The organism is Metabacillus sp. RB-C-LZQ-3-1 (assembly GCF_058315175.1).
Window position 1 is genome coordinate 1 of record NZ_JBZFLI010000026.1, and the last position, 53,295, is coordinate 53,295.

The window sequence follows — 53,295 nt, forward strand, 5'->3', positions numbered from 1 at the left end:
GTGACGAAAAAAATAAAAATTAATGTTATAATAGAAAGAAAGAGCTTACAAAACAGAAAGTAGGATGTTGTTATGACGAATTTTATGGGTGGATTAAACCGTTTATTTGAGTGGATAATGCGGTTATCTGTTATTAATATATTGTGGCTTATTTTTAATCTGCCAATTTGTTATTTAGCTTTGTCGTTATTATTTGCAGAAGACGAAGCTTCGATCTTTTTGTTACTAGGAACTACTGCCGTTCTCGCCCCTTTTATGTTTTTCCCTGCTACAACAGCGATGTTTGGAGTAGTGAGGAAATGGGTCATGGGTGAAGAGGATGTCCCGCTAGTCAGGTCTTATTGGCGCTTCTACAAAGAAAACTATGTTAGAAGTTTAACTGGAGGTCTATTGATCACCTTAATTTGGGTGATTTGGGCTGCTGACTTTTTCTTTTTCTCAAAAGTCAATGTCTTTATTAGTGCATTCTTTTTAATAGGATTTTTATTTCTTTTCTTAATGACCATCTTTTTTTTCTCAAACACGGTACATGCCGAATTAAAGCTTATGACAAGTATAAAGAACGCATTCTTTCTCACGATGGTTTATCCCTTTATTAATATTGTTGTTTTAGTATTCAGCGGTGTGATTTTGTATGTAAGTTTAGGTGTGTTTACCTTCCTAGTTCCATTTTTCATGGGAACACTTATCACATATGTAGGATTTGCTGCCTATTATCAAAAAATGGAGAAAATAAACGGGAAGATAGCAGAAGAGCCGAAGTAATTTTATGAATATAGTGTGGCCGTTCTAGACATGTTTATGTTGGAACGGCTTTTTTATTTTTACAAAAAATAAAAAAGACCTTTCTATACCGAAGAAAAGGTCTTTAATCATCAGGAAGCGTTTTCATAAATAACGCCTTTAAATTGAATCTTAAATGATGGAGGATTGTTTTTCTGTATTTGAGTTTTCACTTCTTTGATTTTGGCAACTGCTTCAGTCATTCCAGATGCAGGGATTTTGTATTCTTTTTTTTCAATTCCAGTGTCAATTAAAAAGACGAATTGTTTCATTGATCTGTACTCTCCTTTGAAGTTTTTTAGTTAATTTATGGTCACTTTTAGAAAACGGTTTCAATAAAATTTTAAATAAACTTGAATACGCTTTCATTTTATTGCATCAAAAGACCTATGTCAAGGAGTTGGGCCGTTTATTTTTTAATATAAAAAAATTCTTCTTAATTTGTTCACAATTGAACGAAGATGAATTTCTAAATTGACATTTATCCTACTCTTAATGGGCAGTAAGATCCCCACCTCAAGCTTCAGAGTTTACACCATCAGATGGGGATGAAGGAAACCCAACTGATGGAAGTTTCACTTTATCGTAAATATATAGCAAAACCAATAATAATGACTATCCCTAAAACGATATAAATCCATGATAAGCGAGAGAGGTTTGCTTTTGTTTTTGTATCATAATTTTTGTCTCCCTTGCCTCCAATGAGAATCGTACCGACTAAAGATATAACTCCAATAAGAATAACAAGTAAGATAGCAATTTTCATGAGAATATCCTCCTTGAAAGACAGGTTATATTAAAATCATACTATAACTTTTGGGATTGGATGGAGGAATTAGTGAATAAAAAGTGAAACATCACCTCCATAGGAGAGGAGGTGATGGAAAATAAGACCCCACCTCAAGCTTTTGAGTGTACAAAGAAGGTAGGTAGGGTTAACTGCCTGTAACGGACCGATTGGTTCAACTAACAATCAGTTCATTCTGTGTTTCGGAGCTTAAATCTTAAAAATATTGAATCCTGAATGTAAATCTTTAATAGGAAGCATGTTAAAGACACTGTTAAAGCATTCAGGTCTGGTGAAAATGGCATGTATAAGTCAGTTAGTTAATGTTATTGCACCAATTATGACTGACAACAAGGGTAGTGCTTGAAGGCAAAAGAGAGTAGTTTCACCACTAGCGAAACATTCTTGGAATGTAATTCGTTTTAGTTTAAACAAATAGGAAAGTAATAAATGAGACTTTTCTCTTTATGGGGAAGGTCTTATTTTTATTCCCTTAGAAAATGTTTCAGGCAGGAGAAAGTGTGGAATGGTACTAATATAAGAGAATTTCTCAGTTTGATAGGCGGTGAAAGTGATTCACTTATCATTTGTATTTATGACACAATGATTCCCTTAAATCTTTGTGTATCCGCTACATTGTCGCATCAGGCTACGCAATCGTACAATTAGGTTAAGAAAAACTCTTAATCAACCTTTAATGGGGGTGTGTATGACGTGTCAGTTATTTCAAGAGATTTATTTTTATATCTATCAAACAATAAAACCTTAAATCGAGCAGCCCAAAATTGGGGAGGAAATATTGCCTCTGGAAGGATTGTCGGCGGGATAGACTTTCCAAGCTCCATTAAATTTATTAAAGAGTTAAATGACCAAGGGTTTTCAGTGACTGTTGATCATTTAGGTGAATTTGTTACAAGTGAAGAGGTCGCAAGAGAGAGGACAGAAGAATGCATTCAAACGATTGAAACAATCGTCGCTCAACGATTAGATTCTCATGTTTCCTTAAAATTAACTTCATTAGGATTAGATATTTCAAAGGAACTAGTTTTTGAAAATATGAGAAAAATCATGGAAACGGCTGAAAAGTATAAAATCATGGTCACAATCGACATGGAAGATGAAAAACGATGTGAGGATACACTTTCAATTTTTAAAGGATTAAAAGCTGATTATACCTATCTTAGTACTGTTATCCAAGCATATTTATATCGATCTGAGCAGGATGTACAAAATTTAAATGCTTACGAGCCGTTCTTACGACTTGTTAAAGGTGCTTATAAGGAATCACCAACAGTTGCTTTTCCGAAAAAAGCAGATGTGGATGAAAACTACAAAAAATTAATCAAAACTCGTTTGTTAAATGGTCATTATACAGGAGTTGCGACTCATGATGATGACATTATTGAATATACTAAGAGATTAGTAGAGGAATATCAAATTCCAAGAAATTCTTTTGAGTTTCAGATGCTGTACGGTATGAGAACTCAAACTCAAAAGGAACTAGTGAAGCAAGGCTATAACATGCGTGTGTATGTTCCATACGGGGTTGATTGGTATGGATACTTTATGAGACGTCTTGCTGAACGTCCAGCAAATCTTGCTTTTGTTTTAAAGGGTATGACAAAAAAATAAAAAGGAGTCGATGGATAATGACAACTGTTTACAAACACGAACCATTTACTGATTTTTCAAAAGAGGAAAACCGCAAAGCATTTGAAAAAGCGCTCGAAAATGTGAACAAGATATTGGGAAAAGAATACCCACTCGTGATTAATGGTGAACGAATTTCAACTGAAGATCAAATTGTCTCCTATAACCCGGCAAACAAAGAAGAAGTTGTAGGTATCGTAGCCAAAGCTACTCAAGAACACGCTGAAATGGCGATTCAAGCAGCGGATAAAGCTTTCAAAACATGGAGATATTGGAATCCAGAAGAAAGAGCGAATATTTTATTCCGCGCAGCGGCCAGCATTCGCCGTAAAAAACATGATTTTTCTGCATTATTAGTAAAAGAAGCAGGGAAGCCTTGGAATGAAGCTGATGCAGATACAGCTGAAGCAATTGATTTCTTAGAATATTATGGACGCCAGATGATTGAACTTGCTAAAGGAAAACCGGTAAATAGCCGTGAAGGAGAAATCAACAAATATGTGTATACACCAACAGGTGTAACAGTTGTGATCCCGCCTTGGAATTTTTTATTTGCGATCATGGCTGGTACAACAGTTGCTCCGATCGTGACAGGTAATACGGTTGTACTAAAACCTGCAAGTGCAACACCAGTCATTGCAGCACAGTTTGTCGAGGTGCTGGAAGAAGCGGGCTTACCAAAAGGTGTTGTCAACTTTGTCCCTGGCAGCGGTGCTGAAGTTGGTGACTATTTAGTCGACCATCCCAAAACAAGTATTATTACCTTTACAGGATCTCGTGAAGTTGGAACACGTATTTTTGAACGTGCAGCAAAGGTTCAGCCTGGGCAGCAACACTTAAAGCGTGTTATTGCCGAAATGGGTGGAAAGGATACTGTATTAGTTGATAAAGATGCTGATCTTGAACTAGCTGCTCAATCCATTTTTGCCTCAGCATTCGGCTTTGCTGGTCAAAAATGCTCAGCAGGCTCAAGAGCAGTTGTTCATGAAGATGTCTATGATCAAGTTCTTCAACGTGTAGTCGAGATTACAGAGCAGAAAATCACAGGCAATCCTGAAAAATATGAAACATATATGGGACCGGTGATTGATCAGGCTTCATATGACAAAATCATGGATTACATTCAAATTGGAAAAGAAGAGGGAAGTTTAATGAGCGGAGGAAAAGGCGACGATTCTAAGGGTTATTTCATTGAACCAACTATCTTCGCTGACCTTGATCCTAATGCTCGGCTCATGCAAGAAGAGATCTTCGGACCAGTTGTGGCATTTGCTAAAGCAAAGGATTTTGACGAAATGCTTGAAATTGCGAATAACACGGAATACGGTTTAACAGGTGCCTTGATTACAAGAAATAGACAATACATTGAGCGTGCGAAGCATGAGTTCCATGTTGGAAATCTTTATTTCAACCGCAACTGTACTGGAGCTATCGTTGGTTACCACCCATTTGGAGGCTTTAAAATGTCCGGAACAGACTCTAAAGCTGGTGGTCCAGATTACTTAGCCCTTCATATGCAGGCGAAAACAATTAGTGAGATGCTTTAATATGTTACATGAGGAAAAGAAGTAGACATTGTTGTCTCTTCTTTTCTTCATTTAGAGCCAATTGGTCAGAATTCTTCAAATAAAGGAGATTCCTTTATTTTCTCCTTATCCGGCTTTTTGTAATTCGACTAATTTCAGTTGTTTTTTAAAGATAATTTTTGAGATTGATATACTTATTTCATACAATAGGAACAACGGAAACATGACAATCAGGGCCGATATAAAGTCAGGGGGAGTGACTAACGTAGAAATAATCGTTAATAGAAAATAGGCTAGCTTTCGCGTTTTAGCTAACTGTTTTGGGTTAATGATACCTAGTTTTGTCAACATCATCACTAATATTGGCATTTCAAATAAAAAACCTAGTGGCAATGTCAGGTTAAATAAAAACCTAAAGTATTTATCAACGGTATACATCGTGTTCATTTGTTCAGCAGCCAGAGAATTTAAAAACGTAAAGACATTTGGAAAAAGGATAAAATAACCAAAGGAAATTCCAAAAAGAAAACATCCTAATATAAGTGGGATAAAGAGCATAAATGTTTTGGTCTCATGCTTTTTTAGTCCTGGACTAACAAATCTCCATATTTGAAATAATATGATGGGAGTCGAGCACACAATAGAAAATGAGCCAGCAATCATAAAATAAATCCATAGAATATCACTTGGTCCAAGAACTGTCAGTTCTTGATCAGCAGAGAAAACAATTAAGTTATAAATATCTTCAACAAAAATAAATGCAATACATAAAAAGGCAATAAATGTAATAAGCATAATGATAAATCTTTTACGTACTTCCTCTAGATGCCCTACAAGATTCATCTTCTTTTTATCCATATTTTCACTTCCTTTGTACAGTAAGAAGATGCAAACAACATTGTTTACATCTTCTAATATAATGTCTTTAGCTTTTTGCTTTTTTCGATGTTTCTTCTTCATTATCTCCAGAAACTAAATCTCTCGTTGCGCTTTTAAACTCACTTAGAGTTCGCCCAAAAGCCCGTCCAATTTCAGGTAATTTTGATGGACCAAATATAACTAAAGCAATAATTAAGATCAGTATTAACCCTGGTACCCCAATGTTTTGGATCATGAATAATCTCTCCATTTCTTATTTTTTGTAGGCAACTTCTGCCTCGATTTCAATTAACCAATCTGAATTAACCAGGCTATCAACACCAACAGTAGAGCGTGCTGTTTTATTAGGATTTTCTTCCGTGTTAAAGAATTTTGCGTATGCATTGAACCACCCTTGATAGTCTTGTGTATTTCCTTTATTAGGGTCAGGTGTAAGGTAGACTCTGAGGTATGTAATATCAGACATCGATAATCCCTTTGCTTCAAGGTCATTTTTAAATGTATTTAAAATTCCAATAGCTTGGGTTTCTGTATCACCATACCTTTCATAAACAGTTTTTCCATCTTTGTTTAAGAGTGGAGGAACTGTTCCGCTATAAGATAATCGATTATAGTTGTGAGGAACAGCAACCGAGCTTGAAATAGAAGAGCTTGGGCTTCCAAAGAAGGTAACTTTATCAGACTTTAATGCTGCTGCTTCACTACCAGCTGAGGCAGAAAATGCTGCTATTAAACATGTCCCTATAATAGCAGCAGCTGCTGCAGACTTAATTTTTTTCTTCATGAAATATACTCCCTTTCAGATTTAAACTTGAAATCTACAGATTAGCCTGCTTTCACCTTAACGTTTCCTTCTTTCATTACTTCTTCATGGATACGGTTTACAACAATTCTTGCCGATTCAAATGCTCCTGCCATCCAGCCGGTTAAATAACTTAAATGTTCACCAGCTAAGTGGATTCGCCCTTGTGGTTGATTTAGGACAGGATAATAATTTTTACGATCTGAAGCTGAATAAGAAGCCCATCCACCTTCATTATATTTAATTTTATGCCATGCAACTGAGTATGAGGTTTCGAAATATTTTGAATATTGAGGGTGGATCTTTGCACCTTGGCTTAGTGCACGAGACTCACGAGTTGATAATGATAAATTTCCATAGTCAACGGCATTTTGACCAAAGTTATAATAACCAATAAGAATACCTTTTGAAGATAGGAAATTATTCGATGGATACCAGATTTGCGAAATATCCATATTTGTTGTGGTAATACCGCCTAAGATACGGTCTTCATTTTCCCAGAAACGTTCTTTAAATTGGAAACCAATTTTGCCTGTTGTTGCATAGTTAATGCTCTTAATTGCATTTTTCATCTCCGATGTAAAGTCTGCCTCAATATTTTTAAGAACTGGAAGAGGGATTGTACAAACACAGTAGTCACCAGTTATTTCTTTTTTTTGACCATTTTCTGTTTTATAGACGATTCTTACTCCAGCGGGAGATTGTCTAATCTCAGTCACTTCACAACCAAATGTTATTTTTCCAGGAAGTTTACTTTCTAGTGCTTTTGGAATTTGATCCATTCCACCGACTGGTTGGAACATTAATGGTTGTTGTTGAAAGTCATAATCGCTATTAATGCTATGCATCATTCCGGATGTCAGTAAATCCTTAAAATTATAAGGGTTATCAACTTTTCCCGGTTGAAGACCACCACCTGGCAGCTCTAAATATCCTCGTCTAGTTGAGCCTGTATACGTCGATTCAGCTGAAAGATCTCCTTCACTTGTTAGATATAATTTTAATCTTTCAATATCTTCACTTGTCAGAGTTTGGTCTAATGCTGCATGGTCAGCCTTTGAAAGAAGTTCTGAAATATACCCCCTTGTATCCGCCTTTATAGTACCTTTTCGAATTTTTTGACTAGATAGCTTTCCTGCACCTTCCTGGTAATAATACGAGAATTCATTATTATTACAAAATACCTCTAAATCAACTCCAAGCTCTTTACAATAGTCCATAGTGACATGATGCTGAGGAATACGGGCAGGTCCAGCATTCATATATTGGCCCTTATCAAATTTTGCCACTTGTTTTACACCATTGATTTCGGTTTCTTCGGTCCCCTTGCGAACGGTCCAGTTACGACCTCCAGTTCGCTTTCGAGCTTCAAGTATTTTACAATCGTAACCAGCTTTTCCTAATTCATAGGCCGTTGCCATACCGGCAATTCCTGCGCCTAGAATAATAACCTTCTTTCCCATTTTGTTTCCGTTTGCTAGATCACTCATCTTAGGAGACTGAAATTCCTTTGCACTTGCCATTACAGGACTTGCGAACATACCTAGTGATTCCATTGCACCCCATACAGCTACAGCACCACCAACTTTTCCAACTTGTTCAAGGAAATCTCTTCTTGTCATACCATTTTCATGATTACTAGACATATAATGTCTCCTTTCATTTTGAATAAGCTAATCATATACAAAAGGGAGGAACTACAAATAGAATCTTGGAAGAATATCTTCCGCAAAGTGGAAAAAATAAACATATTTAACTAGAATTTTCCTCGACAATCCATTTCATTCGCAAAACATAGACAAATAGTCTATGTTTTATATTTAAAAGATTAGTTCAAATGGAGGGTCATTTTATAGAAGCTCATATGCGTTTTACCTTTCTTAATGTCATTACTTAAAGAGTAATAATAAATGGAGTTTTTCCAATTTCCTGAAACTTTCGTCTATCTTAATCGTATTACTTATTGTAGATAACTAGTTATAAAGTCTTGCCACGTGGAAATAAAAGGCTAATACATTTATTAGGAGGCAGATGAATGTCAGGTGTTTTCGGAGTTATTGTAATCTTAATTCCCTTATTAATTATTGCTGCACTTGGTGGTGTAGGGTATTTCTTTTGGGTGAAAATTCGTTACCGGACGGCCAAATCTAACCAAGCGTTAATCATTACAGGTCCAAAACTGGGGGATCCTGAAAAGGAAACAAATATTTTTACAGACCAAGAAGGACGTTCAATGAAAATAATTCGAGGTGGGGGTTATAGACTAAGACGTTTTCAAACTGCAACACCTGTTAATTTAACGTCTTTTCAATTAAAGCTTTCAACCCCAAGAGTTTACACAAATGGAGGAGTACCGATTGTCGCAGATGCAGTTGCGATGGTAAAGGTAGCTGACACATTAAATGGAATTGCTAATTATGCAGAGCAATTTTTAGGAAAAGAACAAGAAGAGATTGAAGCAGAAATTATCGAGGTTCTTGGTAGTAATCTTCGTGCGATTTTATCAAAGATGACGGTTGAGGATATTAATAGTGACCGTGAAAAATTCAATCATGATGTATCAGAGGTTGCACAAAAACAATTGGATTTAATGGGATTTAAAATTACTTCATTAGGCTTAACAGATTTACGTGATGCAGATGAGGAAAATGGTTATTTGAAAAACCTTGGAAGACCGCGTATTGCAGAGGTTCGTAAACTAGCAGAAATTGCTGAAGCCAATAGTGAGCGTGAAACTCGTATCCATAGAGCACAAACAGATCAAGAAGCGAAAGAAGAGGAATACAAGCGCCAGATTGCGGTTGCAGAATCGAAGAAAGAAAAAGACATTAAGGATGCTGCCTTCAAAGAGGAAACAGAGCGTGCACGTGCAAAATCAGAACAATCATATGAATTAGAAAGAGCAAAACTTGCGAAAGAAATAAAAGAAGAGGAATTAACACTTCAATTTTTAGAACGAGAACGTGCCGTTAAGCTAGAAGAGGAAGAAAGTAAGGTTCGTAAAGCGAAAGCAGATGCTGAATACTATGAAACTACGCGTAAAGCTGAGGCAGAAGCTCGCAAAGCTGAGATTGATGGGGAAGCAAAGGCAAAAATTCGTCGTGAAGAAGGTTCTGCTGAAGCTGACGTAATTCGTGAACGCGGTAAAGCTGAAGCAGAAGCTCGTAAACTATTAGCTGAAGCAATGGAAAAACACGGTGATGTGATTATTACCGAGAAGCTTATCGAGATGCTCCCAGTCTTTGCAGAGAAGATTGCCCAGCCACTGACAAATATTGATTCTGTCAAAATTATCGATTCTGGAAATGGTCAGGGTGTATCCTCATTTGGAAAAAGCATCACAAAAACAATGGTTGATATCCAAGAGCCATTAAAAGAAATGACAGGGATAGATATGGGTGAGCTATTAAAATCATATGCAAATCGAACAAATCGTACAGACAATCATATTACGTTTCAAGAAGTGAAACAGGACGATGATTCGGATACAACTACGGTTGTTGAAGACCAACCTGAAAAATAAAAATAGAAAAACTTAGCCTTTATAGAAGTCCTAATTTAGAAAGTTTTAGTTTTTCTTATCCTATTATTCTTAGATTTTTTACGTAATAAAATGAAAAGGCGGACAAATTTTTGTCCGCTTTTTCGGTGCATAGTAAATAATAAATCTATGAACTTTGAAAAGAAGTGTTTTGATATCGAGCGCCCTAACCTCTCGGTCATAAGCCAATTTAGAATTGAAGTCCAAGAATAAATCGTCTTATTTGCTGGCTAAGGCGATTGCGATTTTGTTCTATTTCTATGGGAGATATTCTACAATGAAACTATACAAGTATAAACTTGCAAAGTATCATAAGATTAAAGAAATATGAGGTAGGAGTTTGCTTATGAATGAGCTACTAGAGCGTGCTTTATCACTTTCTGATTTGAATGAAGTTGTCGATGTTATCAGTAATGGGTTAAAAAAGCCAGTGATTATGGAGAGTGATCATTTCTTTTTACTTGCTTACAATTCTTATTATGTGAATCATTTTGACTATGCAAACCAGCAAACGATTTTTTCTAAAAAATGTCCATTAAATATATTTGAGCGATTTGTTGAAACAGGGATTATTGATCAATTGAAAACAAATGAAAAACCGTTTCGAGTAGAAAAAATGAGTGAAATTGGATTGAATCGTCGGGTAGTTGTCAACGCAAAGTATAAGGATACCATTATGGGATACATTTGGGTGCAGGAAATTGATGACCCATTAACTGAAGAAGAATTAGACTTTCTTTATGAAGTTTCCTTTCATGTTGGAAAACTAATTTATAAGAAAAATAAACTTAAGCAAAAAAAAGCAGAGGAAGTCGAAAACTTTTTTAGAAAAGTGATTAATCATGAATTTATGAGTGAAAAGGAATTAAAATGGGAAGCAACAGAGCTTGATATTGTGCTGCCCTCTATTTTTAGTGTGATGGTGGTAAATGCTATTCATGCAGATGAAGAACTTATCGAGGAATTAAAGGGAACAATTCGTTCTTATTTAAATTTAAAGGATAATACTAGTCATGTGTTGGTTTATCGAACAAATATTGTCATTATCGTAGGCTGTTATTCTCTTAAATATTCACCTGTAACAGCTGCCCTCCAAATTGTTGATAACTTATTAACAAACTTTGATGCAAAACGATATTCAAATATTTATATCGGCATCGGGAATGAGTATCAGCCTATTTTATCTATGCACAGAAGTTATAAGGAAGCCCTTGAGGTCATTTCGATTGCGGAAGATTTAGGAACACAAGAAAACCTTCCATATGAATATAACAAAATTGGTGCCCTTAGATATTTGGATGTTATTCAAGAGAAAAATGCTAAAACGAATTATACAAATAAAAATATACAGATCCTTCAAGCTAAGGATAGAGAAAGCCAAACAGAGCTTGTCAAAACATTGGAGTATTATTTAGTGAATAATTGTAAACTTAAGCCAACAGCTGAGCAAATGTTTATTCACCCTAATACATTAAATTACCGAATGAAACAAATCACAGAATTAACAACGATAGACTTTTCTGATTTTAATCAAAAGTGTCAGCTTTATCTTGACTTAATGGTTAGTAAAAGGGGCCGTCTTTAAACTCAAAGATTAAAAACCTTTTGGAACCGATTACATTATTGGTTGGAATTGAAGAAACGAGGCTGTTTCAAAGCCAGCCTCGCTATTTTATGATGGTCCATTTTCTGATATTACTTACTCGGATACTGTACAGATTTTACATGTTTAAAATTAACAAAGCTTACTTCTTCTCTAGCTGTAATTAATTCTACCATCGATCCTTTATATCCTTTTAATTGCCCTACTTTACGACTATTTTCACCTAAATCTAAGATAACAACTTTACCAATTAATTTTTTTAATTGCTCGTCTAATGAACGTGCTAGTGAAAGGGTTGATGGATAACTAGTAAACGTTGTTCGATCTAATGAATAGGGTACCTGATCTGGCTTATAAGGAATAAGCCACTTTAAGTGTTGGAAGGAAACATAGATCGTTTGATAAATAGGAGAATAAAATACGAAATAATCATTCAGCACATTAGTTACATATCCGTGAATGGCTTTATTTGTTATCATAATCTCTGAAAAAATCCCTTTTGAGTTTGTTAGTATTTTTCGTACTGATAAGGGGTCTTTTTCGTTTTCAAAAGGTTTATTTGAAGGATATTCAATTTCTTCATCATCTTCATCATCTATTGGATATAAAAGGTGAATGTGAGTGAGTGGAATGTAGTAAAAATCTTTTCCATTATATAAAACAATAATATCTGTTCCAAAGTCGATTAATAAACCGGTATGGTGAACTTTCCCTGGCAATTCTACACGTATATATCTACCAAGGTATAAATTAAAATTGTTCATTTAATTGTTCCTCCTTTTCTAAAAGAATAGCCATTCCGTCCAAAAGTAAAGAGCAAATAAAGATACGAATAGGCCAACGGGAATTACTAAAATTGTGACTTTAATATATTGTCCCCAAGTAACATTGATATTGTTTTTCCGCAGAATAAACATCCATATAAGTGTAGCTAATGTACCCATTGGTGATATAAGTGCTCCGATATCGCTTCCCAAAATATTTGCTAAATATGCTAGTTGCAACATCTCGATACTTAAGTTCATCTCTACAAATGCAATAGTTCCAATCATAACAGCTGGTAAATTATTCAAAACGTTTGAAAGGACTGTGAGCAGGAGTCCGGAAATCATGACTGTATTAAACCGATCAGAAATCATAGATTCTTTAAACATATCCACAATTAAATCGGATATACCGACATTATGCAGTCCATATACAAGTACATACATACTAAAGGCAAAGAGTAGAACATGCCAGGGGGTTTTCTTAAAAACATCCATGCTACCTTTTCCTTGCTTAAACCATCTTACAGCAATTAATAGAATGGCTCCGGCAATTGCAATAACCTCTAGTGGTATACCAAACGGAGTTAAGGTGAAGAAACTGGCCCTAATCAAAACCACTAGAACAATACATAGTCGAAATGTTGGCCAATCGATATTTAAAGAACCGTTCATACTATGATCAGATAAGGGGTGTTCAGGAAGGACCTTTTCTTGGTTCCAGTTTCGGTATTGCAGAGAATATGAAGGGATTTTCTTAGGAATATCTTTTCTGTAGTAGATAAAAAGTAAGAATGAAATGGTTAATATACCTAACATCGATGGGATAAACATCATAGCTACATAGGTATTTAAATCAAGTCCCACAATCTTTAATGCAATTAAATTGGCAATATTACTAACTGCAATTGGTGCACTAGCAGCTGTTGCAATTAGTGCACCAGACAGTAAATAGGGTAATTGTTGATTTGGTTTTAGTTTAAGAAGTTTGATGATTCTTATAATGATAGGAGTCGTAATTAGGATGCTCCCATCATTATTAAAAAATAATGTCGTTAAGTAGCATAAAAGTAATGTATAGAAATAAAGTTTAATACCAGAACCTTCTGCTTTTTTTACAAGGTTGTAAGCAACCCACTTAAAAAAACCAACACTCTCTAGTACGATCGACATAATAATTGTAGAAATGATTGTGATAGAGGCTCCGCTTACAGTATTAATGATTTCCATAATATCTGATAAAGGAACAATCCCAACTAATAGAACAAGTAAAGCAGCAAGAGTTGTTGGGACTGTTTCGTTTATACCACGGGGCTTCCAAACGATAAGGGATATGGTTAATAAAAAGACCGCGATCATAAAGGAGGTTTGGAAGCTAACCATTTTGTTCCACTCCTTTTACGAAAGTAGATTCTTTTATATATAGAATATGAGGTTCTGTTTTTTCTGTATTTTTAGGTGGACGTAGTATCGTGTAGAATATGGAACCAGCAAGTACGAAAAATATAGATATAATCATATTAAACACCTTCTTTCTATTTTGTCTGATAGTTGAGTGTTTTGTTAGAGAAGAAGTCTTAGTCAATAAAGCCTTCAGCCCCAAGCTAATAACATAAAAAATGAAATTTTGATTGTGTTAACATTTAAATAAATCATCTCATTTGAGCTTATGCTTAGCTTGAGGCAATTTTTGAAGTAGGGATTTTGGGAGAACATTCATATGTGGAAGTGCAAACTTGAATATGATGTTCCTTAGCTATGGCTTTTAGCTTTTTTTAGTGTTTCTTCGATATTCATGGATAATGACTTCAAAATTAATTCATACATAGCTTTTTTGTTACTTCTATTTGTTTTTTCAGAGTCTTGTTTTTCACTTTTTCCTTCTTCTTGCTTTTTCGATTTTTCAGCTTTCTTTGATGATCCTTTTTCTTGTTTTGCATTTTTTTCATCTTTTTGAGAAGAGTTTTTCACTTGTTCTTGATTATTTTCACTTTTCTCCATAGAAGCATCTTGTTCAGTTGCATTTTCGTTAGCTTCATTCTCATTTACATTATTATTGCTTTCGCTTTGTTGCTCATTTCCTTGATTTTGTCCTTGCTTTTTCATATCATGTACTGAACCTAAACAAATGTTTCGAATGTGGTAATTAGTAAGGCGGTGAACTTTTTCATGGTGAATAATTGTTACGTAGTTGTTTGTCATATCTGCTAGTACACCTTCAACACTTTCAGGACCGCGGTTGATTGATACCCAGCTATGTTGGAAACTAGATAGCAAGCTTGAGAAGTCAGCGGCTGGAAGTTCATAATTTGCTTCAACGTTTGTAGATGATTCATTATCAAGGCTCACACTTTTAATGTGATGAGTTTGACAATGGATCACCCCGTATTCTTCAGTTTGGATAGAAACATAATCATCAGCAATTCCTAGTAAGGTCCCTTTAATACTATTAGGACCACCTCTATCCACCTTAATGCTGCTGCCTTTCATTAGTGAAAGGACATCTCCAAAAGAATCGGCTTCAAGAATTTGTTGGTTTTCATTTACTTCATTAGATAGGGTACTAGTTTTTGAGTCTTCAATAACGCTTTTTAAATGGGATGTATTATAGTAGATAACCTCATTTTCATTACTTAATAGTGCAAGATAGTCATCTTTTACATGAAGCAATAATCCTTCTTTTGATTCGGGACCTCCTTTGTACATACGAACATGTCTGCCTACTAAATTTAACAAATAAGACAAGCTTTCCATTTTTTTGCCTCCCTAAAAATACTGTAATTATATTTGTACTGTAATTATATGTGTCAGGGGACATATTGCGCTAAGCGATTGTCACATATTGGAAAATTCCATGATATACTCAGGGGCAAATAGACTAGTGGCAGATAATTTAGTAATTTAGTTTAGTATCTTTTATTTATTTTTGTGCTATATACTGATAACCAGCCGTCAAGATGAACATATTTTAATAAGAAGAAACGTGAAAGAGAGGTGCTATAGACAATACAAAGTGAAGATTTAAAATGTTTTAGGTTGAGACAGGATGAATTATGGATCTCGAATTATGTAGCAAACGCTAGACTGAGAACAGAATATAAAATAGAACAGTTACTTTATAGTGAGGTGTCACAATTTCAAGAAATTAGTGTTGTTGACACAAAAAGATTTGGAAGAATACTAGTGTTAGACGGTATACCTCAGATATCAACTAAAGAAGGTTTTATCTATAACGAAATGATTAGTCATGTGCCAATTGTGACTCATGTACATCCAAAGAATGTGGGAATGATTGGTGGAGGGGACTGTGGTCCGGCACGTGAGGCTATGAAGTATTCTGAAATAGAGAAAATTCATGTCATAGAAATTGATCCGCAAGTAACAAAAGTGTGTAGGGATTGGTTGACTCCTGCTTCATATTATGAACAGGATCAACGATTTGCCATTATTCACGAAGATGGCGTAGATTGGGTTAAGAAACACAAAAACACATACGATGTTCTCATTATTGATCGCTCAGATCCAGTAGGTCCAGCAGCAAAGCTTTTCAATCAAGACTTTTACCAAGGTGTATACGAAAGTCTTTCGGAAGATGGAGTGGCCGTTTTTCAGTCAGGTTCACCATTTTATAATCAAAGAACACTTAAGAAGACCTTCAAATCGCTACAATCTTTATTTCCTATTGTACGAACGTATCTTGTTACGATTCCGCTTTTTCCATGTGGATTATGGAGCTTCACCATTGCTTCAAAGAGTTATGATCCTCTAACTTCTGATTTATCAAGGCTAAAGGATAAAAACACAAAATATATCAATTCATCCACCTACCAAGCTTCATTCGTCTTACCTCCTTATGTAAAAGAACTATTATGATAAACAAAGCAGAAAAAATGAGTAGTTGTTTATTTGCTACTCATTTTTATTTTTAAAGAGCTTTATTAGCTTTTGTAAACCTATATTATGTGGAGACTTGTGAAAACTTAAGATTTCATGGGGAGCGAAATTGAATGGATCAACAAGTATAAATATGTTAATAGGATATTGTTTGAAAGGAATTGATAAATGTCCTGATTTAATCCTTAATAAATGTAAGTTGAAATTCCCTTAAAAGCTCAGAAAATAATTCAATAATTTGGATAATATATTCCTTTCGCAATGTTCGAGATAACTCAATCTGAAAAGTATGGAAATTGGCACCATAGCCTTGGTGTTGATCACCATCACCATGTCGGTGAAATGTAATAGATTCATCTCCGCTAAATTTTTGATCAATCATAAGATTAATATCAGGTAATAGGTTGGCTCCTTTTTGTGCAAGTGCTTTAGTAAACCATTTTTTTACCTCAGTGGAACAGGATAGACCAAAAACTGTTCCTACTTCAATTCCATAAGGTCCATAATGTTCATCCTTCATACCATGAAACGAAAGATGAAGAAATGGTTGTTTTATCTTTTGTTGCCAGGGATCTACTAAACTGTGAGAAATAAGAATATCGTTTAATGCTTGTCGATATTCTTGTATAGCCAAGCTATTTTCGTTATTAGGGACTCTGTTTAAATCCGCTAAATTCCTAGAAACTGTACTTATAATACCAGCACATCCAGTTTGAATCATAATGCCTTCCACTATCTTATCAGTGAAAACATCTGCAGATGGAGGAGCAGCATGTAAAGCATCGGTAAGGCTATTAAGGAAACCATTCCCTCTATTATATTTTAAATAGCTTTTTTGGATATAATTCACTACTTTCTGACTCCTTCTTTTTTCATTAAAACATTTGCTATTAATAGAAAATGCAAATTTTTTTATAATGTGCTTCTCTTATAGACTTGTGCCTCCTATTATGAAACCTAATTTTGCTTGATAAGGAAAGAGAAGGTAAATGAAGGTAAACTTATATCCTTAAAAAGGCGTGTGACCTAGGGTAAACATACTGGAGAGTTATTTGTTCTTTCATAGTATATAAAAACTACTTTAGTCTTGAATAGAACAAACATCTCTATTAGTACATGGGTATTTATAATTTCTTAAGAAGTTTTTATAGAATTTTGAATTGGAGGTTATTGGTGTGGATTTGATGAAGGAGAGATTCTGGATCGAATCTGATAAAGAGTTAATGCTGCAAATCCTTAACTTGAATAATATTCCATCATTTGAGTTAATCGAACCTAATCAGTCCAAGTTTCCGATTATTGGTCGGAAATATGGTCAACATGGTGGAACAGATATATTCATGCTTCATACAAAGGAAGAAGTATTGAATCGAGAATATGATTTTTATACTAAGTTTTATTCTATTGAGAAAGAATATTGCATTGAAGTTGATGGACTTTCCGTTAGAGGGATCGAAGAGGCAAAGGTGAAACACGCTACTTTTAATGAGTTTCCTATCCGTACAGAAGCCTATGGATGGGAGTTTAGAAAAGTAGATGAAAAAACTGTACCAGAAGAATGGCTATCAATCGCTATTCGAGCATTATATGTCACAGGAATAGTACATGGTATTGTAAAAATGGGTGTATTATCAAATGGTTCTGTACTTGTGATAGATATTGACCCAATTAGGAAAGAAGAAATAATTGAGCAATGTAGCTCACCGCTATTATTTACAATAGGTGCCGATATAGAGTTTATGTTGAGTTGTAATCAGGAGCTTTTACCCTCTTCAACTTTCTTTACTGTTGATGGAGATGTTGGATGTGATGAGAGACAAATTGAAAAAGATAGTGGAGAATATGCTTTAGTTGAAATTAGACCTGAACAAGGTGATACCCCTGAGGAACTTTACACAAATATTGAAAGGGTTCTAGAAAAGGCATCAGACATGGTACCTTATGAAAACATCGAATTTTTTGCAGGGAGTATGCCATTTAGAGGGTATCAGTGTGGAGGGCACCTCCATTTTGGAATTCCAACCTCTCTTTCATTATTAAGAGCACTTGATTATTATCTAGCAATTCCAATTTCCATTATAGAAGAACCAAAAGCCGCTAAATTAAGAAGAAGAACAAACCATGGAGGACTAGGTAGATTTCGCAAAAAGAGTTATGGCTTTGAATATTTATCATTAAGTTCATGGATTATTGAGCCTAAGCTTACAAAATCTATTATTTGCCTAGCATACCTTGTTGCAGCACATCATGAGCAGTTACAAAATGATCTTTTATTTCATCCAGCTATTCAACGTGCCTATTATCATGCGAATATTCCTATACTTAAAAAGTGTTGGAATGAAATTAAGATACAGATAATGGAAACATCTAGTTTTCAAAAATTCGAGAAAGAATTGAACTATCTTTTTGAAACAATCGAAAAAGGACGTAACTTTTCAGAGAACAGTGATATTCGAAAAAATTGGAACCTAAAGGTACCCCCGCAGCTTTTTGATACAGGTTTCTCCATTCAAATTCCTAAAAAAATGCGCCAAAAATATAAGTTGAAAGAAGGGAGCACTGCCTTTGTAAGTGCAGGAAAAAGACTTTCACTAGCAAAAATTCATGCATATCCGTTTGCTTTTCAGAATTCAAATATTGTGCAACTTTCTGAAGCATTACGAGCAAAATTGCTATTACCAGTTGAGTGGAACCCTAGACTAAAAGCACATAATGGAGTCATACTTCTTGGACCAGTAATTGGTATCCTTGCGACAAAACCTTTTTACCGGCAAACAACATATTTTCAACATTTATTCCGCTTAGCGCAAGAAAAGCAAATACTAGTATATGTTTTTGAACCATCAGATATAGATTGGGAGAACCAAGTGATTAATGGAATTTCACATAGTGGTGAGGGAGTTTTTCCTTTTCCAGCGGTCATTTATGATCGCTATTTGATGAAGGAAAACACAAATATTATGTATGATATTGAAGAGGTAAGGACAAAGTTGCAGACGATTTATAATATCCCTTTTCTAAATCCGCCAGCATTATCTAAACTTACTGGTAACAAATGGTCAACGCATCAACTGCTAGTAAAAGAATATGAAGAATACCTGCCGCAGACCAAATTAATTGAACAGTTAAATGATGTCAAAACTATGCTAAATCAACACGGAGAGATTTTTTTAAAACCGTTAGATGGCTCGCTGAGTCAGGGAGTAATCCGAGTTGTACAGACACCTAGTGAAATTATAATGTTTCATAAAGGGAATAATCAGCAAACTTGTTATTTTTCTCATGTTGAGGATTTACTTCTTCAATTATCAGCTCTCATTCAATCAACTCCTTATCTAGTTCAAGAGGGGATTCGTCGTAAAAAGTTTCAGGATAAAAATGTTGAAGTACGTGTGTATATGCAAAAAAACGAAAAGGGTATTTGGTTAAGGACTGGAATGGTGACACGACTTACTAGTGAGGGTGTCATGACAGAGGATCTCGAGGTAAATATGAGACTAAGTGTTGTGATGAATGAGCTGTATGAAGATCCAAATGATAGGCGTAACATGACAAACCAGTTGGGGAAGATCGCTCGAAATATTGTTGCAACTGTTGAAGAAGAGGTTGGAGTGTTTGGAGAGATAGCTGTAGATCTATGTATCGATCAATGTGATTCAATTAAGCTTTTAGAAATTAACTCTAAACCGGATAATTTATTTTCCCAAATTAAAGCATATAAACTACGCTCATTAGCTGGGAATCGATTGCTTAATTATGCAGCTTCACTTGCTGGTTATCATGACTAGAAATATGGATAACATTTGACTTCTATTGACTCAATAATAATTGAGATTAGAGACTGTTTCTTACAACAGTCTTTTAATTATGCCAGAAATCCTGCTAGAAAATATGACAAAGATACTGTTAGCTATACAGATTTTTGAGAAAATTTTTTTAAGTTCCATATCCATACTTTGAAAGGAGTGTTTTCCATGCAAAGGCAAAAGCTTTTAATAAACAATGAAAGATTGAAACATGAGCTTGAGATTTTTGCAAGCTATGGAAAAACCGAAAATAATGGGGTGACAAGATTATCATTATCCCCGGAAGATATTTCAGTAAGAAACCATTTTATTTCATGCTGTGAAGAGATAGGAATGGACATAAAAGTTGATGATATGGGAACGATTTATGCGACACTCGAAGGATTAAGTGAAAAGCCTCCAATCGTTATTGGTTCCCATTTGGATACTGTGAAAAAGGGAGGGAGGTTTGACGGAGTACTTGGTGTTGTAGCGGGTCTTGAAATTGTAAGAACAATTGTGGAAAATCAACTCACACCTGAAATACCGATTACGATTGTAAACTTTACAAACGAAGAAGGAGCAAGATTTGAACCATCAATGATGGCATCAGGGGTATTATCAGGTAAATTTGATAAAGTTGAGATGATAAAAAGCAAGGATGAAGAAGGGATAAGCTTTGCAGAAGCGTTACATAAAAGCGGATTTGAAGGAGATATTGAGAATCGGTTAAATAATGCAACAGCGTTTTTAGAATTACATATTGAGCAGGGACCGGTTCTAGAAAGTGAGAGCTTATCAATTGGTGTCGTCGATTGTGTTCTTGGTATGGCGTGTTATGAAATTGAAGTAAATGGTGAATCTGATCATGCAGGGACAACACCAATGAGTATGAGAAAAGATGCATTATTTGCGACAACTCATCTCATTTCCTTCATTCGTGAAAAGATTGGAGCTATTGATAAGGAGGTTGTCTTTACAATAGGAAGAATGAATGTATTGCCTAATATCCATACGGTCATTCCGAATAAAGTTGTATTATCCTTTGAAGCAAGACATAAAGATCCGAAAATTATTCAGAAAGTAGAGGAAATCATTCTATCGCTTCCTGTTCATGTAACAGAAGGATGTGAGGTGAGTATAAGGAAATTATGGGATCGTGAAACGGTTTTATTTGATCAAAAAATGTGTTACCTATTAGAGGGATCGACTAAATCATTAGGGTACAAATATAAAAAAATGGTGAGTGGAGCAGGGCATGATGCTCAATTTCTAGCAAGCTTTGTTCCAACTGCGATGTTATTTGTTCCGAGTATAAACGGAAAAAGTCATTGTGAAGAGGAACTTACAAGCTGGGAGGACTGTGCTAAGGGAGTAAATGTTTTATTGGAGGCTGTATTGGAGTTAAATTCGAAGTGATAAAAAACAACCAATTGATCCATCAATTGGTTGTTTTTGTTTATGCTTATTGATCTGGATAGGTTTTTCTTAAGAAGTCAATGGATTGAACAATAAGTTTCTTTAGCACTTCTACATCAATATCAGCTACTTTGTTAATATAAACACAGGCTTTCCCTGTTGTGTGCTTTCCGAATTTTTCCAGAAGCTCCTCGCGTTTTGTATCACCAGTAGCAAAGTATAAGCTGATTTTCGCTTTTCGAGGAGAAAACCCTACAAGAGGTGCATCGCCTTCATGCCCTGTTTTGTATTTGTAGTGATATTTTCCAAATCCAATAATACTTGGTCCCCACATTTTGGCTGGATAACCGGATGTTTCTGTGAAAATATCCAAAAGCTTGTACGCATCCTCACGTTTTTTAGGATTCTCTACGGCTTCAAGAAATTCAATTACATCTCTGTCATTTTCCTTTGTTTTAAGCTCGTACAAAAGGTTTCCTCCTATCTAGTCGACAAGACCTAAAGATTTTAACCCATTATATATACCTGAGTTGGTTACTTTTGTTGTTTTATATTTTGCATATTGAAAAAGATCAGGATGTCCGTTGCCCATCGCGAAGCCTTCTCCGACAACACTTAACATCTCCTTATCATTCATTCCATCACCAAATGCAATGGACGCTTCCTTTGGAATATGTAAAAGTTCTAAAATATGCTGTACAGCAATCCCTTTGTTGACATTATCGCGAATGACGTCATAGCAATGACGTAGCCCATCAACATTTACCTGTGATAAATGAATGGATGGATCCGCTTTTTCATATAGAGCTGGTTCATTTTCACTCAGGTTTATAAGTGTAATTCCCAGTATTTTATCAATAACATCTTTAGAGTATGCATTATTTTTTTGTAAGTGGAAGGAGGAAATGAAATCCTTTACAACAGGACTTTCTAAATCTGAAAAGATATTCTCCGTATTTGTATATAAAACAAGTTCGTGTCCATTGTCCTTTGCAATGTCAACGAAGCTTTCGACTGTTTTACGACTCATGGGAGATCTGAAAATATCCTGATTTTGATGGATAGCATAAGCCCCATTGTATCCGATATATGATGTGATGTTTAATTCCTCTGCAATATGTGAAATTTCATGAAGTGGTCGACCTGTTGCTAAAAACACATCAATCCCCTTTTTCTTTACTTCTGCAACTGCTTTTTTTGTTAAATCTTCAATCGTATCATCTGGTCTAAGAATGGTGCCATCAATGTCCAAAAATAAAATTTTAAAGTCTGCCATCGTCTCTTCACAATCCTTTTTTATGTCTTTTTATACTATTACAAAACTTCAACGTTTAAGCAAAACTAAGACTTTTGCTTTTTAGTCTTTATCAATTAGCTAAGTTTTTCTATCTCATTTTCCCATTTTATCATAGAAAATTCTGTCATTACATTTTATTGAAGATGATCAATCAAAAAATATTTAGGAAAAACAATTATTTTATGTTTATTTTTCATTTCTAGGGTAATAATAAAAATCGAAATTATCATCAAACTTGTTTTGATTGATTTAGGAGGAAATATTGAAATGGCACAAGGTAAAGTAAAATGGTTTAACTCAGAAAAAGGTTTTGGATTTATTGAAGTTGAAGGTGGAGATGATGTATTCGTACATTTCTCTTCAATTCAAGGCGAAGGCTATAAAAGCCTAGATGAAGGTCAAGAAGTTACATTTGATATTGAAGAAGGTAACAGAGGACCACAAGCTGCTAACGTTCAAAAAATATAAAACCAATTAAGCCATATAAAGGGCAGTCCCATAGGGATTGTCCTTTTATTTTACATGTCTTATTAAGAAAAAACTTGGCGGCTGTAGATGGATTGGCAAATATTTTTTCTTGCATTTTCTTCTAAAAGTCATTCTTACAATTTTTAAAAATATGTTTTATAATAACAAGCAATGATTCTCTTGTTTTTTACATGTAAGTGGAATGTGTTGTGAATAAAGGAAAACGCTTTCGTCCTCTGCTTGCAAATAATGATAAAGGATTTTACGATGATGACACAAAAACCGCTTCTTCCGTTACGTACATTTATGTTTTTTGTTAGCGCAATTGGCTCAATGGTTGTTAGTTTTTTGCCAATCTATTTTCAACACAAGGGCTTTTCTAGTTCGCAGATTGGATGGTTTTTAGCCATAGGTCCTTTTGTCGGTTTGATCGCCCAACCTATTTGGGGCTATGCAAGTGATAAATATAAAACGGTTAAAAAAATCTTATTTACCTGTTTACTTGGATTTGTTGCTTGTGTTATTTGGTTATTCCAAATTGATTCTTTTTTCTGGATACTTGTCTCCGGTGCCTTCTTTTTTTTCTTTTTCTCACCTGTAAATCCATTAGCTGATAACTTAGCGAAACGACAATCCCAGCTTCACGGGGTAACATTTGGATCAATTAGGATGTGGGGATCAATTGGATTCGCTCTTATCTCATTGTTGAGTGGCTATTTACTTTCGTTGTTTGGAATAGGATTTTTAATCTATCCGATTACGGTTTTAGCTATTTTAACATGCTTATTGTCATTGTTTTTGTCAGATGCAAAAGCAGGGACGAAAAAAGTGAATTATAAAGATATTAGCTTGTTTTTTAAAGATCCTTCATTAGTTGCTTTCTTTGCTCTGATTGCACTAGTCATGCTAACCCATCGTACTAATGATTCATTTATTAGTTTATACTTGTTAGAAATGGGCGGTAACGAGATGTTAGTTGGGTGGATCTGGTTTATTGGTGTTTCAAGTGAAGCTCTTCTGTTCTTTTTAAGTGCAAGATGGTTTCGTGCTTCAAATCCGACCATTTACATTATTATTGCTGCGGCCCTTTTTAGTGTAAGGTGGATCTTAACTGCACTTGTTAACGATCCTGCAATGTTAATATTGATTCAAGTCTTACATGGAGTGTGCTTTGCAATCGCTTTCCTTGGAGCTCTGGAGTATTTGTATAAAGCTGTTCCAGAAGAATTACAAGCTACTGGACATATGATGTTTGTTGGAATCTCTTTTGGAATTACAGGGATCATCGGCTCTTCCTTTGGAGGAGTGATATTTGAAAACTTGGGTGGGTCAACACTTTACTTTATGCTAGCTTGTTCATCTATACTAGGTATGATCGGTTTCATCTTTTTTTATAAAAAAGAGAAAAAGTTACGAGTGCAAAAAATGGAGAAGGGGATTGAAGTGTAAACGAAATAATTTGGAATGGGGATCACCCGAATGGTAAGGGTGATCTTTTTTTGCAATAAAATGACAAACTATCAAGCAAGTACGAAAACTGACATGTATCCTTACTCTTGTAAAAAAATCAAGGAATGTTTCTTCTTTTTTATCAAAGTTGCATGTCCCCTTAAAAGAATTATCGTAAAATTTCGCCAATTTTCTACGGAAATCTGCCTGTATATTGTTTTCCGTTAAATCTGCAAAAACCCTTAGTACATGCTAAAAAAATATAATAAGAAGAAGGAAAATGTAGAAGTTTGTCTTTTAATGTTAATGAAAGCCCTTTCATTAGTTATTTACAACGGTGAAATGCGAGAATATAATGATAGCAACCAATAAGTTTATTGGTTAAACAAAAGGGGAATAGGGGGAAGTTGCATGTTAAAAACGCACGGTTTACAAAAGTTTGTTTTGGTACTTTTTAGTTTGATTCTCTTATTAGGTGTGACAGCATGTAGTAATAATGAAACCTCTAACGAAGGCCAAGAAGGAGGAAGTGGAGGTAAAACAAAGCTGACAATCTGGTTATGGCCAAACATGGGGATTGAAAAGCAAATTGAACAATATGCTGAAGAGAATGACATTGAAATTGAGATTCAGACTTCAGAATTTGCTGACGTACATAGCAATTTAACCACAGCATTAGCGGCTGGCAGCGGCGCACCAGATATTTCTGCTGTTGAGGTTAAAGGGATCGATAAAATGAAAGCAAATCCAGAACATTTCCATAATCTTCTTGACCTAGGTGCAGAGGAAGTGAAGGATGATTATTTGGATTGGAAATGGCAACAGGCTCTAACCGCTGATGGCAATTATTTATTAGGATTACCTACTGACATTGGGCCTCAAGCGATGGCGTATCGCTTAGATATTTTCGAAGAAGCTGGTTTACCAACAGACCGCGAAGAAGTAGCAAAACTAGTACAAACATGGGATGACTATATTAAACTTGGTGAACAAATCAAAGCAAAAACAGGGAAAGCGTTAATCGACTCTCCAAATGGTGCTTATACTGTTATGGAAGGTCAAGGAGACGAGAAATACTATGATAAAGACGGTAATGTCATCGTTCAAGATAACCCGCAAATTAAAAAGGCGTATGATTTTGCTTCACTTATCATTGAAAAGGATTTATCTTCAGGCTTTGAGCAGTTTTCTTCGGAATGGGGAACTGGTATGAATAATGGGGATTACGCAACAATCCTTGCACCAGCATGGATGATGACATCGATGAAAGCAACTGCTCCTGATGCATCTGGAAAATGGGATATTACTCTACTTCCTGAAGGCTCTGGTAACTGGGGTGGATCTTTCTTAACCATTCCTAAGCAATCAAAAAACGCTGAAGAAGCATATAAATTAATTAAATGGCTACTATCACCAGAACAACAATTAGTAACGTTTAAAGAATCTGGGAACTTCCCTTCAACACCTGGAATCTATGATTCTGAAGAAATTCAAAACTTTACAAGCGAATACTTCAATAATGCACCTGTAGGTAAGATTTATGCAGAAGCAGCACAACAAGTTAAGCCAATTATCGAAGGACCTGAGTCCATCCAAATCGAGACAATTATTGGTGATGCCATCACTCGTGTGAAGGATGGTCAAGATAAACCTGATGCAAGTTGGGATAAAGCGATGAAGCAGCTTGAACGTGAGCTAGCTCGATAAGGAACATGTTCATTAGTCAAGGTGTAAGCGGTTAAATTAAGGGGAGACTGATCATCTATCAGTCTCTTACCTTTACTAAGGTTAAAAAGGGGGAAAAAGGGTTGGCCTCAAATTTAGAAGTGAATAAAAAAAGTGCCATAACTGTCACAAGCACAAAGAAAACGTTGAAACAAACTACAAAGGATCATATTTCAGGGTATTTATATATTGCTCCGTTTTTTATCATTTTTGGAGTATTTGGACTTTTTCCTATTGTGTTTACCGCTTTTATTTCACTCCATAAATGGAATATTTTGGGTACTCGTGAATTTATTGGATTTAAGAACTACCAACTCCTTTTTACAGATCCTCTTTTTTGGAAGGCGTTAGGAAATACCTTTAGTATATGGGTAATTTCAACTTTGCCTCAACTATTTTTGGCCTTAGTTCTTGCTTTTATTTTAAATTCTGCATTTCTTAAAGGGAAACAGTTCTTTCGTTTAGCTGTATTTTTACCAAATATTACATCTGTCGTGGCTGTTGCTATTATTTTTGGTGCTATTTTTGGAGAAAAATATGGTGTATTAAATTATTTATTATCTTTTATTGGAATTGATCCAATTAACTGGAAAGGTTCATACTTTGGAACACATGTTGCGATTGCATCGATGGTTATGTGGAGATGGACAGGTTATAACACTATCATTTATCTTTCAGCATTACAAAGTATTTCAAAAGATTTATATGAAGCGGCTACGATCGATGGAGCAAGTAAAATGCAGCAATTCTTTTACATAACAATTCCAATGATCCGTCCGATGGTGATATTTACGGTTATATTATCGACAATTGGTGGCATGCAAATTTTCGCTGAACCACAAATGTTTGCCGGTGCTGGTGGAGGAGCGCTAGATCAAGGATTAACAATGACACTTTATTTATATGAAGAAGCATTTGTACGTAATTCATTTGGATACTCGTCAGCACTTGCTTGGGTTCTGTTCCTAATAATTGTCTTGTTCTCCCTTGTGAATCTATTCATCACTAATCGTATTAAATCTGCTGAATAAGGATGTGAGCGTATGAATGAAGTTGGAGTTAAATGGTATAGTCCAGGAAAATTATTTACTTATCTTGTGTTAATTATTATTTCTATTCTATCAATCTTTCCTTTTTATTGGATGTTTGTTATCGGATCAAATCATACATCAGCTATTAATAAGTTTCCACCTGCGTTTATTCCTGGTGCGAGCTTTTTCCAAAATGCCCAGAATGTATTTATTAACATTGATTTCTTTAAAGCGATTATGAACTCAGTTGTTACATCAACCGCAATCACGGTTTCAGTATTATTCTTTTGCTCATTAGCCGGGTTTGCATTTGCTAAATTAGAATTTAAAGGAAAGAAGTGGCTATTCGTTTTCATCATTGCAACGATGATGGTTCCTGCACAGTTAGGAATTATTCCTTCCTATATGATTATGGCAAAATTAGGATGGATTGATAGCTTAAATGCAGTAATTGTACCTGGGATGGTAAACGCATTCGGAGTTTTTTGGATGAGACAATATATCGGGGCTACTATTCCAAATGAACTTTTGGATGCAGGAAGAATTGATGGTTGTTCGAATTTTAAGCTTTATTATGCTGTTGTTCTTCCGTCTGTTCGTCCAGCACTTGCTACATTAGGGTTAATCACATTTATGAATGTTTGGAATGACTTCTTATGGCCGTTAGTTGTGCTAAAAGACAGAAGTGTTCATACCATACAGATTGCCTTGAAAACACTAAATGGTGCATATTATCAGGATTACGCTATGATTCTAGCAGGAACGTTTATGGCAACACTCCCAATATTAATCGTCTTCCTTATGTTCAGTAAACAATTTATTGCAGGCTTAACTGAAGGATCAGTCAAACACTAGGAAAAGAGTCGTTGGCTCTTTTCCTCTTTCTATTTGGCAGTTTATCAAATAATTATTGTTTTTATATAGATAGCGGGGGTGAAGGAAATCGAAGCTGTTATACATATGAAGGAAGTGGAAAAATCTTATGGAAGTGGCCATGGTAAGGTACAGGTATTAAGTGGAATTAATCTTTCGATCTATAAAAACCAAGTCATTGCTTTAAAAGGGAGATCTGGTTCTGGAAAAACGACAATCTTAAATTTAATCGGTGCCCTTGACCATCCAACCAAAGGGGAAATTTATTTTCAAGGACAATCCTTAAGTCTATTAAATGAAAAACAGCAATCAGAGTATCGGAGAACAAAGCTTGGATTTATTTTTCAATCACATGGACTTATCCCTTTAATGACAGTTGAAGAAAATATAGAATTCGGCCTTAGAGTGGCTGATATCCCAAGAGAAGATTGGGCTAAAAGAGTAAAGGAGGCTATTGAATTAGTAGGATTAACAAATAGGGCCAAGCATCGTCCGTTTGAACTCTCTGGTGGGGAACAGCAGCGTGTTGCAATTGCGCGGGCAATCTCGATAGTACCACCACTCATTCTTGCAGATGAACCAACCGCAGAACTTAACAGCACCATCGCCTTTCAAATCGTTTCAGCATTTAAAGAACTTGTAAAAACAAAAAACATAACGATGATTATGACAACACATGATCCAGCTGTAATGGAAATGCTTGATAAAGTTTACACATTGGAGGATGGAAGGATTGACTACAAATAAACAAACCCGATGGATTACTTATTCTTTGATATCCGTTGCCATGATTTTTCCGTTATCAGCATGTTCGCTTCTTCCTAAGGAAGAACCTGTTTTAGCACCTCCATTAGTAGAGCCTGCAAAAATTGAATACGATGTAGCTGAGGTGAAAAAAGGAGAGCTTGTAAAGCATGTAAAAGGCTTAGCAACTGTTACACCACTTGAAAACGAACCACTATCATTTTCGCAATCTGGCGGGCGTTTGAAGAAGATTCATGTAAAAAAGGGTGATCCTGTAAAGAAAAACCAAGTCGTTGCTGAGCTTGATTCAGGAAGTCTAGCATTTGAATTAGAGCTTGCTGAAATAGAATTAAAGAAAGCAGAGATTCGTCTTAAGCAGGCAAAGGGACAGGGAGCTGATTCCTATACGATAGATTTAGCAGAGCTGGATGTGGAAAGTTTGACCATTCAAGTGGAAAAATTAAAAACTGAGATGGAAAAAACAAAACTTTTGTCTCCGTTAACTGGGATTGTGACATTTGTAGAGGAGAAAAAAGCTGGAGATATGATGGAGGCATTTCAACCAGTCTTACAGGTGGCAGATACATCGAAACTTCAGTTAGTCTATACAGCTACAAGCGCCAATGAATTGAACGAAACGAGGATTGGAATGGACGTAGAAGTAGTTTCAGATGGAAAAAGAGTCAAAGGAAAAGTCGTCCAAACACCTTCAGAAGTTCCTCGTGAAAAATTAGAAGAAAATCCGGATTTATATCAACGTAGCATATTTATGACAGTTAAAGAATTATCAAAAGAAACTACTGTTGGGGACTCGGTTGACTTCGATATTATTACAGCGAAAGCGGATAATGTGCTGATCATCCCTAAAGGGGCATTACGAAGTTTAGCGGGACGTACATATGTTCAAGTTTTAGATGGTGATGCTAAGAGAGAAATTGATATTGAAACAGGTCTAATCTCAGCAACCGAGGTTGAAGTAATTAGTGGTTTAACCGAAGGAGACACAGTGATTTTGAAGTAAAGGGGGGATCATGAAATTGGCACTTTTTAAAATTATCATACAAAAAATGTGGAATAATAAATGGCTTACTTGTAGTTTATTTCTTGGTTTATTTATCACAGTATCTCTTGTTTCAAGTATTCCCACCTATACTTCAAGTGTTCTTCATAAATTACTAGTTAAGGAATTAGAACAATATCAAACGAAAAAAAATAACTTTCCCGGGGAATTTTCTTTTATTTCATCTTTTGAAGAAAACCAGGATTCAGTAAAAGCAACAGAAAATCTTGAAGCAATTAATGAAGAAATGATGGACCGGAGTAACCTTCCTATATTAGTAAAAGCAACGATTTTAAGTACGGTCCCTTTCGATATTTTTAATGAAAATAAAACTGAAACTGATAAACATGGACGATTTATTCGTTTAACTGATGTTGAAAAGCATATTACAATTACTGATGGACGTATGCCTTCTGAAAAAAGTAAAGATGGAATCATAGAAGTCATTGTTCCTGAAAGATCTTTGCAAAAAAGAGGGATTGTACTAAACACAACATTAATTGCTGTCGAGGGAGATCTTGAATTAACTGTCATGCCAGTCGGGACATTTCAAGCAAAAGATCAAAATGACCCCTATTGGTCCATTCCCCCTGAACGCTACACAGATGATTTTATAGTATTAGATAAAACATACCAAGAGGTGTTTTATCAAAAGGATTTACTATCATCAGTCCGGTTTTTCTCAGCCTTTGATTATTATTCCATCACAAATGAACACATTTCTTCCTTACTAAGGTTAAAGGATCAAGTAAAGGCAGAAGCAAGTGAGATTGTGAATACACCTGTCATGGTCCAATTTCCTATCTCAGATATCCTTTTTTCTTATGAAAAGAAAGAGGAGCAGCTAAAAACGATGCTATGGTCCTTACATGTCCCAGTGCTTGTGATGCTTGCATTATACCTCTTTATGGTTTCAAGGCTAATCGTCAGCAGGCAATTAACGGAAATTGCGGTTCTATCGAGCCGTGGTGCGACAAGATTTCAAATTGTGAAAATTTATTTAATAGAACTTGGTATATTAAGCATACTTGCCTTTCTCATCGGACCTTTCTTTGGCATGCTTTTATGCAAAATACTCGGTGGGACAAATGGATTTTTACAATTCGTCCAAAGGGAATCCTTGCCAGTAAGTCTTAACCTTGACTCCTTTCTCTATGCTGCATTCGCAGTGATTGCTTCAATTTTCATGGTGATGATTCCCGTTTTTCAAGGTTCAAATCAAAGCATTGTTCATCATAAACAAAATACGATGAAGTTAGGAAGAAAAACGAGATGGTCTATTCCATTCCTTGGCTTAGCGCTTATTGGGATTTCCGTTTACGGATTATTTGTTTTTCATAAAAGACAGCCAACTGTTACTCAAGAGTATTCAGCCGACCCTATATTGTTTTTTATTCCTGCTCTTTTTGTTATAGGTTTAGGTTTATGCCTTTTATATGTATATCCTCTATTTTTGGGGTTTGTGTATAAACTTGGGAAACGACATTGGAATTTATCGTTTTATAGTACGTTTATCCAGGTAAGTCGATCATTTCATCAATATCAATTTCTTATGCTTTTCTTAATTATGACAATAGGAATTGGGATTTTTAGTGCTAGTGCAGCTAGAACCCTTAATGAAAATTTCGAACAGCAAATTCGCTATGAAAACGGTGCAGATGTAACAATTGATGTAAAATGGCCGAGCACTGAAGTGTCTGCTAGTCCTTCTTTTTCACAAATGACATCCGAAGGAAATGGGGCTAGAGAAAGGGGAGAAACTGAAGCATCAAATGAATCAGCTGTCACGGAAACACAACTTGTCTACACAGAGCCTTCTTTTGAGCCATTCTTATCGTTGAAAGAAGTTGATCATGCTGCGAAGGTTCTGAGGTTTGATGGGATCAAAGCAGAGGCAAAAGGAAAGGCTCTTTACTCGTTTGAAGTGATGGGGATTGAACCAAATGAATTTGGACAAACAGCTTGGTTTAGCCCTAGACTTCTGCCACATCATTGGTACGAGTATTTGAATTTATTATCACAGGAGCAAAGCTCTGTTCTGATCTCAAGGTCTGTTTCAAAAACGCTAGGAGTAAAAGAAGGAGATTATTTAAAGGTTGAGGGAAAATATACAAACACGATGGAGGTCGTTGTGTATGGGATCATTGATTTCTGGCCGGGATTTTTAGCCGAGAAAACGGATGATGACTCCGAACCACCTGCTTTAATTGTTGCAAATTTACCTTATGTTCAAAATTCAATGGGCTTAGAGCCTTATGAAGTTTGGTTAAAGGTTAAATCAGCTTCATCAAGAGAGGAGTTGTATCAATCACTAGATGAAGCCAAAGTACCCATTATCACGATGGAGGATGTTCATCCAAAACTTGTTGATTTAAAGAATGGAGCTTTTCTATTAGGGTTAAACGGAACGTTATCATTAGGATTCATCGTCTCGATTATTATTGCGCTTATTGGATTTCTTTTGTTTTGGATTTTAACAATTAAATCACGAGTTCTTCAATATGGTGTATTTCGGGCAATGGGAATCCCGCTGAAAAAATTAATAGGAATTCTATTATTTGAACAAATCCTGACATCTGGATTTGCTTCGCTCATCGGAGTCATCATTGGTGGAATCACAAGCGTACTCTTTGTTCCATTGTTTCATCTATCAATGGAAAAGCAGCTGCCTTTTCAAGTCATTTTTGATCCGAGTGATGAAAGAAAAATCTACATTTTTGTCGCTTTCATGCTTTCGGTTGGACTCGCAGTTTTAGTTTTTCTTGTGAAGAAAATCAAAATTTATCAAGCAATCAAGTTAGGTGAGGATTAACATGATATTTTGCAAAGATTTGATCAAAATCTATAAAGTAGATGAAGAAAATGAAGTGATGGCGCTTCAGGGATTAGATTTAGAAGTAGATGAAGGCGAGCTAATGGGTATTATCGGCAGCAGCGGCAGCGGCAAATCAACACTATTAAATATGCTCGGAGGGCTAGATCGGCCAACAGCTGGTAAATGCTTTGTGGACGGAAAGGATCTACTACGCTTACAACCTAAAGAACTTGTAAGCTATAAGCTTGAAACAGTGGGCTTTGTCTGGCAAAACAACGCACGTAATATTATTCCTTATCTAACGGCAATTGAAAATGTCGAGTTACCAATGTTATTAAAAGGTAGACATAAGAGAGAGCGTGCAAAGGAATTACTTGAATTAGTAGGAATGGGACATCGGTATAAAAATAAATTAACGATGCTTTCAGGCGGGGAGCAGCAGCGTGTTGCGATTGCGATCGCCCTAGCCAATGATCCTAAGCTATTATTAGCAGACGAACCAACAGGTAGTGTAGACTCCAAAACAGCCGATGTTGTACTAGGTGTTTTTCGTGAGCTCAATTGCTCTCTAAAAAAGACAATTGTCATCGTATCACATGATACTGAGCTAACTAAAAAGCTTGACCGAGTTGTCGCGATAAGAGACGGTAAAACATCAAGTGAAATTCTCCGCAAAACATATATAGAGGATGAGCTTCAACAAGGAGCTATTGAAGAAGAAACACACGAAGAATTAGCTGTTATTGACCGAGCTGGCAGAATTCAAATTCCAAAAGATTACTTAGAATCAATAGAGCTCGGGGATTCCAATAAGCTGCGGGTCCAGCTAGAAGACGGACGGATTGTCTTAGTGAATCCGAAACAGAAAAGTGGTTGAATTTCTGAGATTGGAAAAAATAACGTGATTTTGCAAGGAAATAAGGAAGTTTGCAAAATTTGTACAGCTTTTGCGGAAAAGTTCCAGAATTCCCAAAGATTATATAACTACTCATGAGATGTAGCCATTTGAATTCAATCTAATGCAGATGATCGTGACGTAGTTACACTTACAGAAACTTTGAATCATTTCAAACTAAACGAGGTGAAAAAAATGAATTTTATGAACGGCAGGTTTTTTCGTGTATTAGAAGTCTTAATGAATTTCTTTTTACTCAATCTTATCTGGTTAATCTCATGTTTACTCATTGTGACGATTTTTCCTGCAACAGCAGCGATGTTTGCTGTTAGTAGGCAATGGATTCTTCATAAAGATGATTCTGTCTTTAGGTCGTTCTTTAAACATTTCAAATCCAATCTAAAACAAAGCTTTGTAATAGGGATCCTTTGGACAGGTTTAGCGTTCATTTTGTATATGAATATCCTTTTACTAACAGAGATGGAAGCAATTAAATTCGTCCTCCTCCCATTTGTGATTTTAAGTATGTGTGTTTTATTATTAACATCGGTTTTTCTATTCCCGGTTATGGTTCATTATGATTTACGTGTTCTTGACATCGTGAAAAATGCTTTTTTCCTTGCAATGGGTTTCCTTCCAAAAAGCTTATTAGGAATTGGAGTCATAGCAGGAATTTTCCTTCTATTCATTTGGCAGCCATTCACTATATTTATTAGCTTTAGTATCGGGTGCTATACTATCTTTCACATTAGCAAAAAAGTTTTTGATATCAAGCAGCCAGTTTCTCCTTAAATAATGCGAGAAAAAGAAATAATATGCCATACAATTGAGCCCTCTTCATATATATAAGTGAAGGGGGTTGTACGGTGAAATCGACAATTCAATTCTTTTTTAAACTTATTTATATACCAATCCTTATTCTCATCTTAATGTTTTGTTTAATCGGCATTTTAATAACGATGAAGGTGACGATTGATTCGTATAGTATTCAAAGAACAATTGGTTCGATGAATACAGAGCAATTATTTGTTCATTTTCTTCAGTCGGAGAACCATTACTTTTATCCTGAAGACGACAATCAATTCATGAAAGCCTCCAATTTATCTACTTTGGCCATTCAGCTTGCAACAAGCATCAAACCAACAGATACAAGAACATTTTTAGGAAATGAGCTCCCTGGCATGAGACTTTTTGATACAGAAATTGTGGTTGCAGGTGAAGGAACAGATTTAAGTAATATTCCATATGAATCACCGCCTCCAACAGAAGTTTTATTAAAGGAACGGAAAGTAGCAGAGGAAAAATTGGCAGGCAGGGATTCAGATGAAGATGAAAAACCTGTTCCAAATCCAAAGAATAAAATGGTGTTTATCTATCAAAGTCACAGCTGGGAATCATTTTTACCATTATTAGAAAATGCTAAGCAACCAAATGACGCGATCAGCTCTGATGAACGTGTAAATGTGATCGGACTAGGAAGTCGTTTAGCTCAAAATTTAATGAAAGAAGGCATAGGAGTAGAGCAGAATAAAACAAATATGACACAGGAACTGCATAGAAAGGGCTGGAGCTCTACCCGAGCATATACTCTTTCCGGTGAATTCGTTGAAGAAGCAGCAACAGCAGAGGAACATGACTTTGTATACTATCTTGATCTACATCGAGATTCAGCTCGTAAAGAAATCACAACGAAAACGATTAATGGAAAAAGCTATGCAAGACTTTATTTTGTTGTTGGAAAAGAAAATAAACAATATCAAGAAAATCTAGATTTCGCGAAAAAAATCCACCAGGAACTAGAGAAAAAGTATCCAGGAATCAGCCGTGGTGTGTTTTTAAAATCAAAAAGTGAAGGAAATGGCATCTATAACCAAGATGTCTCAAATAAAGCGATGCTATTGGAAATTGGAGGGGTAGATAATACTTTAGATGAATTAGAAAGAACTGTCGATGCGTTTTCAGAAGTATTTGCGGAATATATTTGGAATGAGCAGAAAGCAAAAGAGGTAAATGCGGAATAAAAAAGCCGAGATGAATGATCTGCACCTCCAATTGTAAGATTGTGTCTAACAATTGGGGTGCAGTTCAGAAACTCGGCTTTTTTACGTTTTAATAAATCTTTTAATAGTATTTAATATTTCCGTCACCATTCGGTTTATTCCATGTCCTTTTCATGATTAGACAAACAGCACCGATTATGAGTACAAACAATATACTTACAAAGAAACCAGGTCGGATAGATTTTTCCAGTAATGTTCCACTGATGGCTGCTAGGATTAATAACAGTCCAAGTATAGCAAGGACTTTATTCCAGATCTTTAATTCCAATAACTTAAAAGATGAACACACAATAAACAACCAATTATATAAAAGTAAAATTCCGGCAGCAGTTGTAATGTATTCATAAATTTTACCCGGCAGCAACAATGCAGTCACGATAGAAGCGATGAGACCTACAGTTGCAAGTCCTAATGAAGGCAATGGCAAGCTTTTAAAATTTAGCTTTTTTGAAAAGACTGACGGTGCATCACCATCATCAGCCAGGGTGACAAGAAGGTTTGTCACCCCATACAATGCTGCAGTCATTGTAGAAAAACCAGCAATAATAATCGCTCCATTAAATACATGAGGGAAAAAAGCGAGATTAAAATCAGCCAGTGCTGTCACAAAGGGACTTTCCTTGTCATGAAATGCATCGACAGAAGTTAAGGAAACGGCAAGACCAAGTGATAATACATAAACAGTTGTCAAACTAATAAGCATAAAAGATCCTGCCTTTGGAGCATCTTCTTTATTCTTTAATTGCATAGCCATAATTCCAATCACTTCGATTCCGCCATATGCATAAAAGGCATAAATGAGAGAAGCGTAAAAGCCCTTAAATCCTTCTGGGAAAATTTCACCAGGATTTAGTGGCACACCTGTTGGTTTTACACCATCTCCGTTGATCCATCCAAAAATGGCTGCAAATGCAAGGACAATAAACATCAAAATGGCTGCAAATTTTACAATTGCAAATATATTCTCCATTTTATCGAATCCCTTTGTTCCCGTAATGACAACAAGTATGGAAAGAATAGCATAACCTGCAGCAAAGATCCACAAAGGTACTTTAGGAAACCAAAACTGTGACAAAATGGCAAGAGCTGTTAGCTGACTTCCCATTACAAGGATATTTGAACACCAATAATTCCACCCGCACCCAAACGCAGCCCATTTTCCAAAAGCTTTGCCAGCATAATAACAAAATGAACCTTCTTGAGGGTCTTGTGCTGTCATTTTGGCTAGAACATTATATACAATATAAGTGCCTAAAGCTGCTAATAAAAAAGAGAAAACAATCGCAGGTCCTGCTATACTTACTCCAATGGCAGACCCGAGAAAATACCCCGTTCCAATTGTACAGCCAATTCCGATTAAAGAAAGCTGCCACCACTTTAAATCACCTTGTTGATCTGTTTTACCCATAAAAACTCCCTCCTCAACTTCCCTACTTAGTATTGTGGGATAGGAAGGATGTGATTATGTAGAGGACGCGAAAAAATTAGTGGTTATTTTAAGTATAGTTGTTTAGTAGAAGGTTAAAGTGTTTAAATATTAAGTTCCTGCTAACTGCTAAAACAAAAATTCCCCTATAAAAGGGGAGGGAAATTTTCCTTAAACTAATGAGTTGAATGAAAACCCATCTACTGAAGCAATTTTACCGCGCCACCATGTCCCGTTTGAACCTTTATCATTAGCATTTATATATTTTGCATTCTTTAGATGAATGAAGGTGAATGAATTTTCCTTATCTGTTGATTCTTTTTCTGTTTCTTCTTGTTTTTGTTTTGCATATTCTTCTTTTAGATCATGGAATTTTTTTGAAATGATTTTAGTCATGGTGCTATCTTGCAAGTTTTTTGATGCATCTGTAATTCCTTCATAGTAGGCTGTTGCACCGATTAATGTTCCAGAGATCATTGTCCCATTTACTGAAAGTGTGACATCAACCTCAATGCCATCTTCTTCCACTAAATCTAAAAACATTAACATAATAGCATCATTTGTACTCATTTGTGCTTGTTCCTTTGCCATAACCTACACCTCACATCTATAAACATTGGTATTGTTATCATGCCCTTAATTTAAAAGTTAAACAAAAAAATTTCTCTTATTAAGAAGATTGAACATTCAATCATAGCGGACAACTTCCTTCATATAATGTACAAGTTCATTAAAAGGAGAGAGTTAATTGAGTATTAGCATATTGGTCGGTTATATTTTTTTAGGTTTATCTCTTGCTGCTCCGATAGGTCCTGTGAATTCCGCTCGTCTTGATAAAGGGATCAAAAATGGTTTTTGGCATGCATGGATTGTTGGAGCGGGATCGATGATTGCAGATGCCATTTTTATGCTTTTGGTTTATTTAGGGATGGTGAATTTTTTAGATATTCCGGTTGTGCAAATTTTTTTATGGTTGTTCGGAGGGTTTATCCTAATTTATTCAGGTTTTGAAAGCATATTAGGTGTAAATCGAGTAAATCTTACATATAGCAGAAAAAAGGACTCATTAAGTAAGTGTTTTTTAACAGGGTTCATGATGTCAATTACAAGCCCTTTATCGATTTTATTTTGGCTTGGGATTTATGGCTCTGTCCTTGCAAAAACAGCACAATCAAACGGTACAAGCCAATTACTCATTTATAGTTGTATGATATTTGTGGGGCTAACATTATGGGATGTATTTGTTGCAGGTCTAACAACGGGTTTTCGAAAATTATTAAATGATACAAGCTTAAAAATAATATCGATCATTTCAGGACTATCTTTGCTGGGGTTTGGAGGTTATTTTGGATACCAAGGGTTGAAAGCGCTATTTGGTTTTTAAAAAAGACGATCACAAACATCGTCTTTTTTCTTTTTATAGGTAAAAAAGCTATGGTACCATTATATGGATAAGAAAAAATGGGAGAGGACCTATGACAACAATTATTGAGCTAGATCAAGTATCATTAAAAAGAAATGGACAGTGGATTTTACGAAACATCAATTGGCATATAAAAAAGCATGAAAATTGGGTTTTATATGGGTTGAATGGAGCAGGAAAAACAGCGCTCTTAAACATGCTCTGTGCTTATTATTTTCCAACTGAGGGTTCTGTGAAGGTACTAGATAAAGTCTTTGGGAGGGATTATTTAGCGGAAAAGTTACGCCAAAAGATCGGTCTTGTTTCTTCAAGACTCCAGCAAAAATTATATCCATCTGATAGTGCTTTTGAAATTGTCCTAAGTGGTGCATTCGCCTCCATTGGGTTATATGAAAAACCAACTGAGGAAATGAGAGAGAAAGCAGTTGGGTTATTAGAGGAGTTACATTGTCTATCTTATGCAAACCGGGCATATGAAACTCTATCACAAGGAGAAAGGCAAAGGGTTCTGATTGCTCGCTCTTTAATGGCGGATCCTGAATTACTCATTCTTGATGAACCTACAACGGGATTGGACTTTTTAGCCCGTGAGCAGCTTTTAGATGCCCTAACACGAATTTCAGAAAAAAGTACAGCACCGACTCTTTTATATGTTACACACCATGTTGAAGAAATTTTACCTGTTTTTACTAACACTCTCTTATTAAAAAGTGGTCAGGTATTTGATTCAGGGCTCACAAAGGACATGCTATCAGATAAAAAGCTTTCTGAACTATTTGAATGCGAAGTATCCATCACCTGGGAAAAGGATCGTGCAAGTTTAAGAAGAAAATAAAATAACGCGTTACCCAAATTGAGACTTCTCCTATTTATCTTTTGAAGATTAAAAGGAGGAGTCTCGTTCTATGAAGAAAAAAGTGATTACATTAGTTGGGTCTGTTGGAGTTGATACCTTTGGACACAGCATAGTTCTTCACATGATTTAATAAAATGTGAATAAGGGGCTAACATCTCGTTAGAATGGCTAGAAATGAGGTGTTTCATGTGATATTAAAATCTTTTGAAACAAAGCAAATGCTAGAAGCCATTTTAAATAGTATTGATGAAGCGATACATGCTGTTAACTATGAAGGAATAACGATTTTTTATAACAAGGTGGCTGCAAAGCACGATGGTGTTGAGATTGATGAGGTACTTGGTAAACATGTATTAGATGTGTTTCCTTCATTAAATAAACAAACAAGTACACTATTAAAAGTCATTGAAACAGGTAAGCCCATTTATCAGCAATCTCAAACCTATAAAAATTGCAAAGGGCAACTGATTGATACGGTTAATACGACACTGCCGATAAAAGTAGGAGACAAAATCGTTGGAGCTGTTGAGATTGCAAAGGACTTCACAAAAGTGAGGCAGCTTTCACAAAAGCTTCTTGAGCTTCATGAAAAGGTAAACGGACAACAATCAAAGCCAGTAGCAAGTACCGGTGCTAAGTACAAATGGGATGATATCATTTCGGGTTCTAATGAGATGAAACATGTAATCACACTTGCCAAAAAAGCAGCAAATAGCTCTTCACCTGTGTTGGTATTTGGAGAAACAGGAACGGGAAAAGAACTGCTTGTTCAATCAATTCATCATTCATCCTCAAGAAGAAATGGTCCATTTATTGCTCAAAACTGTTCATCTTTGCCTGAGTCTTTGCTTGAAAGTATTATATTTGGAACAAAAAAAGGGAGTTTTACTGGTGCGGTGGATCGGGCTGGTTTATTTGAATTAGCTCATGGCGGGACATTGTTCTTAGATGAGATCCACACGATGCCAATCGATTTTCAAACTAAGCTGTTACGAGTGCTTGAGGATGGCGTCATTCGTCGAGTGGGAGGAACAGACTCATATGCAGTGGATGTTCGAATTATTGTGGCCATGAATGAGCATCCTTCCATTCTATTAGACAAAAAGGTACTACGTACGGATTTATATTATCGGCTGAATGTGTTTTTTCTAGAGCTTCCACCACTACGAGATCGTAGGGAAGATATTGCTTTGCTAACAAATCATTTTATCCAGAAATATAACTATCATCTGAACAAACTTGTGATTGGATATGAGGACCAAGTGATAAACACCTTAAAAGCACACTATTGGCCGGGGAATGTAAGAGAACTCGAACATACTATTGAGTATGCAATGAATATGATCGAGGACGAAGATTTATTAACCGTAGAGCATTTGCCGTCATTTATTAAAAGAGAGAAACTGAAAAAGAAAATAGATATTCAACCGCTGCGAAAAGTCGTCGAGCAAACAGAGAAAAATATGATTGAACAGGCGCTACACACAACAAAAGGAAATGTACTAAGAGCATCGACTCTGTTAGAAGTTCCTAGACAAACACTGCAATATAAAATGAAAAAATATGGTCTTTTATAAATAATAGAGTAGTTACAATAGATCTAAAAGGGAATGGAGGTACCAGATGACAAAATCTAATGAACGAAAACAACTAACTGCGTCCGGCTATCATCTTGAGATTTTTCTAGATTATTTTAATAAACGAATTCGGATCGATCATTACCGGGGAAATATGACACAAATTATACAGGAAATTCGTCATGTTTCAGATCAGGACTTTTGTGAAAAAGTGATTGTTTATGCACGGCCAGAGCATTGGCAGGAATTATTGCGTCATGGATACGAATTAGAGGGTATTATTCCTGGATTTTTTAGGGGCACAGATAATTATATTATGACAATATATATAAAGAATGAAAGAAGAACAAGTCAATACTGGGTGAAAGAAAATCAAATTCTTCAAGACATCCTAGAAAAAACACCCGCTCTGAATAGTCGACCTGCTCCGGCTGCTTATTCTTTTCGAAAAGCGGAGCCGAAGGATGCGAAACAGCTAGCTCACCTTTACAATAAAGTATTCCAGGTTTATCCAACTCCGATGAGTGATCCGAAATATGTGGAAAACATCATTAAGGGTGAATCTTATTTTTATGTAGTAGAGTATCAACATGATATTGTTAGTGCTGCATCTGCAGAAGTGAATTTTATTTATCATAATGCCGAGCTAACGGATTGTGCGACATTACCTCATCACCGCAAGTATGGGTTAATGAAGAAACTGCTTAGTTTTTTAGAACAAGATTTAAGAAAAAACGGAATTTATTGTGCGTATTCATTAGCACGAGGTTTGTCTTTTGGGATGAATTCAGCCTTTCATCAGCTTGGATATCATTTTCATGGAAGACTTACAAATAATTGTTATATATTTGATAAGCTTGAAGATATGAATGTTTGGGCAAAGGATTTATCCCACTCTTAACGGGCCGTAAGACTCCCACCTCAAACTTCTGAGTTTATAAGGAAGGTAGGTGGGAGATAACTGCCTGTAAAGCTTGTTCAACTATGCATCGGTTGGATGAAAAAAACCATTGATGGCCGTTTCACTTTACCAACATAATTCACCATGCCAGATTTTCTTCATACTGCCGAATTTTCAGCAGGATTATTTTATGAAATGATGCTGGATTTTTGGCAGGTATGAAATTGAAATTCCTCTAATATTCATCCAAATACTACATAACAATAAAAAATGATTCCCTTGTTCTTCATAATAGGTTATAGAAACCAAAAATTTTTGGCCTGTGGCTAAGCGCTTCGATATCCAGCTCCAGCGCCCAGCAACTAGTGAACTTCCACTCCTCCTTACGATAAGTCAACATCGAATCGCTATCGCATTTCGTGTTTCCTTTGTCCGACTTAACGGGCAATAAAGTTGACTGCCCGTTAATGGCGGATAAGTCTCGCTATCCATAAGAGGGAAATATCCCCCTCCCTCTTATGGAAGTTTCGCTTTATCTCATACGGAATGCTCCAGTTCATACGTTGCTGAACGGGCGCTTCCGCTTTTGTTATTGGCACGAATTTTGCATATCTATTTTTGATAGCAAATGTAAGGGGGAATCATCATGTTACATGATTTATATAAACCGAAGCGCCATTGGAAAGACATTGAATTGTGGAAAGACGTTCCCGAGGAAAAATGGAATGATTGGATTTGGCAGTTAACAAATACAATTCGAACACTTGATGATTTGAAAAAAGTCATTGACCTTACTCCTGAAGAAGAAGAGGGAGTGAGGATTTCCACGAAAACGATCCCGTTAAATATTACTCCATATTATGCAGCCCTTATGAACCCTACTGATACAAGATGTCCGATTCGGATGCAGTCTGTTCCAATTGGTCAAGAAATTCATAAAACAAAATACGATTTAGAAGATCCTTTAGAAGAAGATGAAGATTCACCTGTAGCTGGTTTAACCCACCGTTATCCTGACCGTGTCCTTTTCCTTGTGACAAATCAATGCTCAATGTACTGTCGTTATTGTACACGCCGAAGATTTTCTGGACAGATTGGCATGGGTGTACCTAAAAAGCAATTAGATGCGGCCATTGAGTATATTCGTCAAACTCCAGAGGTACGTGATGTACTGCTCTCAGGTGGTGATGGCTTACTGATAAATGACAATATTCTAGAATATATATTAAAAAATTTACGTGCCATCCCACATGTTGAAATCATTCGGATTGGTACTAGAGCCCCTGTTGTTTTTCCGCAACGAATTACCGAAAATCTTTGTCATATTTTGAAGAAGTATCATCCGGTTTGGCTGAACACTCACTTTAATACATCGATTGAAATAACCGAAGAATCGAAGCGTGCTTGTGAAATGTTAGTTAATGCTGGGGTTCCTGTTGGAAACCAGGCAGTTATTTTAGCTGGGATTAATGACAGCGTACCGATCATGAAGAAGCTCATGCATGATTTAGTGAAAATCAGGGTTCGTCCTTATTATATTTACCAATGTGATCTTTCCGAGGGAATCGGTCACTTCCGGGCACCTATCTCAAAAGGTTTGGAAATTATTGAAGGATTGCGAGGACATACAAGCGGGTATGCAGTACCTACCTTCGTTGTAGATGCTCCCGGTGGCGGCGGAAAAATTACTTTGCAGCCAAACTATTTGATTTCACAAAGTCCAACAAAGACTGTACTACGCAATTTCGAAGGTGTGATTACATCGTATCCAGAGCCAGAGAATTATGTTGCTGGTCGAGCGGATGATTATTTTAATGAAATATATTCAGAGCATGACCTAAACCCATCAAAAACAGGAATTACCTCTTTATTAAATGACGAACAATTCAACCTTGTTCCAAACTCACTCGAACGCTATAACCGCAGACAAAGCTTTCATCAAAATCCAGCCTATTCAACATTAAAAGACAAACGTGAAAAACGTGATGAGCTAAAAGAAAAGAAATTTTTGGCTCAGCAAAAGAAGGAAGCAAAGGATGATTAAAGGAGGTGCACTCATAACAAATGAAATGTGAATGGTGTGAAGCTGAATCTGCTAAAGAGATAAAATGTACGGTTTACTGGGAGCTCCCTGATGGAACTAGGGCTATTGAAATAACGGAAACTCCTGGTGTTCATTGCTCATCATGTGGAATGGAGTATCAAACAGAGAAAACGATTGAGGAGCTAGAAGACCAGCTTATGCTAATAGATACAAAAAAGCTTGGTAAAACGATTGTATATGATTCTTTATTATCACAACCCAAATTACTAAAAAAGAACTACTTCAAATTTTGATCTTTGTCAGCAAGAGAGTGAGGCGATCGTATGAAGCGGTCTTTGTTAATTAAACCGAGTATGAATGAAGATTATCCTACTGTAACACATGGTGAAGGAATCTATTTATTTGACAAAGATGGCAGGAGGTATCTTGACGGGTCATCAGGGGCAGTGACAACAAGTATTGGTCATGGAGCCCCTGAGATTATTGAAGCCATGCATGATCAGGCAAAAAAAGTATCTTTTGTTTATCGTTCACAATTTACGTCAGAGCCTGCTGAGCAGCTAGCAGAAAAGTTAAATGAGCTTGTAGGTGCAGATGAGGATTATTGGTCCTTTTTTGTAAATAGTGGTTCAGAAGCGACTGAAACAGCGATGAAAATTGCCATACAGTATTGGCAAGAGCAAGGGAATTATAAAAAGCATAAAATTTTATCCAGATGGGTGAGTTATCACGGAATTACACTTGGTGCTTTATCAATGTCAGGACATGTGAGTCGACGTGAACGATTTGTATCCATTCTTGAAGATTATCCATCTGTTTCAGCTCCTTATTGCTACCAATGTTCATTACAGCAAACATATCCAACTTGTCAGCTCGCCTGTGCAAATGAGATTGAAACAGCGATAAAAAGGATTGGTCACGAGCAAATAGCCGCTTTTATAGCAGAGCCGATCATTGGAGCAGCAGGTGGTGTGGTCGTTCCTCCAGATGGATATTATCAACAAGTAAGAGAGATTTGCGACCGATATGACATCCTGTTTATAGCAGATGAAGTGATGACAGGCATCGGACGCACTGGTGAAATGTTTGGGTTACATCATTGGGGAGTGCAAGCTGATATTATTGCTTTAGGTAAGGGGATGAGTGCGGGCTATACAGCGATAGCCGCAACATTAGCTAGCGAAAAAGTGATGAAGCCTATTATCCAAGGCTCAAATTCAGTTATGAGCGGTCATACGTATAGCGCCAATCCTCAATCAGCTGCAACAGCCCTTGCTGTTCTTCACTATATTGAAAAGCATCAATTAGTTCAAAATGCGAAGGAGCAAGGAGCATATTTGCTACAAAAGCTTCAAGATGAAATTGGCGAGATAGGGATTATCGGTGATATTCGAGGAAAAGGCCTTATGATTGGTGTTGAGTTTGTATCAGATAAAACAATGAAGCATCCATTTGATAAAAAGCTCATGATAACAAATAAGGTTGTAGCAAAAGCGAGAGAAAAAGGCTTACTCATTTATCCATCTTCTGCTGGTCAGGAAGGAGCACATGGTGATGCGGTCATTATTTCACCGCCTTTTATTATTACAAAGCATCAAATAGAAGAACTTGTTTCAATTTTTGAAGAAGTTGTTTTAGAGATTCAAAAAGAGGTTGGGGGTGGTGAACATGTTGGAACAAACAAAACGAGTGAAAAAAATGAATAAGGTTGGTTCATTAGATGATGCTTTAGTATCTATCCAAAACGGGTGTTCCATCATGTTTGGAGGCTTCGGGGGTGTTGGCAATCCTCCGACCTTAATTAATGGAATTCTTCAAAAAGGTGTGAAGGCTTTAACGTTAATAGGAAACGACGCGGGATTTCCAACAATTGGGATTGGAAAAATAGTCAGTCAAGGAAGAGCTAAGAAACTTATTGTTTCTCATATTGGCTCAAATCCTATTGCTGGACAGTTAATGATGAATGGGGAAATGGAAGTAGAGTTTTCACCACAAGGAACGCTAGCGGAACGGATACGTGCAGGTGGGGTCGGTCTAGGGGGAATATTAACAGATATTGGGCTTGATAGTATGGTAGAAAAAGGGAAGCAAAAAATTTCAGTTAATGGAAAGGACTTTTTGTTAGAAACGGCTCTTACTGCTGATGTTTCCATTGTCTTTGCGAAAAAAGCTGATACCTTCGGAAATTTAATCTATGAAACTAGTGCCAGAAACACAAACCCCTTAGTGGCCATGGCGGGGAGTTATACGATTGTTGAAGCGGAAGAAATTGTGGAAATCGGAGAATTAGATCCTGAGCATATCGTGACACCAGGTATATATGTAGATATGATTATCCAAAGTCAAGGGATTGACTGGAAATGGGCTTGGGAATAAGGGATGGATGATTAGTCGAGGAAGAAAGCGAGTGATAGGGTTGAATGCATTCGATGAACGCAATCGTATGGCAAAGCGGGCTGCTGAGGAAATAGCAGATGGTATGATCGTCAATTTAGGAATTGGGATCCCATCTCTCGTGCCAAATCACCTTCCACAGCATGTACATGTTATGTTTCATGCTGAAAATGGGATTCTTGGGATGGGTGAATCACCTGAAAAAGGAATGGAAAATCCAACTTTATGTAATGCGGGAGGTTTCCCCGTCACGATTGTCTCAGGAGCATCCTATTTTGATAGTGCAACAGCATTTGGCATGATTCGATCAGGGTATTTAGATCTTACCATTTTAGGTGGTCTTGAAGTTAGTCAAAAGGGAGATTTAGCAAACTGGATTGTCCCAGGAAAGCGAGTACCCGGAATTGGTGGAGCAATGGAACTTGCCAAAAAGGCAAAACGTGTCATTGTGTTAATGAATCATTGCAATAAAAAAGGGGAATCGAAAATTGTGAAAAAATGCAGCCTTCCCTTAACTGCTAAGAAATGTGTAAGCTTAATCATCACAGAAATGGCTGTAATAGAAGTAACTGATCAAGGGTTATGTTTAACAGAAGTCATGGAACCTTATACAGTTCAAGATGTAATCTTAAAAACAAATGCACCTTTACAAATCTCAAAGAAAATTAGAATGATAGGTGAATAAAGAGATGGGGGATGAAGGGTGACAGAAGAAAAGAACATGCTTCAAGTTCAAATTAGCCAATGGCTAAACAAAAATCGTGATCATGGCGTGGAGCTTTTACAAAAGCTCGTTCAAGCAAACAGTACCCAAGGAAATGAACAATTTGCTCAAACGATCGTTATTGAAAAACTCCGGAAAATTGGATTGAAGGTAAATGTTTGGGAACCAGATGGGAGGGTACTAGCAACTCACCCCTATTTTGCTTCACCACGTAAAGATTTTAAAGGAAGTCCAAATGTTGTCGGAATCTTTAAAGGAACAGGTGAGGGTCGTTCGATCATATTAAATGGACATATTGATGTTGTACCAGAAGGAGATACAGCACAGTGGGAACACTCACCCTATAGTGGGAAAGTAATAAACGGAAAGCTTTATGGACGAGGTGCAACAGATATGAAAGGGGGAAATGTATCACTGCTATTAGCCTTATCGGCCATTCGTGCGCTTGGGATTCCATTAAAGGGGGATGTGATTTTTCAAAGTGTTATTGAAGAAGAGAGTGGAGGAGCTGGTACGTTAGCAGCTATTTTAAAAGGATATCACGCAGACGCCGCCATTATTCCTGAACCGACCAATATGAAAATTTTTCCGAAACAACAAGGTTCTATGTGGTTTCGATTATCTGTAAAGGGACGTTCTGCACATGGGGGAACACGATATGAAGGAGTTAGCGCAATTGAAAAAGCTTTACTTGTTGTAGAACATGTAAGAGAGCTGGAAAAACGAAGAAATGAGCGAATTGACGATCCACTTTATCAAAATATTCCAATTCCACTACCAATAAATATAGGGAAAATTCAAGGTGGTGACTGGCCGTCTTCTGTTCCTGATTTCGTTCAATTAGAAGGGAGAATGGGAGTTTCTCCTGACGAAACAATGGAAGAAGCCAAAAAGGAGCTAGCCAACTGGCTTGAAAACATAAAAGAAAATGATGCATGGTTCCAAGAACATCCTGTTGCGCTTGAATGGTTTGGTGCAAGATGGGTACCAGGGGCAATCGATCCCTACCATGAATTTATGACTATTTTATCATCTAAATATACAGAGGTAACAGGACATCACCCAATTATTGAAGCCTCTCCTTGGGGTACAGATGGGGGACTTCTTACGCAAGTGGGATCCATTCCAACAATCGTGTTCGGCCCTGGGGTGACAGAAAAAGCCCATTTCCCAAATGAATATATAGAAATTGACAAAGTGTTTGAAGCTGCTGAGATTATTGCATTAACAGTTGTTGAATGGTGTGGGGTTGAACAATAGTATGGTATTTTCTAAGTAAGGCGGACTAAAAAGAAGTCGGCCACTTTTATTGGTGGGAAAATTATTATATATCGGGGGATACAATGTTTAAGGTTATAATTGAGTTTTCTTCATAAGAAAGGGTGAAGGTCGATATATCTATTGGTAAAAAAGAAAAAACTCTTTATAGAGTAGATAAAGGACAATATCTATTAATACTCAAAGAAAAGGAGACAGTTTCCTTGGTAAATTATGAAATGGTCTCCTTTTCTCTATAAGAAGTTGCTGGATATAAAAGCTTTTGTAAGGGACGAAGCATATGTTCATGAAGGATCACAGTTCTTGATGAACAAGCCATGTGTTCTTCAAGAGTATGGATCAAATCTTGATAAAAGGTTCTGAAGGACTCTGCATAACAAATATTTTCCTTTGAAAAAATTCCCGATCGATTTAACATCACATTTTCATATTTTAATGCAGTTAGCCTGATTGGTTTTAAAAGATTTTTAATATCACGTAATCGATAGATTTGTCGTAGGTGTTCGATTAATTGATTAGCATCTTCCTGCATCTGACTTTGTAATTTTTGATTTAGATCCTCTATATCCAAAAATGGAATTGTGTTTCCGAAAATAAATTTTTGAACCATAATAATATCAGACTGAATTGGTTGATTTATAAAGGTTTGGTAAATGCGGAGAGTATTAAGAGCATCAAACATCGGATTGTGCTTTTCTCCTATAAATTCTAAATCAAATAGCTTAAGAGCATCTTCAACTGACACAGGGTTTTTTGATACTCTGTCTTTAAACAGTTTTTGAAAGTCTATATAACGTTGCTCAATTTTTTTTATTGTACGTTCTGAGATATCGTGTCTCAATCCATCCATTTTTAGTCGAAAAAGATCACTAGGTGACCAAGAGAAATACCTTGTTTTCTTAATACCGCCAATCCATTCTAAAAAATCAGCAAAAACTTCTTTAAAATCATTGGCCCCAACAAGATCGTTATCCTCTATTCCAGTTAAGGTCTTGCAAAATTCTGTTAAAGGCTCGGTGCTTTCGGGACGTATATATTGATCAAAATATGTGATTGCTCCTGTATCAATCGTATATTTAACAGCGCCTAAACGAATGGCTTCCATCTTTTCAAAAGCCATCCCAGAATCTGAGCACAACATTTCAAAGTCGAAAAAAACGAATTGCTTGATGTCCGCCATTCATTTTCCCCCTCTCAACTTGTAATTATATGAGGCTGATGGAAGAATTGGTAGATACAATTTTTGTTAAAAAATTGATAATAAACGTTATAGCACAAACATGTCTCTCCTTTATCAAGCATAAATATAATGGATGAAGGGAGAGGGATATATGACAGAGGCTTTGAGTGGAGAACTATATAAGAGCTATCGATCTATGAAAAAAATGTTAAGAGATTTCTCTGTTAGTCATCATCCGAATGAGCGCTTTATCTCGTCTTTGTTAATGGAATTAGTCACTTTGACAAGAGCAGCTATTACGATGTTGCAGCAGGAAACAGTAGGTAAAAGACGCTTTCGACAGGGGATTGCTACTTTATATAGAAGTTATTCAGATTTCGAAAAGTCTTTTCATGAATGGGCGATAAATGCGAAGTATCATAACACGATGAATTTTCAATGGATTTTTCAAAGGGAGATGGAGGCTAAAAACATTGAAAGGCATTTAACAATAGCAATTCGAGAGATGAAAAAATTATATAGCAATGTTGAATTAAGAGGGATAGTTCCGGATAGATATAGAGAATGGATATAACTACGATAATTTTAAAGGATGACTCAAAGGTTAAAGTAGCCCTTATAAAGCCATCCTTTTTCGTTAATTTTTTATTTGTTAAAAAGCCATTTTAAGAAAGGCGGAGTTTTTTTATCAACAATTTTTAATTCATCCATTAATAACTTTTCTTGGTGGTCTGTAATCCAAGTTTCTAATTCTTTTTTTGTATTTAATTGTGTGTAGTAAGTTTCGCCTTGTTTACCAACCGCATTGACAACAAACCGACATGTGCTCCCCATAAGTACCCACCTTTTGAATAAAATTCATCCTGTTAGCATTATAACAAGGCGAAATTTTAATTCTAGGCTTTACTTTTGAAAAATATGGGAGTAAAATATTACTTTTATCTTTATAGAAACACTTCTTCAACAATAAGTGGATGGAGAGCATTCGTCACATTAATATAAATAAAAGCATCATATCGCTTAGACAAAATGGAAGGGACGTAATTCCCGTAATGCTCGTAAGCAGGGTTATAGACGACACCAATAGCACGATGACCAATTGGGTCCTGAAAAAGATGGCAATTGTCTTTCGTAAAATGAAGGAATTTATCATGTGGCCCAGCTTTGTGTAAAGCATCTTCCCAGCTTCCTTGTTGGGCTGGAGGAATGATCATTCGTTCAGGGTTAACACCCCATTCATCAGCAGCAATAACGCTTCCTCTGTGCGTACCAAATCCAATTATGAAAATTGATTCGTTTCCTTTTTCCTCTCTTAGTAATTGTCCGACATTTACAATACCTTCATCGACCATATCAGTTGCTCGAGCATCGCCAATATGTGTGTTATGCTCCCATACAATACCTTTTGCATGTTCTCCGTAAAAATCGTGTATTCTATTCAATGCTTCCACCATATGTCTGTCTCGGATATTCCATGATTCATTATCATTTACGACCATTGTTCTGTAATAATTTTCAGCATTTGCCGTAATCATCGCGTTGACTTCAAGATTTAGTGTGTTTTCTTCCGTAATAGAAATTGTCATCTTATTTAATGTGATTTCTGTTAATAGCTTTGTGACTTCATCCAGACAATCTTCACCATAAAAGGAAGCAGATAATCCATATTTTTCAGGTCGGCGATTAAAGGGTTCAAAGCATGAGAATGTTTTTTTGGCTGATTCAATTTGAGGAGATTTAATTTTTTCTAAATAAGAGATAATCTCATCAATCGATTCCCACAATGAATACACATCAATTCCATAAAAACCAACCTTTTTGTCATTTGGCATCTTGTTATTGTAATCTTTCAGCCATTCGATTAAATCAATCATTTCTTCATTGGCCCACATCCATGTTGGCCAACGGTGAAAAGAATTCAAAACTTCTCTGGCATTTGAATCGATGTGATCAAAACCTTTAATATACCTATTAATTTCTTGGCAAGCTGGCCAATCCCCCTCAACCGCTATGTACGTAAAGCCTTTTTCTGTAATAAGCTTTTTAGTAAGTTCAGCTCTTATTTTATAAAATTCTAATGTTCCATGAGACGATTCACCAAGCAGTACAAAGGTTTCATCCTTTATCTTTGATAATATAGCATCAATACCTTCTTGTTTATGGAATGGGTGTGATACTTCTTTTATGGATTGAATTAGTTTTAAGTTCATTATTATCCCTCTATGATTATTGTTTGTATTCAGCATTGTAGGAATTTTCTCCTGAATGAACTGACAATAAAGTGTCAGCATAACCGACAAGACGGTTTACTATTTCATCTGCGATTGAATAAACAAGTTGGTGGTGCTTGCTATTATGTAATTCAGGATCATCAAAAATAATGGTTGTGTTAATAAAGATGTGTTTTGTGTCATACAAGTTATAATGAATAATTGTCTTTCCTGGTGCACCGCCTGTTAAAGGATCTTTATAGGAGGGTAAGAAAATATACCACTCTTCTGCTGTAGGTGATCGGAAATTTTTAGTGAAAGTCATTCCATTGATTTCATGTTCAATTTTTTTCTTGAGGTTTTCGTCTATAACATCAATAATCTTTTTGTTCAAAGTCCTAACCTCCGGAACTAATCAGCAGGGTTTGCTTCAATTGCTATTTCATAAGCATCTAGAACCATATTGGTTATTGCAGGGTCATCAATTCCAATAAGGGATTGACCGTCTTCTTCATTTTTCACTTGCATAATGTAGGTATCATTTAACCTACCCTTTGATGTTAATAGAGCATATGTTTCATTATTTATTGCAAGTAAAGCTTCTACAGATAACTGTTTTTCTTCACCATATTCATCATGAACAGTAATGATATCTCGTTCTTTCATTTTTAGTCACCCCCAAAATGTTATGAATAGTCTTTCCTATATGGAGATGTTTATGTCTAAAAGAGAGTGATTAAGTTTTTAGTTAAAAACAGGACATAAAAAATAATGAAAAAGTAATTTTTGGTCTTTTCTTTCTATCGGAAGGGTGATATTATATTACTTGTCCTCAAAAAAGGATAGAAGATAATTATTTTAAAAAAGTTATTGACACTTACATTTATGATATGTTACATTATAAATCCTGCGTCATGATAGTAATTGATTTACAGTGAAGAAATTTAAAAAACACTTGATTTTTTAAAAATTCTTACTATAATAAAAATTGTCGCTAAAATGTCTGGTGATGATGGCGAAGAGGTCACACCCGTTCCCATGCCGAACACGGAAGTTAAGCTCTTCAGCGCCGATGGTAGTTGGGGGATTCCCCCTGTGAGAGTAGGACGTTGCCAGGCAGACCACATTTGGTCTTTAAAAAGAAATGTTATGGCCCGTTGGTCAAGCGGTTAAGACACCGCCCTTTCACGGCGGTAACACGGGTTCGAATCCCGTACGGGTCACCAATTTTGTAATTCACTTCAAGTGCTTTGGAGGATTAGCTCAGCTGGGAGAGCACCTGCCTTACAAGCAGGGGGTCGGCGGTTCGATCCCGTCATCCTCCACCATAATATTACACACCATGCGGGTGTGGCGGAATTGGCAGACGCGCTAGACTTAGGATCTAGTGTCCTTGTGACGTGGGGGTTCAAGTCCCTTCACCCGCACCATA

At 36.1% G+C, this 53,295-nt stretch carries 49 protein-coding genes, 3 tRNA genes, 1 rRNA gene and 1 pseudogene; 35 read left to right on the forward strand and 19 right to left on the reverse strand.

Annotated elements, in window-relative coordinates:
• Window positions 1–72 precede the first annotated feature (72 nt).
• A complete protein-coding gene (locus tag AC4GZ8_RS23850) occupies window positions 73–765 on the forward strand; it encodes a YesL family protein (protein ID WP_491084378.1) in 693 nt (230 codons plus the stop codon).
• A gap of 110 nt (window positions 766–875) precedes the next feature.
• On the opposite strand, the gene AC4GZ8_RS23855 is transcribed toward AC4GZ8_RS23850, so the two are convergent.
• Together AC4GZ8_RS23855 and AC4GZ8_RS23860 are read right to left on the reverse strand one after the other, a co-directional pair.
• Window positions 876–1,055 (reverse strand): hypothetical protein, encoded by a 180-nt coding sequence (locus tag AC4GZ8_RS23855; RefSeq protein WP_491084379.1) that lies wholly within the window; start codon window positions 1,053–1,055, stop codon window positions 876–878.
• 308 nt (window positions 1,056–1,363) lie between these two features.
• Window positions 1,364–1,549 carry a hypothetical protein gene (locus AC4GZ8_RS23860; RefSeq protein ID WP_491084380.1) on the reverse strand — a complete coding sequence of 62 codons (186 nt, stop codon included), beginning with the start codon at window positions 1,547–1,549 and terminating at the stop codon, window positions 1,364–1,366.
• 244 nt (window positions 1,550–1,793) lie between these two features.
• Between AC4GZ8_RS23860 and AC4GZ8_RS23865 the strand changes: the two are divergent.
• The 3 genes and pseudogenes from AC4GZ8_RS23865 to pruA all read left to right on the forward strand — a co-directional run.
• Window positions 1,794–1,934: pseudogene (locus AC4GZ8_RS23865) on the forward strand (alpha-L-arabinofuranosidase C-terminal domain-containing protein); the annotation flags it as partial.
• A 350-nt stretch (window positions 1,935–2,284) separates the two neighbouring features.
• Window positions 2,285–3,202, forward strand: coding sequence for a proline dehydrogenase family protein (locus AC4GZ8_RS23870; protein ID WP_491084381.1), 918 nt, complete (start codon window positions 2,285–2,287; stop codon window positions 3,200–3,202).
• Between the two features lie 17 nt (window positions 3,203–3,219).
• Window positions 3,220–4,767, forward strand: coding sequence for an L-glutamate gamma-semialdehyde dehydrogenase (pruA, locus tag AC4GZ8_RS23875; protein WP_491084382.1), 1,548 nt, complete (start codon window positions 3,220–3,222; stop codon window positions 4,765–4,767).
• A 105-nt stretch (window positions 4,768–4,872) separates the two neighbouring features.
• Here pruA and tatC read toward each other — a convergent pair whose 3' ends face one another.
• The 4 genes from tatC to AC4GZ8_RS23895 form a co-directional block, all read right to left on the reverse strand.
• On the reverse strand, window positions 4,873–5,604 hold the full coding sequence (gene tatC, locus AC4GZ8_RS23880; protein WP_491084420.1) for a twin-arginine translocase subunit TatC: 732 nt from the start codon (window positions 5,602–5,604) through the stop codon (window positions 4,873–4,875).
• A 67-nt stretch (window positions 5,605–5,671) separates the two neighbouring features.
• A complete protein-coding gene (locus AC4GZ8_RS23885) occupies window positions 5,672–5,860 on the reverse strand; it encodes a twin-arginine translocase TatA/TatE family subunit (protein WP_491084383.1) in 189 nt (62 codons plus the stop codon).
• A gap of 18 nt (window positions 5,861–5,878) precedes the next feature.
• Window positions 5,879–6,409: a RidA family protein gene (locus AC4GZ8_RS23890; protein WP_491084384.1), complete on the reverse strand. Its 531-nt coding sequence runs from the start codon at window positions 6,407–6,409 to the stop codon at window positions 5,879–5,881.
• A 41-nt stretch (window positions 6,410–6,450) separates the two neighbouring features.
• On the reverse strand, window positions 6,451–8,073 hold the full coding sequence (locus tag AC4GZ8_RS23895) for an FAD-dependent oxidoreductase (RefSeq protein WP_491084385.1): 1,623 nt from the start codon (window positions 8,071–8,073) through the stop codon (window positions 6,451–6,453).
• A gap of 389 nt (window positions 8,074–8,462) precedes the next feature.
• On the opposite strand from AC4GZ8_RS23895, the gene AC4GZ8_RS23900 reads away from it, so the two are divergent.
• Window positions 8,463–9,950: a flotillin family protein gene (locus AC4GZ8_RS23900; RefSeq protein ID WP_491084386.1), complete on the forward strand. Its 1,488-nt coding sequence runs from the start codon at window positions 8,463–8,465 to the stop codon at window positions 9,948–9,950.
• 364 nt (window positions 9,951–10,314) lie between these two features.
• On the forward strand, window positions 10,315–11,553 hold the full coding sequence (locus tag AC4GZ8_RS23905) for a PucR family transcriptional regulator (RefSeq protein WP_491084387.1): 1,239 nt from the start codon (window positions 10,315–10,317) through the stop codon (window positions 11,551–11,553).
• 110 nt (window positions 11,554–11,663) lie between these two features.
• On the opposite strand, the gene AC4GZ8_RS23910 is transcribed toward AC4GZ8_RS23905, so the two are convergent.
• The 3 genes from AC4GZ8_RS23910 to AC4GZ8_RS23920 all read right to left on the reverse strand — a co-directional run bounded on the left by AC4GZ8_RS23910 (window position 11,664) and on the right by AC4GZ8_RS23920 (window position 15,089).
• Window positions 11,664–12,335 carry a DUF2642 domain-containing protein gene (locus AC4GZ8_RS23910; RefSeq protein ID WP_491084388.1) on the reverse strand — a complete coding sequence of 224 codons (672 nt, stop codon included), beginning with the start codon at window positions 12,333–12,335 and terminating at the stop codon, window positions 11,664–11,666.
• An 18-nt stretch (window positions 12,336–12,353) separates the two neighbouring features.
• Complete coding sequence (locus tag AC4GZ8_RS23915) at window positions 12,354–13,718, reverse strand: ArsB/NhaD family transporter (protein WP_491084389.1); 1,365 nt, start codon at window positions 13,716–13,718, stop codon at window positions 12,354–12,356.
• Window positions 13,719–14,087: 369 nt separating this feature from the next.
• The gene (locus AC4GZ8_RS23920) at window positions 14,088–15,089 is read right to left on the reverse strand and encodes a hypothetical protein (protein ID WP_491084390.1); all 1,002 of its coding nucleotides are present in this window, start codon (window positions 15,087–15,089) and stop codon (window positions 14,088–14,090) included.
• 282 nt (window positions 15,090–15,371) lie between these two features.
• Between AC4GZ8_RS23920 and speE the strand changes: the two genes are divergently transcribed.
• Window positions 15,372–16,208 (forward strand): polyamine aminopropyltransferase, encoded by an 837-nt coding sequence (gene speE, locus AC4GZ8_RS23925; RefSeq protein WP_491084391.1) that lies wholly within the window; start codon window positions 15,372–15,374, stop codon window positions 16,206–16,208.
• A gap of 199 nt (window positions 16,209–16,407) precedes the next feature.
• Here the strand turns inward: speE and AC4GZ8_RS23930 are convergent, their stop codons facing one another.
• Complete coding sequence (locus tag AC4GZ8_RS23930) at window positions 16,408–17,079, reverse strand: N-formylglutamate amidohydrolase (RefSeq protein ID WP_491084392.1); 672 nt, start codon at window positions 17,077–17,079, stop codon at window positions 16,408–16,410.
• Between the two features lie 334 nt (window positions 17,080–17,413).
• Between AC4GZ8_RS23930 and AC4GZ8_RS23935 the strand changes: the two genes are divergently transcribed.
• Together AC4GZ8_RS23935 and AC4GZ8_RS23940 are read left to right on the forward strand one after the other, a co-directional pair.
• Window positions 17,414–20,017 carry a putative amidoligase domain-containing protein gene (locus tag AC4GZ8_RS23935; protein ID WP_491084421.1) on the forward strand — a complete coding sequence of 868 codons (2,604 nt, stop codon included), beginning with the start codon at window positions 17,414–17,416 and terminating at the stop codon, window positions 20,015–20,017.
• 186 nt (window positions 20,018–20,203) lie between these two features.
• Window positions 20,204–21,433, forward strand: a complete 1,230-nt coding sequence (locus tag AC4GZ8_RS23940) for a Zn-dependent hydrolase (protein ID WP_491084393.1) — start codon at window positions 20,204–20,206, stop codon at window positions 21,431–21,433.
• A gap of 46 nt (window positions 21,434–21,479) precedes the next feature.
• Here AC4GZ8_RS23940 and AC4GZ8_RS23945 read toward each other — a convergent pair whose 3' ends face one another.
• Both AC4GZ8_RS23945 and AC4GZ8_RS23950 read right to left on the reverse strand, forming a co-directional pair.
• Window positions 21,480–21,902, reverse strand: coding sequence for a DUF1801 domain-containing protein (locus AC4GZ8_RS23945; protein WP_491084394.1), 423 nt, complete (start codon window positions 21,900–21,902; stop codon window positions 21,480–21,482).
• Between the two features lie 15 nt (window positions 21,903–21,917).
• The gene (locus tag AC4GZ8_RS23950) at window positions 21,918–22,709 is read right to left on the reverse strand and encodes a Cof-type HAD-IIB family hydrolase (protein ID WP_491084395.1); all 792 of its coding nucleotides are present in this window, start codon (window positions 22,707–22,709) and stop codon (window positions 21,918–21,920) included.
• 288 nt (window positions 22,710–22,997) lie between these two features.
• Between AC4GZ8_RS23950 and AC4GZ8_RS23955 the strand changes: the two genes are divergently transcribed.
• The 11 genes from AC4GZ8_RS23955 to spoIIP all read left to right on the forward strand — a co-directional run bounded on the left by AC4GZ8_RS23955 (window position 22,998) and on the right by spoIIP (window position 35,811).
• A complete protein-coding gene (locus AC4GZ8_RS23955; RefSeq protein WP_026562521.1) occupies window positions 22,998–23,198 on the forward strand; it encodes a cold-shock protein in 201 nt (66 codons plus the stop codon).
• Between the two features lie 270 nt (window positions 23,199–23,468).
• Window positions 23,469–24,647: an MFS transporter gene (locus AC4GZ8_RS23960; RefSeq protein ID WP_491084396.1), complete on the forward strand. Its 1,179-nt coding sequence runs from the start codon at window positions 23,469–23,471 to the stop codon at window positions 24,645–24,647.
• 411 nt (window positions 24,648–25,058) lie between these two features.
• On the forward strand, window positions 25,059–26,354 hold the full coding sequence (locus tag AC4GZ8_RS23965; protein WP_491084397.1) for an ABC transporter substrate-binding protein: 1,296 nt from the start codon (window positions 25,059–25,061) through the stop codon (window positions 26,352–26,354).
• Window positions 26,355–26,455: 101 nt separating this feature from the next.
• Window positions 26,456–27,403: a carbohydrate ABC transporter permease gene (locus AC4GZ8_RS23970; protein ID WP_491084398.1), complete on the forward strand. Its 948-nt coding sequence runs from the start codon at window positions 26,456–26,458 to the stop codon at window positions 27,401–27,403.
• 12 nt (window positions 27,404–27,415) lie between these two features.
• Window positions 27,416–28,258, forward strand: a complete 843-nt coding sequence (locus AC4GZ8_RS23975; protein WP_491084399.1) for a carbohydrate ABC transporter permease — start codon at window positions 27,416–27,418, stop codon at window positions 28,256–28,258.
• A 78-nt stretch (window positions 28,259–28,336) separates the two neighbouring features.
• Entirely contained in the window at window positions 28,337–29,023 is a 687-nt protein-coding gene (locus AC4GZ8_RS23980) for an ABC transporter ATP-binding protein (protein WP_491084400.1), read from the forward strand.
• Window positions 29,010–30,041 (forward strand): efflux RND transporter periplasmic adaptor subunit, encoded by a 1,032-nt coding sequence (locus AC4GZ8_RS23985; RefSeq protein WP_491084401.1) that lies wholly within the window; start codon window positions 29,010–29,012, stop codon window positions 30,039–30,041. The genes AC4GZ8_RS23980 and AC4GZ8_RS23985 overlap by 14 nt, the downstream gene beginning before the upstream one ends.
• 10 nt (window positions 30,042–30,051) lie before the next feature.
• On the forward strand, window positions 30,052–32,892 hold the full coding sequence (locus AC4GZ8_RS23990; RefSeq protein WP_491084402.1) for an ABC transporter permease: 2,841 nt from the start codon (window positions 30,052–30,054) through the stop codon (window positions 32,890–32,892).
• A gap of 1 nt (window position 32,893) precedes the next feature.
• Window positions 32,894–33,772 carry an ABC transporter ATP-binding protein gene (locus tag AC4GZ8_RS23995; protein ID WP_491084403.1) on the forward strand — a complete coding sequence of 293 codons (879 nt, stop codon included), beginning with the start codon at window positions 32,894–32,896 and terminating at the stop codon, window positions 33,770–33,772.
• A 213-nt stretch (window positions 33,773–33,985) separates the two neighbouring features.
• Complete coding sequence (locus AC4GZ8_RS24000; protein WP_491084404.1) at window positions 33,986–34,582, forward strand: YesL family protein; 597 nt, start codon at window positions 33,986–33,988, stop codon at window positions 34,580–34,582.
• 74 nt (window positions 34,583–34,656) lie between these two features.
• A complete protein-coding gene (gene spoIIP, locus AC4GZ8_RS24005; protein WP_491084405.1) occupies window positions 34,657–35,811 on the forward strand; it encodes a stage II sporulation protein P in 1,155 nt (384 codons plus the stop codon).
• A 100-nt stretch (window positions 35,812–35,911) separates the two neighbouring features.
• Here spoIIP and AC4GZ8_RS24010 read toward each other — a convergent pair whose 3' ends face one another.
• Together AC4GZ8_RS24010 and gvpU are read right to left on the reverse strand one after the other, a co-directional pair.
• On the reverse strand, window positions 35,912–37,258 hold the full coding sequence (locus AC4GZ8_RS24010) for an amino acid permease (RefSeq protein WP_491084406.1): 1,347 nt from the start codon (window positions 37,256–37,258) through the stop codon (window positions 35,912–35,914).
• Window positions 37,259–37,447: 189 nt separating this feature from the next.
• Window positions 37,448–37,867 carry a gas vesicle accessory protein GvpU gene (gene gvpU, locus AC4GZ8_RS24015; protein ID WP_491084407.1) on the reverse strand — a complete coding sequence of 140 codons (420 nt, stop codon included), beginning with the start codon at window positions 37,865–37,867 and terminating at the stop codon, window positions 37,448–37,450.
• A 157-nt stretch (window positions 37,868–38,024) separates the two neighbouring features.
• Here gvpU and AC4GZ8_RS24020 point away from each other — a divergent pair, with 157 nt between their 5' ends.
• The 10 genes from AC4GZ8_RS24020 (at window position 38,025) to AC4GZ8_RS24065 (ending at window position 48,455) form a co-directional block, all read left to right on the forward strand.
• Window positions 38,025–38,660 carry a LysE family transporter gene (locus tag AC4GZ8_RS24020; protein WP_491084408.1) on the forward strand — a complete coding sequence of 212 codons (636 nt, stop codon included), beginning with the start codon at window positions 38,025–38,027 and terminating at the stop codon, window positions 38,658–38,660.
• Between the two features lie 91 nt (window positions 38,661–38,751).
• Window positions 38,752–39,534: an ABC transporter ATP-binding protein gene (locus tag AC4GZ8_RS24025; RefSeq protein ID WP_491084409.1), complete on the forward strand. Its 783-nt coding sequence runs from the start codon at window positions 38,752–38,754 to the stop codon at window positions 39,532–39,534.
• A 239-nt stretch (window positions 39,535–39,773) separates the two neighbouring features.
• Window positions 39,774–41,132: a sigma-54 interaction domain-containing protein gene (locus AC4GZ8_RS24030; protein WP_491084422.1), complete on the forward strand. Its 1,359-nt coding sequence runs from the start codon at window positions 39,774–39,776 to the stop codon at window positions 41,130–41,132.
• A gap of 46 nt (window positions 41,133–41,178) precedes the next feature.
• Complete coding sequence (gene ablB, locus AC4GZ8_RS24035) at window positions 41,179–42,033, forward strand: putative beta-lysine N-acetyltransferase (RefSeq protein ID WP_491084410.1); 855 nt, start codon at window positions 41,179–41,181, stop codon at window positions 42,031–42,033.
• Window positions 42,034–42,679: 646 nt separating this feature from the next.
• Window positions 42,680–44,077, forward strand: coding sequence for a lysine 2,3-aminomutase (kamA, locus tag AC4GZ8_RS24040; protein WP_491084411.1), 1,398 nt, complete (start codon window positions 42,680–42,682; stop codon window positions 44,075–44,077).
• A gap of 20 nt (window positions 44,078–44,097) precedes the next feature.
• Window positions 44,098–44,370, forward strand: a complete 273-nt coding sequence (locus tag AC4GZ8_RS24045) for a YokU family protein (RefSeq protein WP_491084412.1) — start codon at window positions 44,098–44,100, stop codon at window positions 44,368–44,370.
• 30 nt (window positions 44,371–44,400) lie between these two features.
• A complete protein-coding gene (locus tag AC4GZ8_RS24050; RefSeq protein WP_491084413.1) occupies window positions 44,401–45,783 on the forward strand; it encodes an aspartate aminotransferase family protein in 1,383 nt (460 codons plus the stop codon).
• Complete coding sequence (locus tag AC4GZ8_RS24055; RefSeq protein WP_491084423.1) at window positions 45,776–46,453, forward strand: CoA transferase subunit A; 678 nt, start codon at window positions 45,776–45,778, stop codon at window positions 46,451–46,453. The genes AC4GZ8_RS24050 and AC4GZ8_RS24055 overlap by 8 nt, the downstream gene beginning before the upstream one ends.
• A gap of 67 nt (window positions 46,454–46,520) precedes the next feature.
• Window positions 46,521–47,156, forward strand: a complete 636-nt coding sequence (locus AC4GZ8_RS24060; RefSeq protein WP_491084424.1) for a 3-oxoacid CoA-transferase subunit B — start codon at window positions 46,521–46,523, stop codon at window positions 47,154–47,156.
• Between the two features lie 36 nt (window positions 47,157–47,192).
• A complete protein-coding gene (locus AC4GZ8_RS24065) occupies window positions 47,193–48,455 on the forward strand; it encodes a peptidase (protein ID WP_491084425.1) in 1,263 nt (420 codons plus the stop codon).
• Window positions 48,456–48,684: 229 nt separating this feature from the next.
• Here AC4GZ8_RS24065 and AC4GZ8_RS24070 read toward each other — a convergent pair whose 3' ends face one another.
• The gene (locus AC4GZ8_RS24070; RefSeq protein WP_491084414.1) at window positions 48,685–49,653 is read right to left on the reverse strand and encodes a 3'-5' exonuclease; all 969 of its coding nucleotides are present in this window, start codon (window positions 49,651–49,653) and stop codon (window positions 48,685–48,687) included.
• Between the two features lie 151 nt (window positions 49,654–49,804).
• Between AC4GZ8_RS24070 and AC4GZ8_RS24075 the strand changes: the two genes are divergently transcribed.
• On the forward strand, window positions 49,805–50,227 hold the full coding sequence (locus tag AC4GZ8_RS24075; protein ID WP_491084415.1) for a hypothetical protein: 423 nt from the start codon (window positions 49,805–49,807) through the stop codon (window positions 50,225–50,227).
• A gap of 71 nt (window positions 50,228–50,298) precedes the next feature.
• Here the strand turns inward: AC4GZ8_RS24075 and AC4GZ8_RS24080 are convergent, their stop codons facing one another.
• From AC4GZ8_RS24080 to AC4GZ8_RS24095, 4 genes are all read right to left on the reverse strand, one after another.
• Window positions 50,299–50,487 (reverse strand): hypothetical protein, encoded by a 189-nt coding sequence (locus tag AC4GZ8_RS24080; protein ID WP_491084416.1) that lies wholly within the window; start codon window positions 50,485–50,487, stop codon window positions 50,299–50,301.
• 110 nt (window positions 50,488–50,597) lie between these two features.
• Window positions 50,598–51,863 (reverse strand): erythromycin esterase family protein, encoded by a 1,266-nt coding sequence (locus AC4GZ8_RS24085; protein WP_491084417.1) that lies wholly within the window; start codon window positions 51,861–51,863, stop codon window positions 50,598–50,600.
• A gap of 16 nt (window positions 51,864–51,879) precedes the next feature.
• Complete coding sequence (locus AC4GZ8_RS24090; protein WP_491084418.1) at window positions 51,880–52,257, reverse strand: hypothetical protein; 378 nt, start codon at window positions 52,255–52,257, stop codon at window positions 51,880–51,882.
• 17 nt (window positions 52,258–52,274) lie between these two features.
• Window positions 52,275–52,529 (reverse strand): DUF1292 domain-containing protein, encoded by a 255-nt coding sequence (locus tag AC4GZ8_RS24095; protein WP_491084419.1) that lies wholly within the window; start codon window positions 52,527–52,529, stop codon window positions 52,275–52,277.
• A 336-nt stretch (window positions 52,530–52,865) separates the two neighbouring features.
• Here AC4GZ8_RS24095 and rrf point away from each other — a divergent pair.
• The 4 genes from rrf (at window position 52,866) to AC4GZ8_RS24115 (ending at window position 53,293) form a co-directional block, all read left to right on the forward strand.
• A 5S ribosomal RNA gene (gene rrf / locus AC4GZ8_RS24100) occupies window positions 52,866–52,981 on the forward strand.
• 33 nt (window positions 52,982–53,014) lie between these two features.
• Window positions 53,015–53,089, forward strand: a tRNA-Glu gene (locus AC4GZ8_RS24105).
• Window positions 53,090–53,115: 26 nt separating this feature from the next.
• Window positions 53,116–53,191 (forward strand) — tRNA-Val (locus AC4GZ8_RS24110).
• A gap of 16 nt (window positions 53,192–53,207) precedes the next feature.
• Window positions 53,208–53,293 (forward strand) — tRNA-Leu (locus AC4GZ8_RS24115).
• Window positions 53,294–53,295 lie beyond the last annotated feature (2 nt).

Bases quoted from the DNA above. Each gene is read 5' to 3' on its own strand.
- AC4GZ8_RS23850 (WP_491084378.1), top strand. From the start codon at position 73: ATGACGAATTTTATGGGTGGATTAAACCGTTTATTTGAGTGGATAATG.
- AC4GZ8_RS23855 (WP_491084379.1), bottom strand. From the start codon at position 1,055: ATGAAACAATTCGTCTTTTTAATTGACACTGGAATTGAAAAAAAAGAA.
- AC4GZ8_RS23860 (WP_491084380.1), bottom strand. From the start codon at position 1,549: ATGAAAATTGCTATCTTACTTGTTATTCTTATTGGAGTTATATCTTTA.
- pruA (WP_491084382.1), top strand. From the start codon at position 3,220: ATGACAACTGTTTACAAACACGAACCATTTACTGATTTTTCAAAAGAG.
- tatC (WP_491084420.1), bottom strand. From the start codon at position 5,604: ATGGATAAAAAGAAGATGAATCTTGTAGGGCATCTAGAGGAAGTACGT.
- AC4GZ8_RS23885 (WP_491084383.1), bottom strand. From the start codon at position 5,860: ATGATCCAAAACATTGGGGTACCAGGGTTAATACTGATCTTAATTATT.
- AC4GZ8_RS23890 (WP_491084384.1), bottom strand. From the start codon at position 6,409: ATGAAGAAAAAAATTAAGTCTGCAGCAGCTGCTGCTATTATAGGGACA.
- AC4GZ8_RS23895 (WP_491084385.1), bottom strand. From the start codon at position 8,073: ATGTCTAGTAATCATGAAAATGGTATGACAAGAAGAGATTTCCTTGAA.
- AC4GZ8_RS23900 (WP_491084386.1), top strand. From the start codon at position 8,463: ATGTCAGGTGTTTTCGGAGTTATTGTAATCTTAATTCCCTTATTAATT.
- AC4GZ8_RS23905 (WP_491084387.1), top strand. From the start codon at position 10,315: ATGAATGAGCTACTAGAGCGTGCTTTATCACTTTCTGATTTGAATGAA.
- AC4GZ8_RS23910 (WP_491084388.1), bottom strand. From the start codon at position 12,335: ATGAACAATTTTAATTTATACCTTGGTAGATATATACGTGTAGAATTG.
- AC4GZ8_RS23915 (WP_491084389.1), bottom strand. From the start codon at position 13,718: ATGGTTAGCTTCCAAACCTCCTTTATGATCGCGGTCTTTTTATTAACC.
- AC4GZ8_RS23920 (WP_491084390.1), bottom strand. From the start codon at position 15,089: ATGGAAAGCTTGTCTTATTTGTTAAATTTAGTAGGCAGACATGTTCGT.
- AC4GZ8_RS23935 (WP_491084421.1), top strand. From the start codon at position 17,414: ATGAAGGAGAGATTCTGGATCGAATCTGATAAAGAGTTAATGCTGCAA.
- AC4GZ8_RS23940 (WP_491084393.1), top strand. From the start codon at position 20,204: ATGCAAAGGCAAAAGCTTTTAATAAACAATGAAAGATTGAAACATGAG.
- AC4GZ8_RS23950 (WP_491084395.1), bottom strand. From the start codon at position 22,709: ATGGCAGACTTTAAAATTTTATTTTTGGACATTGATGGCACCATTCTT.
- AC4GZ8_RS23955 (WP_026562521.1), top strand. From the start codon at position 22,998: ATGGCACAAGGTAAAGTAAAATGGTTTAACTCAGAAAAAGGTTTTGGA.
- AC4GZ8_RS23960 (WP_491084396.1), top strand. From the start codon at position 23,469: ATGACACAAAAACCGCTTCTTCCGTTACGTACATTTATGTTTTTTGTT.
- AC4GZ8_RS23965 (WP_491084397.1), top strand. From the start codon at position 25,059: ATGTTAAAAACGCACGGTTTACAAAAGTTTGTTTTGGTACTTTTTAGT.
- AC4GZ8_RS23975 (WP_491084399.1), top strand. From the start codon at position 27,416: ATGAATGAAGTTGGAGTTAAATGGTATAGTCCAGGAAAATTATTTACT.
- AC4GZ8_RS23990 (WP_491084402.1), top strand. From the start codon at position 30,052: ATGAAATTGGCACTTTTTAAAATTATCATACAAAAAATGTGGAATAAT.
- AC4GZ8_RS23995 (WP_491084403.1), top strand. From the start codon at position 32,894: ATGATATTTTGCAAAGATTTGATCAAAATCTATAAAGTAGATGAAGAA.
- AC4GZ8_RS24000 (WP_491084404.1), top strand. From the start codon at position 33,986: ATGAATTTTATGAACGGCAGGTTTTTTCGTGTATTAGAAGTCTTAATG.
- AC4GZ8_RS24010 (WP_491084406.1), bottom strand. From the start codon at position 37,258: ATGGGTAAAACAGATCAACAAGGTGATTTAAAGTGGTGGCAGCTTTCT.
- gvpU (WP_491084407.1), bottom strand. From the start codon at position 37,867: ATGGCAAAGGAACAAGCACAAATGAGTACAAATGATGCTATTATGTTA.
- AC4GZ8_RS24025 (WP_491084409.1), top strand. From the start codon at position 38,752: ATGACAACAATTATTGAGCTAGATCAAGTATCATTAAAAAGAAATGGA.
- AC4GZ8_RS24030 (WP_491084422.1), top strand. From the start codon at position 39,774: ATGCTAGAAGCCATTTTAAATAGTATTGATGAAGCGATACATGCTGTT.
- ablB (WP_491084410.1), top strand. From the start codon at position 41,179: ATGACAAAATCTAATGAACGAAAACAACTAACTGCGTCCGGCTATCAT.
- kamA (WP_491084411.1), top strand. From the start codon at position 42,680: ATGTTACATGATTTATATAAACCGAAGCGCCATTGGAAAGACATTGAA.
- AC4GZ8_RS24045 (WP_491084412.1), top strand. From the start codon at position 44,098: ATGAAATGTGAATGGTGTGAAGCTGAATCTGCTAAAGAGATAAAATGT.
- AC4GZ8_RS24050 (WP_491084413.1), top strand. From the start codon at position 44,401: ATGAAGCGGTCTTTGTTAATTAAACCGAGTATGAATGAAGATTATCCT.
- AC4GZ8_RS24055 (WP_491084423.1), top strand. From the start codon at position 45,776: ATGAATAAGGTTGGTTCATTAGATGATGCTTTAGTATCTATCCAAAAC.
- AC4GZ8_RS24060 (WP_491084424.1), top strand. From the start codon at position 46,521: ATGGCAAAGCGGGCTGCTGAGGAAATAGCAGATGGTATGATCGTCAAT.
- AC4GZ8_RS24065 (WP_491084425.1), top strand. From the start codon at position 47,193: ATGCTTCAAGTTCAAATTAGCCAATGGCTAAACAAAAATCGTGATCAT.
- AC4GZ8_RS24070 (WP_491084414.1), bottom strand. From the start codon at position 49,653: ATGGCGGACATCAAGCAATTCGTTTTTTTCGACTTTGAAATGTTGTGC.
- AC4GZ8_RS24075 (WP_491084415.1), top strand. From the start codon at position 49,805: ATGACAGAGGCTTTGAGTGGAGAACTATATAAGAGCTATCGATCTATG.
- AC4GZ8_RS24080 (WP_491084416.1), bottom strand. From the start codon at position 50,487: ATGGGGAGCACATGTCGGTTTGTTGTCAATGCGGTTGGTAAACAAGGC.
- AC4GZ8_RS24085 (WP_491084417.1), bottom strand. From the start codon at position 51,863: ATGAACTTAAAACTAATTCAATCCATAAAAGAAGTATCACACCCATTC.
- AC4GZ8_RS24095 (WP_491084419.1), bottom strand. From the start codon at position 52,529: ATGAAAGAACGAGATATCATTACTGTTCATGATGAATATGGTGAAGAA.